55 protein-coding genes and 1 pseudogene (2 of these 56 cut by a window edge) are annotated in these 56,121 nt (G+C 71.9%); 32 read left to right on the top strand and 24 right to left on the bottom strand.

Going from position 1 to position 56,121, the window contains the following annotated elements:
* Positions 1–792, bottom strand: partial view of a chitinase gene (locus ACIQR3_RS01665; RefSeq protein WP_403532729.1) — the 5' portion only. Its footprint begins 969 nt before the window's first position; the window shows 792 of its 1,761 coding nt (coding positions 1–792); it begins with the start codon at positions 790–792; its stop codon lies off the left edge, out of view.
* A gap of 293 nt (positions 793–1,085) precedes the next feature.
* On the opposite strand from ACIQR3_RS01665, the pseudogene ACIQR3_RS01660 reads away from it, so the two are divergent.
* From ACIQR3_RS01660 to ACIQR3_RS01590, 15 genes and pseudogenes are all read left to right on the top strand, one after another.
* Positions 1,086–1,926 (top strand): annotated as a pseudogene (locus tag ACIQR3_RS01660) (hypothetical protein); the annotation flags it as partial.
* 380 nt (positions 1,927–2,306) lie between these two features.
* Entirely contained in the window at positions 2,307–3,014 is a 708-nt protein-coding gene (gene cpaB / locus ACIQR3_RS01655; RefSeq protein WP_403532728.1) for a Flp pilus assembly protein CpaB, read from the top strand.
* 9 nt (positions 3,015–3,023) lie between these two features.
* A complete protein-coding gene (locus ACIQR3_RS01650; RefSeq protein WP_403532726.1) occupies positions 3,024–4,280 on the top strand; it encodes a CpaE family protein in 1,257 nt (418 codons plus the stop codon).
* On the top strand, positions 4,277–4,663 hold the full coding sequence (locus ACIQR3_RS01645) for a TadE/TadG family type IV pilus assembly protein (protein WP_403532724.1): 387 nt from the start codon (positions 4,277–4,279) through the stop codon (positions 4,661–4,663). The genes ACIQR3_RS01650 and ACIQR3_RS01645 overlap by 4 nt, the downstream gene beginning before the upstream one ends.
* 1 nt (position 4,664) lies before the next feature.
* Positions 4,665–5,030: a TadE/TadG family type IV pilus assembly protein gene (locus tag ACIQR3_RS01640; RefSeq protein ID WP_403532723.1), complete on the top strand. Its 366-nt coding sequence runs from the start codon at positions 4,665–4,667 to the stop codon at positions 5,028–5,030.
* Positions 5,031–5,048: 18 nt separating this feature from the next.
* Positions 5,049–6,386: a CpaF family protein gene (locus ACIQR3_RS01635; RefSeq protein ID WP_403532721.1), complete on the top strand. Its 1,338-nt coding sequence runs from the start codon at positions 5,049–5,051 to the stop codon at positions 6,384–6,386.
* 84 nt (positions 6,387–6,470) lie between these two features.
* The gene (locus ACIQR3_RS01630; protein WP_403532719.1) at positions 6,471–7,415 is read left to right on the top strand and encodes a type II secretion system F family protein; all 945 of its coding nucleotides are present in this window, start codon (positions 6,471–6,473) and stop codon (positions 7,413–7,415) included.
* 12 nt (positions 7,416–7,427) lie between these two features.
* Positions 7,428–8,315, top strand: coding sequence for a DUF5936 domain-containing protein (locus tag ACIQR3_RS01625; RefSeq protein ID WP_403532717.1), 888 nt, complete (start codon positions 7,428–7,430; stop codon positions 8,313–8,315).
* 18 nt (positions 8,316–8,333) lie between these two features.
* The gene (locus tag ACIQR3_RS01620; RefSeq protein WP_403533944.1) at positions 8,334–9,767 is read left to right on the top strand and encodes a sensor histidine kinase; all 1,434 of its coding nucleotides are present in this window, start codon (positions 8,334–8,336) and stop codon (positions 9,765–9,767) included.
* Positions 9,764–10,570, top strand: a complete 807-nt coding sequence (locus ACIQR3_RS01615; protein WP_403532716.1) for a response regulator — start codon at positions 9,764–9,766, stop codon at positions 10,568–10,570. Before ACIQR3_RS01620 ends, ACIQR3_RS01615 begins: the two co-directional genes overlap by 4 nt.
* Positions 10,571–10,675: 105 nt before the next feature.
* The gene (locus ACIQR3_RS01610; protein WP_403532714.1) at positions 10,676–10,873 is read left to right on the top strand and encodes a Flp family type IVb pilin; all 198 of its coding nucleotides are present in this window, start codon (positions 10,676–10,678) and stop codon (positions 10,871–10,873) included.
* Complete coding sequence (locus tag ACIQR3_RS01605; RefSeq protein ID WP_403533941.1) at positions 10,870–11,481, top strand: pilus assembly protein TadG-related protein; 612 nt, start codon at positions 10,870–10,872, stop codon at positions 11,479–11,481. Before ACIQR3_RS01610 ends, ACIQR3_RS01605 begins: the two co-directional genes overlap by 4 nt.
* Before the next feature lie 31 nt (positions 11,482–11,512).
* Positions 11,513–12,094, top strand: a complete 582-nt coding sequence (locus tag ACIQR3_RS01600) for a hypothetical protein (RefSeq protein ID WP_403532712.1) — start codon at positions 11,513–11,515, stop codon at positions 12,092–12,094.
* A gap of 8 nt (positions 12,095–12,102) precedes the next feature.
* Positions 12,103–12,717 carry an OmpA family protein gene (locus tag ACIQR3_RS01595; RefSeq protein WP_403532710.1) on the top strand — a complete coding sequence of 205 codons (615 nt, stop codon included), beginning with the start codon at positions 12,103–12,105 and terminating at the stop codon, positions 12,715–12,717.
* Positions 12,718–12,722: 5 nt separating this feature from the next.
* The gene (locus tag ACIQR3_RS01590; RefSeq protein ID WP_403532708.1) at positions 12,723–13,235 is read left to right on the top strand and encodes a hypothetical protein; all 513 of its coding nucleotides are present in this window, start codon (positions 12,723–12,725) and stop codon (positions 13,233–13,235) included.
* Here the strand turns inward: ACIQR3_RS01590 and ACIQR3_RS01585 are convergent.
* Positions 13,222–13,617, bottom strand: a complete 396-nt coding sequence (locus tag ACIQR3_RS01585) for a DUF192 domain-containing protein (RefSeq protein ID WP_403532707.1) — start codon at positions 13,615–13,617, stop codon at positions 13,222–13,224. The genes ACIQR3_RS01590 and ACIQR3_RS01585 overlap by 14 nt on opposite strands.
* The gene (locus ACIQR3_RS01580) at positions 13,614–14,249 is read right to left on the bottom strand and encodes a DinB family protein (RefSeq protein ID WP_403532705.1); all 636 of its coding nucleotides are present in this window, start codon (positions 14,247–14,249) and stop codon (positions 13,614–13,616) included. Before ACIQR3_RS01580 ends, ACIQR3_RS01585 begins: the two co-directional genes overlap by 4 nt.
* Before the next feature lie 200 nt (positions 14,250–14,449).
* Between ACIQR3_RS01580 and ACIQR3_RS01575 the strand changes: the two genes are divergently transcribed.
* The 5 genes from ACIQR3_RS01575 (at position 14,450) to ACIQR3_RS01555 (ending at position 21,066) form a co-directional block, all read left to right on the top strand.
* Positions 14,450–15,328, top strand: a complete 879-nt coding sequence (locus ACIQR3_RS01575) for an LLM class flavin-dependent oxidoreductase (RefSeq protein WP_403532703.1) — start codon at positions 14,450–14,452, stop codon at positions 15,326–15,328.
* A 10-nt stretch (positions 15,329–15,338) separates the two neighbouring features.
* Complete coding sequence (locus ACIQR3_RS01570; protein WP_403532701.1) at positions 15,339–16,136, top strand: class I SAM-dependent methyltransferase; 798 nt, start codon at positions 15,339–15,341, stop codon at positions 16,134–16,136.
* A gap of 932 nt (positions 16,137–17,068) precedes the next feature.
* Positions 17,069–18,391, top strand: coding sequence for a PhoH family protein (locus tag ACIQR3_RS01565; protein ID WP_403532699.1), 1,323 nt, complete (start codon positions 17,069–17,071; stop codon positions 18,389–18,391).
* A 394-nt stretch (positions 18,392–18,785) separates the two neighbouring features.
* Positions 18,786–19,496, top strand: a complete 711-nt coding sequence (locus ACIQR3_RS01560) for a transglycosylase SLT domain-containing protein (protein ID WP_403532697.1) — start codon at positions 18,786–18,788, stop codon at positions 19,494–19,496.
* 145 nt (positions 19,497–19,641) lie between these two features.
* Entirely contained in the window at positions 19,642–21,066 is a 1,425-nt protein-coding gene (locus ACIQR3_RS01555; protein WP_403532695.1) for an AI-2E family transporter, read from the top strand.
* A 90-nt stretch (positions 21,067–21,156) separates the two neighbouring features.
* Here ACIQR3_RS01555 and ACIQR3_RS01550 read toward each other — a convergent pair whose 3' ends face one another.
* Positions 21,157–21,690: an alkyl hydroperoxide reductase gene (locus ACIQR3_RS01550; protein ID WP_403532693.1), complete on the bottom strand. Its 534-nt coding sequence runs from the start codon at positions 21,688–21,690 to the stop codon at positions 21,157–21,159.
* Between the two features lie 6 nt (positions 21,691–21,696).
* Positions 21,697–22,251, bottom strand: a complete 555-nt coding sequence (locus tag ACIQR3_RS01545) for a peroxiredoxin (protein WP_215164668.1) — start codon at positions 22,249–22,251, stop codon at positions 21,697–21,699.
* A 129-nt stretch (positions 22,252–22,380) separates the two neighbouring features.
* Here ACIQR3_RS01545 and ACIQR3_RS01540 point away from each other — a divergent pair, with 129 nt between their 5' ends.
* A complete protein-coding gene (locus tag ACIQR3_RS01540) occupies positions 22,381–23,334 on the top strand; it encodes a LysR substrate-binding domain-containing protein (protein ID WP_403533938.1) in 954 nt (317 codons plus the stop codon).
* A gap of 140 nt (positions 23,335–23,474) precedes the next feature.
* Here ACIQR3_RS01540 and ACIQR3_RS01535 read toward each other — a convergent pair whose 3' ends face one another.
* Genes ACIQR3_RS01535 through ACIQR3_RS01525 form a run of 3 tightly spaced genes read right to left on the bottom strand, consistent with a single transcriptional unit; the run spans position 23,475 to position 27,018 of the window.
* Positions 23,475–25,808, bottom strand: a complete 2,334-nt coding sequence (locus ACIQR3_RS01535) for an ABC transporter permease (RefSeq protein ID WP_403532691.1) — start codon at positions 25,806–25,808, stop codon at positions 23,475–23,477.
* Entirely contained in the window at positions 25,805–26,497 is a 693-nt protein-coding gene (locus ACIQR3_RS01530) for an ABC transporter ATP-binding protein (RefSeq protein ID WP_403532689.1), read from the bottom strand. Before ACIQR3_RS01530 ends, ACIQR3_RS01535 begins: the two co-directional genes overlap by 4 nt.
* Positions 26,494–27,018 carry a PadR family transcriptional regulator gene (locus ACIQR3_RS01525; RefSeq protein WP_403532688.1) on the bottom strand — a complete coding sequence of 175 codons (525 nt, stop codon included), beginning with the start codon at positions 27,016–27,018 and terminating at the stop codon, positions 26,494–26,496. The genes ACIQR3_RS01530 and ACIQR3_RS01525 overlap by 4 nt, the downstream gene beginning before the upstream one ends.
* A 426-nt stretch (positions 27,019–27,444) precedes the next feature.
* Between ACIQR3_RS01525 and ACIQR3_RS01520 the strand changes: the two genes are divergently transcribed.
* Entirely contained in the window at positions 27,445–29,742 is a 2,298-nt protein-coding gene (locus ACIQR3_RS01520; protein WP_403532686.1) for a transglycosylase domain-containing protein, read from the top strand.
* Between the two features lie 82 nt (positions 29,743–29,824).
* Here ACIQR3_RS01520 and ACIQR3_RS01515 read toward each other — a convergent pair whose 3' ends face one another.
* The 4 genes from ACIQR3_RS01515 to ACIQR3_RS01500 all read right to left on the bottom strand — a co-directional run bounded on the left by ACIQR3_RS01515 (position 29,825) and on the right by ACIQR3_RS01500 (position 36,140).
* Positions 29,825–31,915: a SpoIIE family protein phosphatase gene (locus ACIQR3_RS01515; RefSeq protein ID WP_403532685.1), complete on the bottom strand. Its 2,091-nt coding sequence runs from the start codon at positions 31,913–31,915 to the stop codon at positions 29,825–29,827.
* A gap of 280 nt (positions 31,916–32,195) precedes the next feature.
* A complete protein-coding gene (locus ACIQR3_RS01510; RefSeq protein WP_403532683.1) occupies positions 32,196–32,891 on the bottom strand; it encodes a DUF402 domain-containing protein in 696 nt (231 codons plus the stop codon).
* Between the two features lie 132 nt (positions 32,892–33,023).
* Positions 33,024–34,409, bottom strand: coding sequence for a class II fumarate hydratase (locus ACIQR3_RS01505; protein ID WP_403533936.1), 1,386 nt, complete (start codon positions 34,407–34,409; stop codon positions 33,024–33,026).
* A 54-nt stretch (positions 34,410–34,463) separates the two neighbouring features.
* Positions 34,464–36,140: a fumarate hydratase gene (locus ACIQR3_RS01500; RefSeq protein WP_403532681.1), complete on the bottom strand. Its 1,677-nt coding sequence runs from the start codon at positions 36,138–36,140 to the stop codon at positions 34,464–34,466.
* Positions 36,141–36,285: 145 nt separating this feature from the next.
* Between ACIQR3_RS01500 and ACIQR3_RS01495 the strand changes: the two genes are divergently transcribed.
* On the top strand, positions 36,286–36,981 hold the full coding sequence (locus ACIQR3_RS01495; RefSeq protein ID WP_403532679.1) for a DUF1707 domain-containing protein: 696 nt from the start codon (positions 36,286–36,288) through the stop codon (positions 36,979–36,981).
* 138 nt (positions 36,982–37,119) lie between these two features.
* Positions 37,120–37,497, top strand: a complete 378-nt coding sequence (locus ACIQR3_RS01490; protein ID WP_403532677.1) for a WhiB family transcriptional regulator — start codon at positions 37,120–37,122, stop codon at positions 37,495–37,497.
* A 166-nt stretch (positions 37,498–37,663) separates the two neighbouring features.
* Here ACIQR3_RS01490 and glpX read toward each other — a convergent pair whose 3' ends face one another.
* Positions 37,664–38,698, bottom strand: coding sequence for a class II fructose-bisphosphatase (gene glpX, locus ACIQR3_RS01485; protein ID WP_403532675.1), 1,035 nt, complete (start codon positions 38,696–38,698; stop codon positions 37,664–37,666).
* Between the two features lie 125 nt (positions 38,699–38,823).
* Between glpX and ACIQR3_RS01480 the strand changes: the two genes are divergently transcribed.
* Positions 38,824–39,357, top strand: a complete 534-nt coding sequence (locus ACIQR3_RS01480; RefSeq protein WP_403532673.1) for a DUF4245 domain-containing protein — start codon at positions 38,824–38,826, stop codon at positions 39,355–39,357.
* An 82-nt stretch (positions 39,358–39,439) separates the two neighbouring features.
* On the opposite strand, the gene ACIQR3_RS01475 is transcribed toward ACIQR3_RS01480, so the two are convergent.
* Positions 39,440–40,030 (bottom strand): malonic semialdehyde reductase, encoded by a 591-nt coding sequence (locus ACIQR3_RS01475; RefSeq protein WP_403532672.1) that lies wholly within the window; start codon positions 40,028–40,030, stop codon positions 39,440–39,442.
* Positions 40,031–40,253: 223 nt separating this feature from the next.
* Between ACIQR3_RS01475 and ACIQR3_RS01470 the strand changes: the two genes are divergently transcribed.
* The gene (locus ACIQR3_RS01470; protein WP_403532670.1) at positions 40,254–40,469 is read left to right on the top strand and encodes a DUF4287 domain-containing protein; all 216 of its coding nucleotides are present in this window, start codon (positions 40,254–40,256) and stop codon (positions 40,467–40,469) included.
* A 132-nt stretch (positions 40,470–40,601) separates the two neighbouring features.
* On the opposite strand, the gene ACIQR3_RS01465 is transcribed toward ACIQR3_RS01470, so the two are convergent.
* The 3 genes from ACIQR3_RS01465 to ACIQR3_RS01455 form a co-directional block, all read right to left on the bottom strand.
* Positions 40,602–40,871, bottom strand: a complete 270-nt coding sequence (locus ACIQR3_RS01465; protein WP_403532669.1) for an exodeoxyribonuclease VII small subunit — start codon at positions 40,869–40,871, stop codon at positions 40,602–40,604.
* Between the two features lie 9 nt (positions 40,872–40,880).
* Positions 40,881–42,089, bottom strand: coding sequence for an exodeoxyribonuclease VII large subunit (gene xseA, locus ACIQR3_RS01460; protein ID WP_403532667.1), 1,209 nt, complete (start codon positions 42,087–42,089; stop codon positions 40,881–40,883).
* 69 nt (positions 42,090–42,158) lie between these two features.
* Positions 42,159–43,529: an APC family permease gene (locus ACIQR3_RS01455; RefSeq protein WP_403532665.1), complete on the bottom strand. Its 1,371-nt coding sequence runs from the start codon at positions 43,527–43,529 to the stop codon at positions 42,159–42,161.
* A 92-nt stretch (positions 43,530–43,621) separates the two neighbouring features.
* On the opposite strand from ACIQR3_RS01455, the gene ACIQR3_RS01450 reads away from it, so the two are divergent.
* On the top strand, positions 43,622–44,638 hold the full coding sequence (locus ACIQR3_RS01450; RefSeq protein WP_403532663.1) for a 4-hydroxy-3-methylbut-2-enyl diphosphate reductase: 1,017 nt from the start codon (positions 43,622–43,624) through the stop codon (positions 44,636–44,638).
* A 29-nt stretch (positions 44,639–44,667) separates the two neighbouring features.
* A complete protein-coding gene (gene ppgK, locus ACIQR3_RS01445) occupies positions 44,668–45,426 on the top strand; it encodes a polyphosphate--glucose phosphotransferase (RefSeq protein WP_403532661.1) in 759 nt (252 codons plus the stop codon).
* Between the two features lie 185 nt (positions 45,427–45,611).
* Here ppgK and ACIQR3_RS01440 read toward each other — a convergent pair whose 3' ends face one another.
* A complete protein-coding gene (locus ACIQR3_RS01440; protein ID WP_403532659.1) occupies positions 45,612–46,349 on the bottom strand; it encodes a DUF6542 domain-containing protein in 738 nt (245 codons plus the stop codon).
* 179 nt (positions 46,350–46,528) lie between these two features.
* On the opposite strand from ACIQR3_RS01440, the gene ychF reads away from it, so the two are divergent.
* Positions 46,529–47,617: a redox-regulated ATPase YchF gene (ychF, locus tag ACIQR3_RS01435; protein ID WP_403532657.1), complete on the top strand. Its 1,089-nt coding sequence runs from the start codon at positions 46,529–46,531 to the stop codon at positions 47,615–47,617.
* A 108-nt stretch (positions 47,618–47,725) separates the two neighbouring features.
* On the opposite strand, the gene ACIQR3_RS01430 is transcribed toward ychF, so the two are convergent.
* Positions 47,726–48,376, bottom strand: coding sequence for a site-specific integrase (locus ACIQR3_RS01430; protein WP_403532655.1), 651 nt, complete (start codon positions 48,374–48,376; stop codon positions 47,726–47,728).
* Between the two features lie 30 nt (positions 48,377–48,406).
* On the opposite strand from ACIQR3_RS01430, the gene ACIQR3_RS01425 reads away from it, so the two are divergent.
* On the top strand, positions 48,407–50,047 hold the full coding sequence (locus ACIQR3_RS01425; protein ID WP_403532654.1) for a relaxase/mobilization nuclease domain-containing protein: 1,641 nt from the start codon (positions 48,407–48,409) through the stop codon (positions 50,045–50,047).
* A gap of 51 nt (positions 50,048–50,098) precedes the next feature.
* Here the strand turns inward: ACIQR3_RS01425 and ACIQR3_RS01420 are convergent, their stop codons facing one another.
* Positions 50,099–50,632, bottom strand: coding sequence for an SMI1/KNR4 family protein (locus tag ACIQR3_RS01420; RefSeq protein ID WP_403532652.1), 534 nt, complete (start codon positions 50,630–50,632; stop codon positions 50,099–50,101).
* 285 nt (positions 50,633–50,917) lie between these two features.
* On the opposite strand from ACIQR3_RS01420, the gene ACIQR3_RS01415 reads away from it, so the two are divergent.
* Entirely contained in the window at positions 50,918–51,454 is a 537-nt protein-coding gene (locus tag ACIQR3_RS01415; RefSeq protein ID WP_403532650.1) for a hypothetical protein, read from the top strand.
* Between the two features lie 147 nt (positions 51,455–51,601).
* Here ACIQR3_RS01415 and ACIQR3_RS01410 read toward each other — a convergent pair whose 3' ends face one another.
* The 4 genes from ACIQR3_RS01410 to ACIQR3_RS01395 all read right to left on the bottom strand — a co-directional run bounded on the left by ACIQR3_RS01410 (position 51,602) and on the right by ACIQR3_RS01395 (position 54,617).
* Positions 51,602–52,147 carry an HAD domain-containing protein gene (locus ACIQR3_RS01410; RefSeq protein ID WP_403532648.1) on the bottom strand — a complete coding sequence of 182 codons (546 nt, stop codon included), beginning with the start codon at positions 52,145–52,147 and terminating at the stop codon, positions 51,602–51,604.
* 35 nt (positions 52,148–52,182) lie between these two features.
* Positions 52,183–52,875, bottom strand: a complete 693-nt coding sequence (locus ACIQR3_RS01405) for a class I SAM-dependent methyltransferase (RefSeq protein WP_403532647.1) — start codon at positions 52,873–52,875, stop codon at positions 52,183–52,185.
* A gap of 2 nt (positions 52,876–52,877) precedes the next feature.
* On the bottom strand, positions 52,878–53,789 hold the full coding sequence (locus ACIQR3_RS01400; RefSeq protein WP_403532645.1) for an aminoglycoside phosphotransferase family protein: 912 nt from the start codon (positions 53,787–53,789) through the stop codon (positions 52,878–52,880).
* 78 nt (positions 53,790–53,867) lie between these two features.
* The gene (locus tag ACIQR3_RS01395) at positions 53,868–54,617 is read right to left on the bottom strand and encodes a hypothetical protein (protein ID WP_403532643.1); all 750 of its coding nucleotides are present in this window, start codon (positions 54,615–54,617) and stop codon (positions 53,868–53,870) included.
* A 221-nt stretch (positions 54,618–54,838) separates the two neighbouring features.
* Between ACIQR3_RS01395 and ACIQR3_RS01390 the strand changes: the two genes are divergently transcribed.
* Positions 54,839–56,121, top strand: partial view of a tetratricopeptide repeat protein gene (locus tag ACIQR3_RS01390; protein WP_403532641.1) — the 5' portion only. Its footprint extends 73 nt past the window's final position; only the first 1,283 of its 1,356 coding nucleotides appear in the window; it begins with the start codon at positions 54,839–54,841; its stop codon lies off the right edge, out of view.

Genomic DNA, 56,121 nt, shown 5'->3' with positions numbered 1-56,121 from the left:
CGTGACCTGGAAGGAGTACGACGTCGCGGCCGACAGGCCGGTCACCGTCGCCGACGTGCCCGTCACCCCCGTCACCTTCGTGCCGTCCCGGTAGACGGAGTAACCCGTGGCGCCGGACACCGCGTTCCAGGACAGGGAGACCGAGGAGGACGTCGTGCCGGAGACGCTCAGGCCGGCCGGGGCGGACGGGACGGAGGGCTGTTCGCCGCCGTCGCCGCCGCCCCCGTCGGGGCCCTGTACGGAGATGTCGTCGGCGTAGTAGGCGGGCTGGCCGTACCAGCCGTGCGTGTAGACCGTCACCGAGGTCGTCGAGGGGCCGGTCCTGAAGGTCGTCGAGAGCTGTTTCCACGTGGTGGAGTCGGGGGTCCAGGTCGACACGTCCGTCGTGCCCGTGCCCGTGACGCCCAGATAGGCGTACCCGCCCTGCACCCAGGCGCCCAGCGTGTACGTCGAGTCGGGGACCACCGCGACCGTCTGCGTACAGCGGGCGTTGTCCTGGCCGGCCGGCGTCGCCTTCAGCGCGGCGGCGCCCGTGCGGACCGGGGAGCTGACGGTCGTACCGCTGCCCGCCGAGCAGGTCCAGCCGCTCAGGCCCGACTCGAAGCCCGCGTTGCTCGCGTTGTTGACGTCCGCGGCGGCCGCGGCGGCCGTGGCGTCCGCGGCGGCCGTGGCGGACGTGGCGGACAGGGCGGACGCGGGCCCGATCGCCGTCACGGTCAGGGCGAGCGCGGCGGTGGCGGCGCCGGCCCAGCTGCCGATGCGTCTTCCGTGCTGTCTGCGTACGGGGTCCACTGGTGCCTCCGGGGGGAAGTAGGGGGACGGTGGCCACCGTTGGGAGTACAAGGTGGTCCAGACCAATTGGCCTGTCAAGGGGGTAGGTATGGGCCAGGGAGGGGAGAATGAGCGCGGACATGCCATCGGAAAATGCTTAACCTGTCCCGATTTGGCGCAACTTGTGCGTCACAAGTTGTTCCACAGCTACAGAAACGCTGTTCTCCGGTCACAGACGCGTGGATACAGTGCTCGGGAAGTCACGCAGTGAAGTCATCCGGGTGTGCCGGAGTTACACCGGTGGACCGACGGGCATGGGAGACGGGGAGCCGCGCGTGCCAACTGCCATTGCCGTGACCAGTGCCGACCTGGCACTGCCGCCGCAGGACGAGCGGACCATGCCCGCCATAGTCCTCCAGGACGTCGAGCAACGGCCCCTGGAGCAGGTGCTGACCGAGCTGCAGAGCCTGGTCGACCAGTACGGACATGTCATCGTCGTCTGCTCGGCGGCCGCCCCCGCCGGGGTCCAGCGGCGGCTGCGCACCGTGCGGTCCCTGCTGGAGAGCGACCGGATCGCCCTGTTCCGGCCGGAGCTGCCGCCGCTGGGACTCGCGGTGCTCGTACGGCAGTTGCGGCAGCTCGCCTCCTGCGACCTGAGCCCCGGTGTCCTGGCGTCTGCGGGGCGGCTGCTCACCCACTACATCCACGCCGGCGCCCTGCTCGGCTCGGTCGCCCGGCTCGACCGGGTGCCCGTCGGGCTGAAGGCGCACGCCAAGTCGTGGGTGCCGGGCAGCCAGTTCGCCGTACTGGCGCATCCGGAGCCGCAACTCGTGCGGATCGGCCCCGAAGCGGCGCTCGGCGGGCCGGACTTCGGCACCTGGATGCTGGTCGCCAAGGGCCAGCTCCCCTCCGACTGGGTCACCCAGACCCTCGCCCCCTCCTGGAACGTGCTCGGCATGCGCGAGATGCCGCTCCCCGCCGACTCGCCGGCCTGGTGGGGGACGGGCCGGATGACCGAGTTCTGCGCCTTCCTGCCCGACCTGTCGGTCCTCTACCAGCTGGTGACCTCGGTCCGGCAGAGCACCTGCCACTGGTGCGGCATCGACGTCATCGGCGACCGGTGCGTCTTCTGCTCCGCCGGTCCGCCGCCCGACGAGGCCCGGCAGCGCAACGGCCGCAGAGCCCTGCCGGCCGGCACGCGGCAGGGGCAGGGGCAGGGCGGCCGGCACGGCATCCAGTACGGCGGCCGGAACGGCTTCCAGGACGGCCCTCGGTACGGCGGCCAGAACGGCGGCCAGTACGGCGACCAGAGCAGCGGTCCGTACGGCGGGCAGGGCAGCGGTCCGTACGGGAGACACGGCGGCCGGCACGGGCGGCCGTACGAGATCGAGTCCGGCGGCGCCCCGAACGGGACGTCACGGGGCGCCCTGCCCGCCGGTCCCGGTCCCGGCCCCGGCGGGTGAGCCCGTGATCCGCCCGCGTCCGCAGTCCCCCGTCCCCGCCCGACCGATATCCCCGATGAGGTTGCACGGCACATGAACTCCCGTCAGCGCCGCGGCGTGATCCTGCTCGTCCTGTCGGTCCTGTGCGCCTTCGGCGCCTTCGCCGGCGTCCTGTCCGTCATCAGCGACGTGAAGTCCAAGGTCGGCCCCGAGGTCACCGCGTACCGGCTCAAGGCCGAGATCAAGCCCTACACCCCGCTCAGCCCGGACCAGTTCGAGAAGATCGAGATGCCCGAGCGGTGGCTGTCGGAGAACGCCGTCACCGACCTCTCCGCCGTCCGCGGCAAGATCGCGGTGACGACGCTGAAGGGCGGCTCCCTGCTCCAGAGCGACATGATCGTCGACCAGCCCGCCCTCCGGCCCGGCGAGCAGGAGGTCGCCATCATGATCGACGCGGCGACCGGGGTGGCCGGCAAGATCACGCCGGGGTCCACCGTCAACGTCTACGCCACCTTCGAGGGCGCCCGGGAGGGCGACCCCGACCAGTCGAAGATCATCGTGACCGGCGCCCGGGTCCTGGACGTCGGCAAGCTCACCTCACTGGAACCCGACGAGAACAGCAGCCGCCGGGACGCCTCCGAGGCCGTCCCCATCACCTTCGCACTGTCCACCCTCGACGCCCAGCGCATCACCTACGCCGAGTCGTTCGCCCAGCGGGTCCGGCTCGCGCTGGTCGCGCCCGGCGGCGACAGCACGGTCCCCGAGCAGGACCGGACGTACGAACTCGCGAAGGACAAGTGAGAGGCCCGCATGCCCACGAGGATCCTCCCGGCGGTCGGTGACGCGGACGCCGTCCGGTCCATCACCACCCTGCTCAGCCAGCTCCCCGACGCCGAGCCGGTCGCCCCCGTCACCGACTCCACCCAGCTCATCGACACCCTCGCCCGGCTCGCCGCCGAGTCGGTCGACGAACTGCCCGAGGTCGTCGTCGTCCACGAGCGGATCGGCCCCGTCCCGGCCCTGGAGCTGATCCGCGAGGTCGCCCTGCGCTTCCCGGCCGTCGGCGTCATCCTCGTCACCTCCGACGCCGGACCGGGACTCTTCCAGGCGGCCATGGACTACGGCGCCCGCGGCCTGATCGCCCTCCCGCTCACCTACGAGGAACTGGCCGCGCGCGTTCACGTCGTCGCCCAGTGGGCGGTGGGCGTACGCCGCCACCTGGGCAGCGGCGGCGACGTGGGCGCCGGCGCGGGCGGCACCGTCGTCACCGTCAGCGGCGCCAAGGGCGGGGTCGGCGCCACCGTCACCGCCGTCCAACTGGCCCTGGCCGCACAGGCGTCCGGCCGCTCCACCGCCCTGCTCGACCTCGACCTCCAGACCGGCGACGTCGCCTCCTACCTGGACGTCCAGTTCCGCCGCTCGGTGCTGGACCTGGCGGCGATCACCGACATCTCGCCGCGCGTCCTGGCCGACGCCGTCTTCCGCCATGACAGCGGCCTGGCCCTGCTGCTCGCCCCCGGCGAGGGCGAACGCGGCGAGGACGTCACCGACCGGGCCGCCCGCCAGATCGTCGGCGCCCTGCGCTCCCGCTACGACGTCGTCGTCATCGACTGCGGTGCCCAGCTCGGCGGGGCGGGCGCGGCGGCCGTCGAGACCGCCGACACCGCGCTGCTGGTCACCACCCCGGACGTGGTCGCCGTCCGGGGCGCCAAGCGCGCGGTGCGGATGTGGGAGCGGCTCCAGATCCGCAAGGCCGAGGAGACCACCGTGGTCGTCAACCGGCACACCCGCGGTACGGAGATCCAGCCCCCGCTGATCGGCCGGATCACCGGCACCGCCGTCGCCGCCACCACGATCCCCGCCCACTTCAAGGAACTCCAGGCCGCCGTGGACGCCGGCCGCCTGCACGAGCTGGACGCCCGCTCCACCGTACGGCAGGCCCTGTGGGGCCTCGCCGCCGAGACCGGCCTGGTCAAGACCCCCGGGACCGCTGTGCAGAAGGCCGGCCGGTTCCGCGGCGACCGGGGCGCGGTGAGCCTGCGGCGGCGCAGGGGAGGCGGGGGATGAACCGCTTACGCCGGTACGGGTCCGGGGACCGGGGACAGGTCACCGTCGAGTTCCTCGGCATGACCCCGGTGATCCTGGTGACGCTGGTGGTGCTGTGGCAGCTGGTGCTGGTGGGGTACACCTACACGCTCGCGGGGAATGCTGCGGACGAGGCGGTACGGGCGGGGACGGCGGCGGCACCGGGGGAGCGGCAGGGCGCCTGCCAGGCGGCCGGCCTCGACAAGCTGCCGGACGCGTGGAGCGGCAGCGCGGGCTGCGAGACCGGGGGTGGGTATGTCACGGCGACCGTCGAACTCCAGGTCCCCGTCCTCTTCCCGGGCGCCTTCGGGCTCCCCTTCACGGTCCGCGGCCACGCGGGCGCGGTCGAGGAGGAGACGGACTGAGATGCCGTACCGACGTCACCGCAGGACGTACGGCGACCGCGGTCAGGTCGCCCTCGAGTACCTCGGGTTCCTGCCGGTCCTGGTCCTGGTCGCGCTGGCCGCCGTACAGCTCGGGCTGGTCGCCTACACCGCCCAGCAGGCCGGTACGGCCGCCAGGGCCGGGGCGCGTGCCGCCTCGCTCGACGAGAGCGCCCAGCAGGGGTGCGCGGCGGCGGTCAGCGGCTGGCTGGCCGACGGAACCGCTTGCCCGGCGTCCTTCGGCGGCGACGAGGTGACGGTCACCGCCACCGTCGACATCCCCTCCGTCGTCCCCGGCTGGGACCTGGGCGACGCCACCCGGACCGCCACCATGCCGCTGGACCACTGAGCAAGGAGCACCGGACGCATGAGCCTGCGCGCGCGCATCCACTCCCCCGAGGAGCACGGCAGCCGGGGCGAGGACGGCCACCTGGTCGCCTCGTACCGCTCCAAGCTCCTGGAGGAGATCGACCTCGCGGAGATGAGTTCGCTGGCCGCCGCCGAGCGGCGGGCCCGCCTGGAACGGGTCCTCGGGCACATCATCAGCCGCGAGGGACCGGTCCTGTCGACCGTCGAACGGTCGCAGCTGATCCGGCGGGTGGTCGACGAGGCGCTCGGCCTCGGCATCCTCGAACCGCTCCTCGAAGATGCCTCCATCACCGAGATCATGGTCAACGGGCCCGACGCGATCTTCGTGGAACGCGGGGGGCGGGTGGAGCAGCTGCCGATCCGGTTCGCCTCCCACGACCAGTTGATGCAGACCATCGAGCGGATCGTCTCCACCGTCAACCGGCGGGTGGACGAGTCGAATCCGATGGTCGACGCCCGCCTCCCGTCCGGGGAGCGCGTCAACGTCATCATCCCGCCGCTCTCCCTGACCGGCGCGATCCTGACCATCCGCCGCTTCCCGCGCTCCTTCACGCTCCAGGAGTTGATCGGCCTCGGCTCGCTCGACGAGCACATGCTGTACCTGCTGGCAGGGCTGGTGCGGGCCCGGTTCAACATCATCGTCTCGGGCGCCACCGGCACCGGCAAGACCACGCTCCTCAACGCCCTCTCCGGGCTGATCCCGGAGCACGAGCGCATCATCACCATCGAGGACTCCGCCGAACTCCAGCTCCAGCAGTCCCACGTCATCCGCCTGGAGTCCCGGCCGCCCAACGTCGAGGGCAAGGGCGTCATCACCATCCGCGACCTGGTCCGCAACTCGCTGCGGATGCGGCCCGACCGGATCGTCGTCGGCGAGGTCCGCGGCGGCGAGTCCCTGGACATGCTCCAGGCCATGTCGACCGGCCACGACGGCTCGCTGGCCACCGTCCACGCCAACAGCGCCGAGGACGCCCTGATGCGGCTCCAGACCCTGGCCTCCATGTCCGACGTCGAGGTCCCCTTCGTCGCCCTGCACGACCAGATCAACAGCGCCGTCGACGTACTCGTCCAGCTCACCCGCTCCCCCGACGGCGCCCGCCGCATCACCGAGGTCGCCCTGCTGGCCAGCCACGGCGGGGAGCCGTACCGGCTGGCCACGGTCGCCCGCTTCCACGCCCAGCCCATGACGCCCGACGGCCGGGTGCACGGCGTCTACGAGCACTACCCGCTGCCGCGCCGCACCGCCGACCGCCTCCACATGGCCAGCCAGCCCATCCCGCAGGCGTTCGGCGTCGCCCGCTCCACGGAGCAGCTCGCCACCCGAGAGACCCGGTAGATCAGAGAGACCCGGAAGATCCGAGAGACCCGGAAGACCCGGAAGACCCGAGAGACCCGGTAGACCCAGTAGGAGACCCGTCCGATGGAACTGTCCGCCCTCGTCCAGCTCACCACCGGCATCACCCTGCTGACGTGCGTCCTGGCCGTCGCCGGTCTGCACTCCTACGCCGCCGGCCGGGCTCAGCGCCAGGCCCTGGTCGACCGGCTCACCGCCACCGGCCAGGTCTCCTACAACGGCCGCCGCCGCCACTTCCCGAACCTGGACCGCCGGCTGCGCCGCACCCGGCTCGGCAAGAACCTCGAACTGCGGCTGTCCGCCACCGGCCTGGACGTCACCCCCGGCGAGTTCTTCGTCTATCTGCTCGCCGTCGTGGCCGGGCTCTGGCTGATCGGCCAGGCGGCCCTGGCCCCCTTCTTCGGCCCGATCGCCGGGCTGCTGGGCGTCTGGGCGGCGGTCCAGTTCCTCACCTGGCAGCGCCAGAAACGCATCGAGAAGTTCATCAACCAGCTCCCCGAACTCGCCCGCATCCTCGCCAACGCCACCCACGCCGGACTCGCCCTGCGCACCGCCATCGGCATGGCGGCCGAGGAACTGGAGGCCCCGGCCGGCGAGGAACTCGGCCGGGTCGCCAACCAGCTCGCCGTCGGCGCCTCCATGGACGACGCCCTCGGCGAACTCGCCGAACGCCTGCCCTCCCGCGAACTCGTCGTCCTCGTCACCACCCTGGTCCTGTCCAACAAGGCCGGCGGCCAGGTGGTCAGCGCCCTGCGCAACCTCACCGAGACCCTGGAGGAGCGCAAGGAGACCCGCCGCGAGGTCCGCACCCAGCTCTCCCAGGTGAACATGACCTCGTACGCCGTCCCGGTCCTCGGCGTCGGCTCCCTCTTCCTGATGAACGGGGTGAAGGACGGCGCCCTGGAACGCATGACGGGCTCCCCGGCCGGACAGATCGCGGTACTGGTCGCCTTCTCCCTCTACACCATCGGCTTCGTCCTCATCCGCCGCCTGTCCCGCATCGACGTCTAGGGAGGTCATGTCATGGGACTGCTGCTCGCCACCGTCATGGGCCTCAGCGTGTGGGGCGCCTTCGCCGGCATCCGCATGTACCGGGCCGACGCCAAGCTCCCCGGCGACCTGGCCCTCGCCCTGGAGATCGGCGCCACCCGCACCGGCGCCGTCGACTCCCTGATCGACCGCATGGGCATGCGGTACGCCCCCGCCGTACTGCGGCTGATGGGCCCGGGGCAGGTCGCCAAGTACCGCCGCCGCATCGACCTGGCCGGCAACCCCGGCGGCCTGACCATCGACCGCTACGCCGCCCGCCGCGCGGTCTACGGCGCCCTGGGCACCGTAGGCTTCCTGGTCTTCCTCCTTCGTGGCCAGTACCTGGTCGCCCTGCTCCTGCTGGCCTTCGGCGCGTTCTGGACCGAGGTCGGCATCTGGTCGGCGATCCGGGTCCGCAAGGACGTCATCGAGCGCACCCTGCCCGACTTCCTGGACGTCCTCGCGGTCGTCGTCTCGGCGGGGCTCGGCTTCCGCCAGGCCCTGGACCGGGTCGCGACCCGCTACGAGGGCCCCTGGGCCGACGAACTGCGCATCACGCTCCGTCAGATGGACCTGGGCATGAGCCGCCGTCAGGCGTTCGCGGAGCTGCGCCGGCGCAACGACTCCGAGCAGGTGGCGATGTTCGTGACCGCGCTCCAGCAGGGGGAGGAACTGGGCGCCCCCATCGTCGACACCCTGGTCTCCCTCGCCAAGGACATGCGCCGCACCGACGCGCAGAACGCCCGCCGCAAGGCCGCCCGCGCGGTCCCCAAGGCCACCATGATGATCACCACCTTCATGGTCCCGGCCACGATGATCCTGCTCGGCGCCGGCCTGATCCTCGGCTCCGGCACCGACTTCGGCACCCTCACCGGTGAGTAGGCGGGGCGGATGACGATCATGGGGACCACCTGGCGACGCCCCGGGCCGCCGCGCCGCCGCCCGAGGGCACCCGAGATCACCGGCCCGCCGGTGGGCACCGTGTTGCCGGACCACGTCAGGACGGGCGCCGCGGACGTGCCGGTGACGTCGGCGACCCCGACGCTGCCGGTGCCCGGAAAGGTCGAGGAGGCTCCGCGCACTCCCGGGATCGGCCTCCAGGTGAACGCCCTGCAGGCGATGTGCCGCCAGGTCTTCGGCTTCCGGCTGGCGATGATCGCCGTCGCCGCCCCCGCCGCGCTCCTCAACGCCGGCCCCGGCATGGGCGTCCGGCTGGTCGGCGCCGCCGTGGTCGTCACCTTCATGGGCTCCTACGTCCTCTTCCGCGACTGGGAGCGGTTCGGCCCGCTCCTTCTGCGCCACCCGACCCTGCTGGCCGCGGACACCCTCTTCGGCGCGCTGCTCCTGGTCTCGGCGGGCCCCGACACCACCCTGGCCTACGTCAGCGTCTGCACCCCGCTGCTGGCCGGCCTGGTCTACGGCTGGCGCGGCGCCGCCGTCTTCGCCTCCCTCCAGTCGCTGATCCTGCTGCTGGCCCACGCGACGGACCCCGGCTCCTCCCCGGGCGTCGCGGAGTCGCTCCTGCTGCCCGGCCTCTGCGTCGTCGCCGGGGCCGCCGGCTCCAGCCTGCGCGGGCTCGTGCTCCGCTTCGGCTCCGCCACCCGGGCCCTGACCGCCGTACAGGCCCGGCTGGCGGCGACGGAGGCGGTCAGCGCCGAACGCGCCCGCCTCGCCCGCGAACTGCACGACTCCGTCGCCAAGACCCTGCACGGCGTCGCCCTCGCCGCGGACGGTCTCGCCGCCACGGCCGGCGCCGACCGGCTGGACCCCGCTCTGGTACGGCGGCAGGCGGAACTGGTCGCCCGCTCGGCCCGCCGGGCCGCCGCCGAGTCCCGGGAACTCCTCACCGACCTGCGGCGCGAGTCCGACCCCGAGCACGGCACGGACGTCCTGGTCGAACTCGCCGCCCGCACCCGCGCCTTCGCCGCCCGCACCGGCCTGCCGTCCGTCTACCACCCCACCGGCGGCCACGCCGTCCCCCCGGTCGCCCCGGCCGTGGCCCGGCAGGTGCTGACGATCGCCGAGGAAGCGCTGGAGAACGCCCACCGCCACGCCACCGCCACCCGCGTCGACGTCCGGGCGGGCGTCCACGACGACCACCTCCGCGTCACGGTCTCGGACGACGGGACGGGCCTGCCCGCGGACACCTCCCCCGAACAGCTCCGCCGCACCGGCCACTTCGGCCTCGTCGGCATGGTGGAACGGGCCGCCTCGATCGGCGCCCGCATCCGCATCGGCCCGGGCGACCGCGCACGGGGCACGGAGGTCCGCCTGGACCTGCCGCTGGCGGCCCTGCCCACCGCCCCTCGACCAGCCGAGGAGGACCCCCGATGACATCCCTGCTGCCGCCGGTCCCGCCGGTCCCGCCGGTCCCGCCGGTTCCGCCGGACGCGGCCGTGCTGCGGGTCGTCGTAGCGGACGACAACCCGGTCGTCCGCGCCGGCCTCACCGCCCTGCTCTCCAGCCGCCCGGACATCACGGTGGTCGCCGAGGCCGCCGACGGCCGCCAGGCCTGCGAGGCCGCCGACCGGCACCGCCCCGACGTGGTCCTCCTGGACGTCCGCATGCCGGGCGTGGACGGCCTGGCGGCCCTGCCCTACCTCGTGCGCATCGCCCCGGTGATGATGCTGACGTACAGCGGGGAGTCGGAGACGGTACGGGAGGCGCTGCGCCGGGGAGCGGGCGGCTACCTGGTCCACGGCGAGTTCACCGCGGACCAGCTGATCACGGCGGTACGGGACACGGGAGCGGGCCGCACGCACTTCTCGCCGACGGCTGCGGGAGCGGTCCTCGAACAGCTCAGGAGTGCGAATGCATACGGTGATGCGGTACGACAACCTCCGTATATTGCCAGCGGCAAGGCGAGTTCGCCCGCTATCGTGGAAAACCTTTCGCGAATGCAACCAGGTGTGGGACAGTCGTCGAGTGGCAAGCCGGGGTTCCAGCTGAGTGCCAGGGAGGCGGAGATCATGGACCTCATCGCGTCCGGCATGACGAATCAGCAGATCGCCGCGGCCTGCTTCATCAGCGAGAAGACGGTCAAGAACCACATCAACCGCATCTTCGCCAAGCTGCACAGCACCAGCCGCGCCGAGGCGACCGCCAAGTGGCTGGGCAACTGGGGTGATCCGCGGTGAGGCGCCGGATTTGGGCCCGGGATTGGGCCCTGGGGCCCTCGGGAGACCGGCGCCGGCCCCCGTACGGTGCGGCCACCGGCACCGGCCACCGCGAAGGGGAACACCATGGGCAACTGGCTGCACACGACGGCCGCGTACCTGCAGACCCGCGCCGCCCGGGGCGACAAGGGGCAGACGGCGGTGGAGTACCTGGGGATCATCGCGGTGGTGGTGGCGATCGTGCTGGCCATCACGGGAACGAGCATCGGGCAGACGATCTTCGATGCAATCACCACCAAGATCAGCGAAGTCACCGGCGGCTGAGCCGGATCCGTCAGCACGGCGACGCAGGGCAGGCCTTTCCCATCTACCTCACCGTGGTGGGCGGCCTGCTCTTTCTCGCGCTCGCGTACCTGGCGGTGGGCCAGGCCGGAGCCAACCGGAACGGGGCCCAGACGGCCGCTGACGCGGCGGCACTGGCGGCTGCGCAGGACTGGCGGGACCAACTCGCGGGACAGTGGGTCGAAAACGTAGCCGACCCGGAGTCCTGGCAGGACATCTTCGACGGCTTGGGCCAGGGGCTCACGCCCTCCTGCTGGCGAGCGGAACAGCTCGCGGCCCAGAACGGCGCGGCTCTCGATGCTTGCACTCCCGTCGGGCCGCTCGAATACACGGTGGAGGTCACCGCGGAGGACTCCGTCGGCGAATCCATCGTCCCCGGCACCGAGAACGTGCACGCGCGTGCCGTCGCCACCGCGGTCGTCGAACCGCGCTGCACGTTCGAGCCTCCCGGCCCCGACGCGGACGCGGACGACGAGACACTGCCGGGACTCACCTGCGACGGCGGCGAGGAGTGGGAGGTGGACCCGGACGATCCCACCGGGCTCCCGGAGCCGCGCGACCTCTTCGACGTCCACCTGACCGACGCTTGAGAGAACGACGAGTGATGAAGGAAGCGGAGTCATGAGCATGCGGTTCACAACGAAGGCCCTCAGAGGGGTGGTCGCGTTGACCGCTGTGGCCGCGGTGGCCCTCGGAGTGACCGGCTGCGGTGGGGGGAGCGGGGAGGAGGAGAGCCCCGACGCCTCGGCGTCCGCCTCCAAGGACACGGGTCCCGCGCCCAGCACCCAGGACGGCAAAGCCGAGGCGCCGTTGGCCGAGGTGCGCGGGTCGAACGGCCTTCTGCTGCGGATCACCTCCGCCGAGCGTGACGCCGGTGGCTTCGTCACGGTGAACGCGGACCTGAAGAACGACGGGGACAAGAGCGTCACCGTCCCTTCGGCGCTCAGCGGCAACGAAACGGAGATCACCAGGAACGGCCGGTCCCTCGGCGGCGCCACCCTCGTGGACTCGAAGAGCAAGAAGCGGTACTACGTCCTGCGCGACACCGACGGCCGCCCCCTGACCACCACCGGGTTCACGACCCTCAAGGCCGGCGACACCCTCGCCGTCTTCATGCAGTTCCCCGCACCGCCGGCGGACACCACGGAGGTCACCTTCCAGCTGCCGACCTTCGCCAGCGCGACCCTCTCCATCTCCGGGTGAGGCACCCCATGACCCCCACCCGGCTCACCGCCACCCTCGGCGTCACCGTCCTCCTCCTCGCCGGCGGCACCCTCGCCCACGCCGACGACGCCCCCAGCGTCCCGCCGGGAACCGAGGCCACCCCCTCCGCCCCCGTCGAAGTCGACCCCAACGACCCCGACCTGAAGCTCCCCGAGGGGGCCACGCTCGCCGGGGCCAAGGTGCTGGACATCAAGTCGGTCGTCGAGGACCAGAGCGGGGACGAGAGAAGGGAGGACACCAACACGGACGTGAAGTTCGCGCTCCAGGCGGAGGTGCTGTTCGGCAAGGACAGCGCGAAGCTCGGCGGCGAGGCCAAGTCCCGGATCGCCGGCATCGCCCAGGAGATCAAGGCGCAGAACGCCACCAGGATCCGCGTCTTCGGCTTCACCGACGACCTCGGCTCCGCCGCCCACGGCGACGTCCTGTCCAAGGAACGCGCCAACGCCGTGCACGACCTCCTCTCCCAGGCCCTGGACGACCCCGGCATCACCTACGAGGTACGCGGCTACGGCGAGCAGTACCCCATCTCCGACAACTCCACGGAACCGGGCCGCAAGAAGAACCGCAGGGTCGAGGTCTCCTTCCCCCGGACGGAGAACTGACCCCAGTGGTACGCCGGCCAGCCGCCCTGACGCTCCTCGCGGTACTCGCCCTGGCCGGCTGCGGGGGCGGCCCGGACCGTGCCGCCGACGAAACGCCCACGTCCCGACCGCCGTTCTCGTCAGCCCCGCCGCCGTCCCCGTCCCCGTCCTCGTCCCCGTCCCCCACGACGACCACGGCCGACGGTCGGAACACCGACGCCTGCGCCGACGCCGACTGCGAGGTCACCGTGTCCGAACCGGTGACCATCCCGTTCCGGGGCCCGGAGGGCCACGCCGAACTGTCCGTCACCGAGGTCGGCCCGGACCGCGTCCACTACGAAGTCACCGCCGGCGACGGCCGCTCCAGTGGCAGTGCCGACGGCCCGGGCTGGGGCTGCTACACCGTCCTCGGCGAGGACAGCAGCGGCAACGGATGCGGCCCGGCGGCCCCGGCGCCCAGCGCGGCCCCCGGCACCGTCGTCCTCCACCTGACGACCGCCCCCGACGGCACGGCCACCGTCCGGATCAGCTCCGGATGACCTCTCCCCGCACCTCCACCTCCACCCGCGTTCCCGGCCGCACCCCCCACCCGGCCATCACCCCGGCCGCCGCCTCCAGCACGTGCCGCGACCGCACCCGGGGCAGGCCCAGCCGCCCCGGCACCATCGTGCGCACCGCGAGCACGGTGAGCCGCCGGTCCAGATAGGCCACGTCGATCGGCATCCGCATCCGGAACGTGTGCACCGAGCCGGCCGGCGACAGCAGCATCGCCCCGTCCACGGCGTCCCGCCCCAGCAGTCCCCGGGTCCGGGCCCGGTAGGACGCCGCGATCTCCAGCGGAACCCGTACGTCCGCCCCACCGGCCCCCGCCGCCGGCACCACCAGCGTGCCCCGGCCGTCCCGCCACCGCCGCCCGGTCACCGCACCACGCTCCCGGCCGACGCCCGGTACAGGTCGCGCAGCAGGGCGATCTCCGCACCGTGGTGCAGCAGTTCCTGGTTGACCCACCACACGATGTCGAGGAACGGTTCCTCCGCGTCGCTGCCGTGCGGATAGGTGCAGTGGCCCACCCGGTCGAGCGCGGCGTCGTCCGCGCTCAGCAGCGCCTCCCGCCACGCCGCCGCCCCGGCCCCGAAGGCGGCGACCGCCCCCGCCGCGTCCCCGGGGACCGCGATGTCGTCCCGCGTCAGGGAACGGCTCCCCGCGGTGTGGTCGGCGCGCAGCGCCAGCATCTCGGCGAGGTGGCTCAGCCGCCACGCGAGGGTGGTGAAGGGCGGCGGCCACGGATGCGGGTAGGGCGCCGCGTCCCGGCCCCACTCGCCCGAGGCCGCACCCGCCAGGGACTCGGCCCGCGCCCCCGGCCCGTCCGCCCGCCGCCGTACCGACCAGCAGTCCGGCACCGGCTCCCAGAAGTACTCCGCGTCGGTCAGCGGCCCGACCACCGTCTCCGACCCGTCCCCGCTGTCCATCACGGGCCCGGTCAGCCGGGCGGCCAGCCGCTCCCGGGCGAAGTCGAACTGGTCGAGCAGGGAAGTGAGACGGAGAGGGGTCACGCTGCACGCTCCTGTGATGGTCCGGCGGGTCGAGGGGGCGACGGGACGGCGGTTCGGCGGGGGCGGCGGCCCGGCACGTCGGCCGGCCGACCCGCCAGCCTGGCACAGGCCACCCCCGCACCGCGCCCCCTTTCCCGCCGCCGGATCATCCGGCCGAAACTCCGTTGTACGGCGCCCCACCACCCGGGTAGGAAGATCCCATGACCGCACTCGGCGCCGTGTTCCGTCCCCAGCTCGCCCCCGAACGGCTGCGTGCCGTGGCCCGGACCGCCGACGAGGCGGGACTGGACGAACTGTGGCTGTGGGAGGACTGCTTCCGGGAGGGCGGCATCTCCACAGCCGCCGCCGCGCTCGCCTGGACCGAGCGGGTACGGGTCGGCGTCGGCCTCCTCCCCGTACCGCTGCGCAACGTCGCCCTCACCGCCATGGAGGCCGCCACGCTGCACCGGATGTTCCCCGGCCGGGCCGTCCTCGGCGTGGGCCACGGTGTGCAGGACTGGATGGGACAGGTGGGCGCGCGCGCCGAGTCGCCGGTGACCCTGCTGCGGGAGTACCTGACCGCGCTGCGGGCCCTGCTGGCGGGCGAGCGGGTCACCACCGAGGGCCGCTACGTCCGCCTCGACGACGTCGCCCTGGACTGGCCGCCGGACGCGCCCGGTGGCGCCGAGGTGTTCGCCGGGGCCACCGGCCCGCGTTCGCTGCGGCTGTCCGGCGAGGCCGCGGACGGCACGGTGCTCACCTCGGCGACCCCGCCCGAGGGGGTGCGGGCGGCCCGCCGGCTCGTCGACGAGGGCCGGGCCGCGGCCGGCCGGACCGACGGACACCAGGTCGTCGTCTATCTCCTCACCGCCACCGGTCCCGACGCCGACGCCCGGCTCCGCGCCGAACTGGCCGCCGAGGGCCTGGACTTCGTACCGGAGCTCGGTGTGGCCGGCGACGCGGGTGCCGTCGCCGAGGCCGTCGGCCGGCTGGCCGCGGCCGGCGCCGACACGGTGGTCCTCCAGCCGACCGCGGACGAACCGGACCCCGAGGGCTTCGTCCGCTTCACGGCGGAACGCGTCGCCCCCTTGCTGGCCTGAGGACACCGCCATGCGCACGTACGAGGAGCTGGTCGCCGAGGCCGTCGCCGCCCCCACCGAGGGCTGGGACTTCTCCTGGTTCGAGGGCCGGGCCACCGAGGAACGGCCCTCCTGGGGATACGCCCGCTCGCTGGCCGGACGCCTGGCCGGCGCCGACGCCGTGCTGGACATCCAGACCGGCGGCGGCGAAGTACTGGACTTCGCGCTCGGCGCTGCCCGGCGGCCGCCCCGGCTCACCGTCGCCACCGAGGGCTGGCCGCCGAACGCGGCCAAGGCCACCGCCCTGCTCCGCCCGCACGGCGTCGCGGTCGTCGCCGCACCGGAGGACGCGCCGCTGCCGTTCGCGGACGGTGCCTTCGACCTGGTCGTCAGCCGGCACCCCGTCAGGCCGCGGTGGACGGAGATCGCCCGGGTACTGAGCCCCGGCGGCACCTACTTCGCCCAGCACGTGGGCCCCGCCAGCGCCTTCGAACTCGTCGAGTACTTCCTCGGGCCCCGCCCCGAGGCGAGCCGTCGCGACCGTCACCCCGAGGACGAGCGGGCCGCCGCCGAGGCCGCCGGGCTGGAGGTCACCGAGCTGCGGGCGGAGCGGCTGCGGATGGAGTTCCACGACATCGGGGCCGTCGTCCACTTCCTGCGCAAGGTCGTGTGGATGGTCCCGGGGTTCACCGTCGAGGCGTACGGGCCCCGGCTGCGCGCCCTGCACGAGCGGATCGAGACCGAGGGGCGGCCCTTCGTGGCCCACAGCTCCCGGCACCTCGTCGTGGCCCGGCACGCGGACGCACGCGAGGCCCGACGACGCCGCTAATCACGTTTGCACCATTTGCTGCACCTATGACCGATAACTCCACCACGGATCTCCGCGGATCTCCACGGGGTTTCCACATCGTTATCCCGCGCGGCGTCCAGCGACTCGATCGAGCCCCGCCATGTCGCGTAAGTTCGGACCAAGTTGATTCGCGTGAGCAAAGCCGCGTGAGTGGCACCGTGCAGCGGAGGGGGCTGCGCGGTGCCGGGCCACGTGCGCGTTCGCCGGTGACGCCACCCGGCGGGGGAGCCGGGGGCGCTTCACCGGGAGGGGCCGGGGTGTGCGCCGGGCCCTGTGGAACGCCTCTCATGCCACACGCCTTCCATGGGATTCCGCTGTGTTCCGGCCATGATCACGGCGTGAATCGGGAGCCCGCCGGCCAGCGCGGCGTCGCCGGGCGAATTCGGAGAGTAGTTGTTTCGCGCCGATGCACCCAGTAGCCCTTACGAAGGGTTATGGTGGAAACCCCCCCTCGGGCCGGTCCGTATCCCCCCCCCACGGACCGGCCCGTTTTTCTGTGCGGCCGACGCGTGGCCGACGCGTGACCGACGCGTCGCCGGTGGAGGGCCGACGCGCGGCCGGACCGGGCCGTGCGCGCGCCGCCCCGTCCCGGCGGACCCGCGGGGGTGCCGGCGGGTCACGTGTAACGAACAGTTCATCAGCGCGCCGTCATATGCCGGGGCATGGCCGCGCTTCAGACAGGGCATAAAGCAACCAGGTCGACACCCGAACCACGGGTGTCGGTTCTCAGCGGGCGGCACGGGGCCGTCCCGCCCGGGAGGCCCTTTGCACCAGCCCGACCGTGCGGTCTCGGCACGGGAGAAGCAGTGGAGGGCCGGTCCCCGGCCCGTGCGGTGTGTGCATCGCGGCCGACGACCGGTCCAGCCCCACTCCGTCGCTCCCCGACCTCTCCCGAGGGGGTACGTCCTTCCGTGGTGACCAGCGCAAAGCGCCCCAAGCCAGACCGGCGCACCTACGTTCTCGACACCAGTGTCCTGCTGGCCGATCCGAACGCTCTCAGCCGCTTCGACGAGCACGAGGTCGTGCTTCCGATCGTCGTGGTCACGGAACTGGAGGCCAAACGGAACCATCCCGAACTCGGCTACTTCGCCCGGCAGGCCCTGCGGCTGCTCGACGACTGCCGGGTGCGGCACGGCCGCCTGGACGCCCCGATCCCGATCGGGGAGCTGGGCGGGACCCTGCGGGTCGAGCTGAACCACTCGGACCCCAGCGTGCTGCCCAGCGGGTACCGCCTGGGGGACAACGACTCCCGCATCCTCGCGGTCGCCCGGAACCTCCAGGCCGAGGGGTTCGACGTCACCGTCGTGTCGAAGGACCTCCCGCTGCGGATCAAGGCGTCCTCCGTGGGGCTGCTGGCCGAGGAGTACCGGGCCGAACTGGCCATCACGGACTCCGGCTGGACCGGGATGGCCGAGCTGACGCTGCCCGGCGAGCAGGTGGACGTCCTCTTCGAGGAGGGGCACCTCCACGTGCCCGAGGCCGCCGGCCTGCCCGTGCACACCGGGCTGACCATCCAGTCGGAGCGGGGCAAGGCACTCGGCCGGGTCACCCCGGAGGGGAACGTCCGCCTGGTGCGCGGCGACCGGGAGGCGTTCGGCATCAAGGGCCGCAGCGCCGAGCAGCGGATCGCGCTCGACCTGCTGCTCGACCCGGACATCGGGATCGTGTCGATGGGCGGCCGGGCCGGCACCGGCAAGTCGGCGCTGGCACTGTGCGCGGGCCTGGAAGCGGTCCTCGAGCGCCGGCAGCACCAGAAGGTGATGGTCTTCCGGCCGCTGTACGCGGTGGGCGGGCAGGAGCTGGGCTACCTGCCCGGCACCGAGGCCGAGAAGATGAGCCCCTGGGCGCAGGCGGTCTTCGACACCCTCTCGGCGGTCACCAGCCGCGAGGTCATCGAGGAGGTCACCGCGCGCGGCATGCTGGAGGTGCTGCCGCTCACCCACATCCGCGGCCGGTCGCTGCACGACGCGTTCGTCATCGTGGACGAGGCCCAGTCCCTGGAGCGCAACGTCCTGCTGACCGTGCTGTCCCGGATCGGCGCCGACTCACGGGTCGTTCTCACCCATGACGTGGCACAGCGGGACAACCTCCGCGTCGGGCGGTACGACGGTGTCGTCGCCGTGGTGGAGAAGCTGAAGGGGCATCCGCTCTTCGCGCACGTCACGCTGACCCGGTCCGAAAGGTCACAGATCGCGGCGCTCGTCACCGAAATGCTGGAGGACGGCCGCATTTGACACCCGCGTAGAGGCGCCGTCCGGAAAAGGCCAAGAGCCTAGCCGGGCGGCGCCTTCGCGTGCGGGAGTTTCCGTAATTCCCCGGCGACAAACGAGGTGTGAGCTTTCACACGCAACTCAAGATTGCCTCACGCCGTCCGGTTACGGCAGAGTCTCGTTCCTGTCAGGCCCCGCATACGACACACGTGTACCCCCAGCGGTACGCAATCACAGCAGTACCAGGTCAACTCCATAGCCACGTCGTATGCCGCCCGAGCACCACGCGGCGCTCCCCCACCGGGAGTTGCCCACCGGGCCCGCGCCTCCCGTGACCCCGAAGTTGGGGAGGCCAGCGTCAGGGGCACGATCGCGTCCGCGAGGGTCACCGAAGCGGGCGATGCTGGAAGGAAACCGTGTGAGCCGGATCTCGGTCCGGGGATTCGCAGTGGCCTCGGCCACGGCGGTCACCGCTGTCGGAAGCGTCGTCGGTGTTGCCTCGGGCAGCACCATGCAGGGCAACAACGACGCCGAGGCGACGGCCAGTGGCACGACGCTCCTCGCGGACATCCCCGTGGGGCAGCAGGCCCAGGTCCAGACCGCGTCGCTGACGCAGCAGGCCGACGCGCAGGCGATCGCCGCCGATGCGGGCGCCAGGAAGCAGGCGGAGGAGGCGGCACGCAAGGCCGCCGCCCAGACCGCGGTCGCCAAGAAGAAGCAGGCCGACGCGGCGGCCAAGAAGGCCGCGCAGGACGCGAAGGAGCGCGAGGACGCCGACGAGCAGGCCAGCCGCGACGCCACCCGCGACGCCTCCGACTTCTCCGTCCAGAGTTCCTACACCGTCGCCCAGATCCAGTCGATGGCGCGTCAGATGGTGCCGAGCGCGCAGTTCCAGTGCTTCAGCAACATCGTCGACCACGAGTCGAGCTGGAACTACCAGGCGGTCAACGCCTCCTCCGGCGCCTACGGTCTCTTCCAGGCCCTGCCCGCCTCCAAGTACTCCTCGGTCGGCTCCGACTGGCAGACCAACCCGGCCACGCAGATCAAGTGGGGCCTGAACTACATGAACGACCGCTACGGCAGCCCGTGCGACGCCTGGACCTTCTGGCAGGCCAACCACTGGTACTGAGCCGCCCGCGGCCCCGTGCCGCCGCTCAACCCCGCGCAGCCCCTCGCCGTCCTACGGTGAGGGGCTTTCGCATGCGCGCCCTGTACGGTCGGAGCGACGACTCCAGGGGGGAGTGGTGGGGAGAGACGGGGGAAGAGGACGGATCATGTCGCGAGTGCCAGGGTGGATCGGCCGGCTCGGCGCCGGGCTGACCCGGGTGAGCCGGACGCTGGACCAGCGCCGCGCGGAGGCGGAGCGGGAGGACGCCGCCGCCGACGCCGCGGGGACACAGCCGTACGACCAGCGGCCGTACGACCAGCAGCCGTACGACCAGCGGTCCTACGGCCGGCAGTCCGACGAGCAGCAGGCGTACGCGCAGCGGCCGCACGACCACGTACCGCCGCCGCCGGACCACCCGCCCGCCGTCGCCGCCCGGCCCGATCCCGCCCAGGCCGTGCCGTGGGGCGTGCGGGTCGCGGCCGAGGCGGGCTGGCGGCTGCTGGTCCTCGCGGGCACCCTGTGGGTGCTGATGCGGATCATCAGCGCCGTCCAGCTGGTCGTGCTGGCCTTCGTGGCCGCGCTGCTGATCACGGCGCTGCTCCAGCCGACGGTGGGGCGGCTGCGGCGGCGCGGGGTGCCGCGCGGAGTGGCCACGGCGCTCACCGCGATCGGCGGGTTCGTGGTGATGGGCCTGATCGGCTGGTTCGTCACCTGGCAGGTCATGGAGAACATCGACAGCCTCTCCGGCCAGGTCCAGGACGGCATCGACGAGCTGCGCCGCTGGCTGCTCGACAGCCCTTTCCACGTCACCGACAAGCAGATCAACGAGATCGCCGAGAACCTGCGGGACGCCGTCGGCGCCAACACCGACCAGATCACCTCCGCGGGCCTGGAGGGCGTGACGGTCGTCGTCGAGGCGCTGACCGGCATCCTGCTGGCCGTCTTCTCGACCCTGTTCCTGCTCTACGACGGCCGGCGGATCTGGGAGTGGTCGCTGAAGCTGGTCCCGGCCGCCGCCCGGCCCGGCGTGGCCGGCGCCGGTCCGCGGGCCTGGCGGACGCTGACCGCGTATGTGCGCGGCACGGTGATAGTGGCCCTGATCGACGCGGTCTTCATCGGTCTCGGCATCTACTTCCTCGACGTGCCGATGGCCGTGCCGCTGGCCGTGTTCATCTTCCTGGGCGCGTTCGTCCCGCTGGTCGGCGCCGTGGTGTCGGGCGCGCTGGCGGTCGTCGTCGGACTGGTGACGCAGGGCGTGTTCACCGCCGTGATGGTCCTCGTCGTGGTGCTGGCGGTGCAGCAGATCGAGGGGCACATCCTCCAGCCGTTCATCCTGGGGCGGGCGGTGCGCGTCCATCCGCTCGCGGTGGTGCTGTCGGTGTCGGCCGGCGGCCTGGTGGCCGGCATCGGCGGCGCGGTGGTCGCCGTACCGCTGGTCGCGGTGACCAACACCGTCGTGGGCTATCTGCGGGCGCACTCCCGGGAGGCGGCGCTGCGGGGCACGCCGAGGCCGCACGGGGCCACGTCGACGGACGCCGCCCCGGCGGCCGGGAAGCCCCCGCCCGCCGGCCCGCCGCCGGCCTCCGCCTGACGCCATGCCGACGGGCCCCGTCCACCGGGAGGTGGACGGGGCCCGTCGCCGTACCCCGGTACGCAGGACTCCGTACCGGGGTACGCCGGACTACTCGGCGAGGACCGCCTCGGCGTCCAGCGTGGCGCCCACGGCCTGGATCACGGCCGCGATCTTGAAGGCTTCCTGGACGGTCTCCCGGTCCAGGCCCGCCTTGCGGAGCACCTGCTCGTGCGAGTCCAGGCACATGCCGCAGCCGTTGATGGCGGAGACCGCGAAGGACCACAGCTCGAAGTCGACCTTGTCGACGCCCGGGTTGCCGATGACGTTCATCCGCAGCCCGGCCCGCAGGGTGCCGTACTCGTGGTCCGACAGCAGGTGCCGGGTGCGGTAGAAGACGTTGTTCATCGCCATGATCGCGGCGGCCGACTTGGCGGCCGTGTACGCCTCCGGCGTGAGGTTCGCCTTCGCCTCCGGCTCCAGCTCGCGCAGCACGATCGGGGAGCGCGAGGCGATGGCGGTCGCCAGCACGGTGCCCCACAGCTGCTGCGCCGGGAGGTCGGAGTTGCCGATGACCGAGCCCAGGTTGAGCTTCAGGTCCTTGGCGTAGTCCGGTATGGCGGACTTCAGGGTGTCGAGGGACATGTCAGCTCACTCTCCCGACAGCAGCGCGACGGGGTCCAGGGTCTCGTCGCCCTTGGACCAGTTGCACGGGCACAGCTCGTCGGTCTGCAGGGCGTCCAGGACCCGCAGGACCTCCTTGGGGTTACGGCCGACGGAGCCGGCGGTCACCATGGTGAACTGGATCTCGTTGTTCTGGTCCACGATGAAGACGGCGCGCTGCGCGAAGCCGTCCTCGCCCTCGATGCCGAGCGCGCGCATCAGCTCGTGCTTGGAGTCGGCCATCATCGGGAACGGCAGGTCGGTCAGGTCCGGGTGGTCCTTGCGCCAGGCGTGGTGCACGAACTCGGAGTCACCGGAGAAGCCGAGGATCTGGGCGTCCCGGTCGGCGAACTCCTCGTTCAGCTTGCCGAAGGCCGCGATCTCGGTCGGGCACACGAAGGTGAAGTCCTTGGGCCAAGCGAAGACGACCTTCCACTTGCCCTCGTAGGTCTTGTGGTTGATCTGCTCGAACTCCTTGCCCTTCTCCAGCGAGACGCAGGCGGTCAGTTCGAACTCGGGGAACTTGTCACCGACAGTGAGCACACGCTCTCCTTGCAGCGCGGAAACGCCCAGTTTGCAGGCGTTTCCCATGGGTTGGACGGCTCCGATGCTGGCACAGGGTGCATTGATTGCGGAAATAGCTACACTCGGTCGGGTTGATCGGAGGTAGTTATCAGTACGGCCGGTAATAAGCCCAGGCAGCCCAGCCTCGCCCAGCTCCGCGCGTTCGCCGCGGTCGCCGAGCACCTGCACTTCCGCGATGCCGCCGCGGCGATCGGCATGAGTCAGCCCGCGCTCTCGGGAGCGGTCTCCGCCCTGGAGGAGACACTCGGTGTCACCCTCGTCGAGCGTACGACGCGCAGAGTACTGCTCACTCCGGAGGGTGAACGTCTTCTGGTCCGGGCCAAGGCGGTACTGGAGGAAATAGGGGCGCTGACGGAGGAGGCCACGGCCCTGCGCGCCCCGTTCACCGGCGCGCTGCGCCTGGGCGTCATCCCGACCGTCGCGCCGTACGTGCTGCCGGCCGTGCTGCGCCTGGCGCACGAGCGCTACCCGGACCTCGACCTCCAGGTGCACGAGGAGCAGACCGCCAGCCTGCTGGACGGGCTCACCTCCGGCCGCCTCGACCTGCTGCTGCTCGCCGTCCCGCTCGGCATGCCCGGCGTCGTCGAACTGCCCCTCTTCGACGAGGACTTCGTACTCGTCACCCCGCTCGGCCACTGGCTCGGCGGCCGCGAGGGCATCCCGCGCTCCGCGCTGCGCTCGCTCAACCTGCTGCTGCTCGACGAGGGCCACTGCCTGCGCGACCAGGCCCTGGACATCTGCCGGGAGGCCGGACGCGCGGACGTGCCGGCGACCACCACGGCCGCCGGCCTGTCCACGCTGGTCCAACTGGTCGCCGGCGGCCTCGGCGTCACCCTGCTGCCGCGCACCGCGGTCCGGGTGGAGACCTCCCGGGCCGCCGGGCTCCTCACCGCGTACTTCGCCGACCCCGCGCCCACCCGCCGGATCGCCCTGGCGATGCGCGGCGGGGCGGCGCGGTCCGCGGAGTACGAGGAACTGGCGGCCTCCCTGCGGGAGGCGGTACGCACGCTGCCGGTCCGGGTCGTGGACCCGACGCCCTGACGCCCTGACGCCCTGACCGGTCCGGCACCGACGGTTCCGGCCTGCTCCGTACGCGGCCCCGGGCCCTGAACGTCCAGGACCCGGCTGTCCCGCCTGCTCCGTGCGCGGGCCCCCGGGCCCCGGCCGCCGGGCGCCGCCGCCTACTCCGTGCGCAGGCCGTCCGGGCGCAGCATCCGCAGCAGCGGGGGCAGGCTGAGCAGCGTCACCGCCAGGACGACCGCCGCGCCGACGCCGGTCATCGACAGCAGGCTCGGCCAGTCGATCCGGACCGCGGTGCCGGTCATCTTCAGCAGGACCGTGCCGAGCGTCAGCCCCACCACCGCGGAGAGCAGCAGGCCCACCGCGATCGGGACCGCCGTCTGCCACAGCACCGACAGCCCCAGGGTGCGGCGCCGGGTGCCGAAGGCGACCAGGGACGACAGCAGCTTGCGGCGCTCGCGCAGCTGCTCCAGCTGGGTCACCAGCAGGCTCGCGCCGATCAGCGCCAGCACACAGGCGGCGCCGACGAACAGGCCGGTGCGGATGGCCGTGAACCTCTCGCTCCGCGTGGTGGACGACCAGACCTGGGCGTGCGCCAGCGGATCGACGGCCGCGGCGGTGTTGCGCACCCGCTCCTGGACGTCCGGCACCGACCGGTCGAGCCCCAGGTAGACCTCCGTGCGCAGACTCGACAGGACCTTGTCGTCGAGGGCTTTGGGGGTGAACAGGAACCCGGTCGTCGTGTTGTCGATCAGGCCGACGCGTTCGCCGGCCTCCTTGACGCCCTCCGGCACCGTCCACTCGACCCGCGCGCCCGGGACGTCGTCGTACGACGGTTCGAAGTATAGCCGCCGCCCCGGCTCGGCCAGCGTGTCGATGGCCGAGTCGTACGAGGGGTCGAGGACGGCGAAGACGTCGCCGTCCGCGCAGGAGTCCAGCCGGACGATCTGCCGCAGCGCCGTGCAGTCCCCGACCGTCACCTGCTCCGAGTCCTCCGGGTTCATCGGGCGGTCGCCGATGGAGCCCTCGGAGTAGGCGTAGACGTTCTCGACGCCCTTGGTGGACGCGAACTCCGCGGCCGAGGAGGACTGCGCGCTGCCCGACAGGCTCACCTGCATCTGCGCCCGCGTGACGTCCTGCCCGGTGCTCCTGGTGTAGTCGTCGTCCACCCCCGCGAACAGCATCTGCAGGGCGATCGCCCCGGCGACGGCCACCGCCACGCCGTTGACCATGCGGGCCGCGGTGCCGCTGTTCAGCTGGAGGCGCCGGACCGCCAGCTGCCAGGAGACACCGCCCGTGCCGAGCCGGGCGACGAACCGCTCCACGATCCACGGCAGCAGCGCCGTCACGCCGACCAGCAGCAGGACGACGCCGCCGACCACCAGGTACTGGTTGAAGGTGCCGTTGTCGCGGCCCTGGCCGATCATCGGGTAGAGCATCGCCAGACCGGCCAGCGGCATCAGCAGCCGCCACCACAGCCGGCGCCGCGCGGGCCGGGCCGTGCGGACCACGCCGAGCGGCTCGATGACCACCCCGCGCAGCGCGAACAGCGTCACCAGCACCGCCGCCGCCGGGACGGCCACCCCCACCAGCAGGGCCAGCCAGGGCGAGGGGTTCAGATAGCTCGGGAAGACGCTGACGTCGAACACCACGGCCCGGCCCGCTAGCTGCCGGCCGATCAGGAAGAACACCGTGCCGAAGACCAGTCCGAGCACCGAGCCCGCCAGTGCCTCGCCGGCGGCGATCCGCCGGGTCATCAGGGCGTCGGAGCCGACCAGCCGCAGCGCCGCCAGCCGTCGGTCGCGCCGCTCGCCGCCGAACCGCACGGCCGTGGCGATGAACACGGCGACCGGCATCAGCAGCACCACGAACACCACGAGGATCAGCAGCAGCAGTACGGGGTCCAGCTCGTCCGACGACGTGCCGTCGATGGGGCCGAAGTGGTCGATCCTGGTGACGTGGGAGTCGCCGAGGTGCGCGGCGAGTCCCTCGGCGCCCCGGACGAAGGTGAGCTCCTGGGAGCCGACCAGGCCCTCCTCCGCGATGGTGCCGGTGATCCGGTCCGGGAACCGCTCGCGCAGCAGCTTCCCGGAGTCCGACTCCAGCAGCTCCTTCAGCGCGGGGGAGACGAGCATCTCGCCCTCGGCCGGCACGGCGTCCATCCCGGGCGGTACCGGCGCGTCGGGCCCCTCGGGCTCCATCCCGCGGCCCCGGATCTCCTGGTCCCGGAACTCCGTGTCGAGGTCCGCGACCAGCAGGGTGTCGTTCCCCTTCGGGGGGACGGTGGTCACCATCCACGAGATGTCCGTACGGGCGTCCTCCCGGTCGTGCCGGGCGGAGAGCGCGCTCGGGATGGCCGTCGTCAGCAGCAGCAGTGCCACGCCGAGCCCCACGCCGACGGCCGTCAGCAGCGCCCGGGTCCACCCCTCGCGCCCGCCGGTCAGGGTGAACCGGACGCCCAGGGCCAGGTCGCGGCCCCACTGCCGGACGTTCATACGACCCGCTCCATGTCCCGGGACTTCCCGTCCCGTACGACGACCTCGCGGTCCGACCAGGCGGCCACCCGCGCCTCGTGCGTGACCAGCACGACGGCGGCGTTGGTGGACCGGGCGGCCTCGGTGAGCAGCTCCATGACGCGCTCGCCGTTGAGGGAGTCCAGGGCGCCGGTGGGTTCGTCGGCGAAGAGCACGCGCGGGCCGGTGACCAGCGACCGCGCCACGGCGACCCGCTGGCCCTGCCCGCCGGAGACCTCGCCGGGCCGCTTCCTGGCGAGGTCGTCGACCTCCAGGCGTTCCATCCAGCCGAGCGCGGTCCGCTCGGCCTCCTTGCGGGACGTGCCGTTCAGCCGCAGCGGCAGGGCCACGTTCTCCACACAGGTCAGCTCCGGCACGAGCTGGCCGAACTGGAACACGAACCCGAACTCGGTGCGCCGCAGGTGGCTGCGCTGGGCGTCGTTCATGGCGGACAGTTCGCGCCCGTTGTAGGTGATCGTGCCGGAGTCGGGCGGGACGATGCCGGCCAGGCAGTGCAGCAGCGTGGACTTGCCGGAGCCGGAGGGCCCCATCACGGCGACGACCTCGCCGGGGTGGATGGAGAACCCGGCGCCGTCGAGGGCGAGGGTCGGGCCGTAGGCCTTGCGCAGGTCCCGTGCGGTGAGCAGGGAACCGGGGGGAGGGGTCGTCACGGGGTCACCGCCGCACGGAGCTTGTCGAGGCGCGCCGCGGTGAGCTCCAGCCACCGCAGGTCGGCTTCCAGGTGGAACAGGGCGTGGTCGCAGATGAGCTGGTCGGCGAGGTCGCCCTTGCGCTTGCGGTCGGTGAGGACGCGCATGTGGCGCAGGTGCTCGGCGCGCTGCTCGTCGAGGATGTCGGCGGCGTCGCGGTGCGTGAGCAGGGCGAGGACGACCTTGGTGTACAGCGTCGACTGGAGGTAGGGCTCCGGCTTCTCCGGCGTCGCCAGCCACCGTTCGACGTCGGTGATGCCGGCGTCGGTGATCGCGTACCGCTTGCGCTCCGGGCCGCCGCCGGCCTCGATGCCGTCGACCTCCACGAGGCCGTTCTTCAGCAGGCGGGACATCGTCGAATAGACCTGGCCGTAGTGGAGCGGCCGGTCCTGACCGAACTTCTCGTCGAAGGCCCGCTTCAGGTCGTAACCGTGGCGGGGCCCGGACTCCAGGAGACCGAGCAGAGTGTGACCGATGGACATGCCGCGCACTCTACACACGGTGTATACCTGCCGTGTATACGCACTGTGTGCAGTTGGTGAGGGCGGGCGCCGCGTCGCAGGTCGCGGGGTGTTGTCACGGTTCTGTCACCGCTCGCAGGGCCCGGCGCGCCGCCGCTCGGGGAGGGGGCCGGGCGGGGGCCGGGGGTGCGGCGGCAGGGGTTCGGCATCTCGGACGCGCCGCCGGCGGCATAGGTGACATACCTGTTTATTCCGCCCCGCCATGGCAACCCTCGGGCCCTCCCGTACGTCGGTTCCAAAGGGCAGGGGTGCTGATTCTCACGTCCCCAAAAGGCTGGATCGGCGACTCTTTGTCACACCTGGCGGTGCTAGCTTCTTACGCTGACCTGCTGACGGAACCTGTGTGTCTTGTGAGCACACACGAACGAAGCGGAGCGGAACGGGCCCATGGGACGAGCGGAAGAGAGAAGAGCGCGGCAGCGTGGCGGACGCCGCGCGGCGCCCAAGCGCCGCCGTCCACCGGCCGCGAACGGCAAGGGACGGATACGCCGGCTCTTCACCTGGAAGAAGGTCCTCGGGACCTTCCTCGGGCTCTGCCTGCTCGGCATGGGCGCCTTCGTCGTGCTGTACATGATGATCCAGATACCCGAGGGCAACGCCGACGCGACGCTGCAGAGCAACGTCTACAAATACAGCGACGGCACGGTCATGACCCGCAGCGGCGAGCGCAACCGTGAGATCGTCGACCTCTCCAAGGTGCCCAAGGACGTCCAGCACGCCTTCGTCGCCGCCGAGAACAAGACCTTCTACGACGACTCCGGCGTCGACCTCAGGGGCACCGCCCGCGGCCTGCTCAACACCCTCTCCGGCAAGGGCGCGCAGGGCGGCTCGACCATCACCCAGCAGTACGTCAAGAACTACTACCTCACCCAGGACCAGACCGTCACGCGCAAGCTGAAGGAACTGGTCATCTCCCTCAAGCTGGACCAGCAGAAGTCCAAGGACTACATCCTCGCCGGCTACCTGAACACCAGCTACTACGGCCGCGGCGCCTACGGCATCCAGGCCGCCGCCCAGGCCTACTACCGCGTCGACGCCGAAGAGCTGACGGTCGAGCAGGGCGCCTACCTCGCCGCGCTGCTCCAGGCGCCCAGCCAGTACGACTGGGCGGTCGCCACCGAGACCGGCAAGAAGCTGGCCAAGCAGCGCTGGAACTACGTCCTGGACAAGATGGTCGAGCAGGACTGGCTGAGCACCTCCGACCGGCAGGCCGCGAAGTTCCAGGTCCCCGAGGAGCCCAAGGGCGTCGAGGGCATGCAGGGCCAGAACGGTTACCTGGTGGACGCGGCCAACGACGCGCTGGAGGACCAGCTCGTCGCCGCCGGCACCGCCGAGGACAAGGAGCAGGCCGCCGCGATGGTCGAGGCCGGCGGCTGGACCGTCACCCTCAACATCGACAAGAAGAAGCAGGCGGCGCTGGAGAAGTCCGTCAAGCAGCAGCTGACCAGCAAGCTCGACGCCGACGAGCGTGACGTCGACGCCGACGTCCAGGCGGGCGCCGTCTCCGTCGACCCGAAGACCGGCGCGGTCGTGGCGATGTACGGCGGCGTGGACTACCTCAAGCACTACGTCAACAACGCCACCCGCAAGGACTACCAGCCCGCCTCCACCTTCAAGCCGGTCATCCTCGCCGCCGCCGTGGACCAGGACGCCGAGACCCAGGACGGCGTGCCGATCACGGCCAACACGGTCTACGACGGCACCAGCAAGCGCCAGGTCGAGTCCAACGGCACCAAGGTCGGCTTCGCGCCCGAGAACGAGGACGACGTCGACTACGGCGACATCTCCGTCCAGACGGCCATGAACAAGTCCGTCAACTCCGTCTTCGCGCAGATGGGCGTCGACGTCGGCATGGACCAGGTGGTGGACGTCGCCGCCGACCTCGGCATGGACGACGACCTGCAGGCCGTACCGGCCCAGACCCTGGGCAGTATGGGCGCCAGCCCGCTCCAGATGGCCGGCGTCTACGCCACCCTCGACAACCACGGCAAGAAGGTCACCCCGGCCATCGTGAAGTCGGTCGAGCACAACTCCCGCGCGGTGGAGTTCCCCGACCCGATCGGCGAGCAGGTCATCAGCCGCGAGGCCGCCGACACGGTGACCAGCGTGCTGACCGGCGTGGTCGACGACGGTACGGCCAAGACCTCCGTACGGGACAACCCGATGCGCGACGGCCAGCAGGTGGCCGGCAAGACCGGTACCTCCGACAACAACAAGTCGGCCTGGTTCACCGGCTTCACCCCCAAACTGGTCACCTCGGTCGGCCTGTTCGGCGAGGACGCCAAGACCCACGGCCAGGTCGCGATGTACGGCGCGGGCGGCGAGGACCGCGTCAACGGCGGTGGGTTCCCGGCCCAGATCTGGGCGGCGTACACGTTCGGCGTGATGGACAAGACCAGCAAGTTCGACCTGGACACCAAGCAGGGCGCGGCGGTCGCGCCCAGCACGTCGGCGCCGCCGACCGAGACGACCTCGTCGCCGCCCGCGGAGGAGACGACCTCGGCTCCGCCCAAGGACGAGGAGACGACGTCGGCGCCGCCCACCGACGAGGAGACGACCACCACGCCGCCCCCGGACGACGAGACCACGACGCCCCCGCCGGACGACGAGGAGACCACCACGCCTCCGCCGACGGACGAGGAGACCGACGAGGAGGACGACGGCTTCCCGGGCGGCGACTGGTAGCCGGCGGACGGACGCGGGACGGAAAAGGGGGAGGGCGCCCGGTGCACACCGGGCGCCCTCCCCCTTTTCCGCTTCCGTACGCTCAGCCGTGGTTCAGCTCGAACCACACCACCTTGCCGGTGCTCAGCCGGGTCGCGCCCCAGCGCCGGGCCAGCCGGTTCACCAGGTACAGCCCGCGCCCGCCCTCGTCGGTGGCGCGGGCCTGCCGGAGGCGCGGCAGCTGCGGCACGTCGTCGCCGACCTCGCAGCGCAGCACGTCGGTCCGCAGCAGCCGCAGGGTTACCGGGCGGGAGGCGTACCGCACCGCGTTGGTGACGACCTCGCTGACCAGCAGCTCGACGGAGTCGGTCAGCTCCTCCAGGCCCCAGCGGGCCAGCGCGTGCCGGGCCAGCCGGCGGGCCCGGCCGGGCGCCGCGTCCTCCGGCTCCAGGTACCAGTACGCCACGTCGCTCGGCGCGATCCCGTCGAAGCGGGCGGCGAGCAGCGCGATGTCGTCGTCCCGGTCGCCCGGCCCGAGCATGTCCAGCACCTCGTCGCACAGGGCTTCCAGGGGCGGCGAGTGGTCCGGGCCGGTCAGCTGGGCGGTCGCGGCGAGCTTCTCCCGCAGCTGCTCTATGCCGGTCCACACGTCCCGCAGGCGGGACTCGACCAGCCCGTCCGTGTAGAGCAGCAGCGTCGCGCCGGCCGGCGCGTCCAGCTCGACGGCCTCGAAGTCGACGCCGCCGACGCCGATCGGGGCGCCCGGCGGCACCCGCAGCACCTCGGCCCGGCCGCCCAGGTGCAGCAGGACGGGCGGGGGATGGCCGGCGTTGGCGATGGTGATGCGGTGCGAGACCGGGTCGTAGACCGCGTACAGGCAGGTCGCCATGCGGTCCGTGCCCAGCCGCTGGGCCTGCTCGTCGAGGTGGTGCAGCACCTCCTGCGGCGGCAGGTCGAGCCCGGCGAGGGTCTGCGCGGTGGTGCGCAGCTGGCCCATGATGGCCGCCGACGTCATGGAGTGGCCCATCACGTCCCCGACGACCAGCGCGACCCGGCTGCCGGGCAGCGGGATCGCGTCGTACCAGTCGCCGCCTACCCGGGCCGTCTCGGCGGCCGGGAGGTAGCGGGAGGCCAGCTTGACGCCGGTGCAGCGCGGCAGGTTCTCCGGCAGCATCGTGCGCTGCAACTCGTCGGCGATGTACGCCTCGCGGCCGTACAGCACCGCCTTGTCGATGCCCAGCGCGCTGTGCGTGGCGAGCTGCGCGGCCACCAGCAGGTCGTCGGCCTCGAAGGCGGCCCGCTCCGGACGGCGCAGGAACAGCGCGGCGCCGATCACCCGGCGCCGGCCGCGCAGCGGCGCCAGGACGGCACGCCGTCCGTCGGGCAGCGGGAGGTCGCTGAGGTCGCCGAGGAGTTCGGGCAGGGCGGCGCGGGCCGCGGGCGCGTCCGTGAAGACCGGCCGCACCCCGCGCAGCACCTCGGCCAGCGCGCTGCCCGGCCGCACCTCGCACAGCTCCGCGCCGACCGCGTCCAGGTCGGCCGGTTCGGGCTGGACCGGCGGCATGAACCCGCCCTCGGTGTCCCGCTCGGCGGGGATGCGGTCGGTGCGGCGCAGCCGCAGCACCAGCGGACCGGTGGGCCGCTCGTCGCCGACCGGCAGCGGCTCGCGCAGATAGACCAGGATCGCGTCGGCGAACGTGGGCACGGTCGCCCGGCACAGCCCCATCACGATCTCGTCCAGGTCCATGCCCCGGGCGATCCGCCGGGTGGCGGCGCCCACGAAGCGCAGCCGGTCCCCGTCCCGCCGCATCGGCGTGGGCTGTCCCGGCGGCAGCGGCTGCCCGCTGCGCCGCTCGGACCCGGCCGGCTCGGCCGGGACTCCGCCGGGCGGGGCCGGGACGCCCTCCGGCACCGGTACCGGCCGCGGGCGGTGCGCGTCGGGTCCGGCCGGCTGCTCGGTGCCCGGCTGGGCGTGCTCGGACACGTCGACGGGGTCCCCGCCCACCGCGGCGGCGGCCACGGGCGGCATGGACGGTGGAGTGTCCCCGCCGGGACCCTGGGCCGGCAGCGCGGCGTCGGGGGCGCGCGGTGGCGCCGGGGTGTGCAACAGCGCCCCGCGGGGGTCCGTGGGGTCGTTGCCCGCCTGGGGGCGCTCGAAGGAGATCGGGTGCTCCGTCACGCGTGTCGAATCCATCCGTCCGCGACTGCGCGCCGCGCGTGCAGTTCGTCCCGCAGAAGTCCCGATACCCGCAACGCGCGCCCCGGGAACGGAATTCCCGCGCGGTCGGAGGCTGTTCCTGGACTGCCGCCGGGCCTGCCGTGATACGCGCCGGCGCTGCCCTCGTACCCCTCGCTCACGTCCTGCCGCCCCTCGGTGACGTTCGGTCAAGCCCTGCGTGTGCCACGCCTGTTGCCACCGCGAGCCCTTGCGGAGGACGATCCTACGTTTGTTGCCCGGGGGCGTTTCAAGGGTCTCACGAGGACACGTGCGCGGGCGTGCGATCCCAGTCCGCCGGAAGGGCCGGTACCGGCCACGCCGGGTCCGGCCGCCAGTGCTGCCAGCCGTCCGCGAACGGCGCCCCCCAGGCGCGGATCACCTCCACCGCGGCCCGCCCGGCCTCCCGTACCCGCCCGGCGAGGGCCGCGTCCATCAGCCCGTCCCGCTGGGCCTGCGCGAACTCGTCCTCGTCCCGCCAGTGCCAGGTGCGGTCCGGGTGGACGGAGATGTCCAGGAAATGGTCCTCGGAGTCGACCCCGCCGGCCCAGCGGGCCAGCGGCTCCTCCAGGTTCACGTACCAGTTCTTGAACTCCCAGCCCGGCTCCCAGAACAGCCACACCGACCAGGGCTCGCCGGGCCGGGCCAGCTTCAGCACACCGGTGCCGAACCAGCGGTCGCGCTGCACGGTCCGGGGTCTGGTGTAGCGCGTGGACAGGGGTTCCCGGTGCAGGGGGGTGCCGTCGGCCAGTACGGGCTTGACGCACTCGGTGCCGGGGGCCAGCCAGACGGCGAGCAGGTCGGCGTCGTCGCGTACGACGGTGACGGGGCGGGCGATGTGCGGGCGGGGGCCGCCGTTCTCCCGGTAGCGCCACAGGATCTGGCTGCCGGGTGTCCAGAACACCGCCCGCCCGTCCGTCCCCGTCGCCGTGTTCACCGTCTCACCGTCTGCCATGGACAGATATTAGGTGCCCCGGGCACCCGGCGCTGCGGCATCCGTCACGCCGGGGCACCGGGAGGGGGCGCGGGCGGGACGGAGTGCGCCGGTCAGGGCCGGGCGGAACCGGTCGGGACAGACCGGGATCGGTCAGGGCCGGGTCATCCGCAGCACGTCCAGCGCCTCGTCGAGCTGCTCCTCGGTCAGGGCGCCACGCTCCACGTAGCCGCTCTCCACGACGACCTGACGGATCGTCTTCCGCTCGGCGAGGGCCTTCTTGGCGACCTTGGCGGCCTCCTCGTACCCGATGTACTTGTTCAGCGGCGTGACCACGGACGGCGAGGACTCGGCGTACTCGCGGGCCCGGTCCCGGTGGGCGACGATCCCGTCCACGGTCCGGTCGGCCAGCAGCCGCGAGACGTTGGCGAGCAGCCGCACGGACTCCAGCACGTTCTTGGCGATGACCGGCAGCATCACGTTCAGCTCGAAGTTGCCGGCCGCGCCCGCCGTCGCCACGGTGGCGTCGTTGCCGACGACCTGGGCGGCGACCATCAGCACCGCCTCCGGAACGACCGGATTCACCTTGCCCGGCATGATGGACGACCCCGGCTGGAGGTCGGGCAGCGAGATCTCCGCGAGCCCGGTGCGCGGTCCCGACGCCATCCACCGCAGATCGTTCGCGATCTTCGTCAGTCCGACCGCGATGGTCCGCAACTGCCCGCTGGTCTCCACGATCCCGTCCCGGGCGCCCTGCGCCTCGAAGTGGTCCCGTGCCTCGGTCAGCGGGAGCCCGGTGACGCGGGCCACCTCCGCGATGACGGCGGCGGAGAACCCGGGCGGCGTGTTGATCCCGGTCCCGACCGCCGTACCGCCCAGCGGCAGTTCGGCCAGCCGGGGCAGCGAGGCGTGCAGCCGCTCGACGCCGTACCGCACCTGGGCCGCGTACCCGCCGAACTCCTGCCCCAGCGTGACCGGCGTGGCGTCCATCAGGTGCGTACGCCCCGACTTCACCACGTCGGCGAACTCCTCCGCCTTGCGTTCCAGAGCCGCCGCCAGGTGCTCCAGGGCCGGGATCAGGTCCCGGCTGACGGCGGCGGTGGCGGCGATGTGGATGGAGGACGGGAAGACGTCGTTGGACGACTGGGAGGCGTTGACGTGGTCGTTGGGGTGGACGTCCCGCCCGAGCTGCTCGGTCGCCAGGGTGGCGAGGACCTCGTTGGTGTTCATGTTGGACGAGGTGCCGGAGCCGGTCTGGAAGACGTCGACGGGGAAGTGGTCGTCCCACTTCCCCCCGGCGACCTCACCGGCCGCCTCCTGGATCGCGCCGGCGATCTCCTCGTCCAGCACCCCCAGCTCGGCGTTGACCTTCGCCGCGGCCCCCTTGATCCGGGCGAGCGCCTCGATGTGCGCCCGCTCGATCCGCTGCCCGGAGACGGGGAAGTTCTCGACGGCCCGTTGGGTCTGCGCGCGCCACTTGGCGTCGACGGGGACGCGGACCTCGCCCATGGAGTCGTGCTCGATGCGGTAGTCGCTCATGTCCGGTACAGCGAACGGCACCGGCCCGTTGTTCCTGGACGAGGTCCGTCCGGGTCAGGCCAGCCCCGGCCCCCGCACCGGGATCGACGTGAACGTCGGCTGCGGCGCCGGGTCCTGGAAGAAGTCGTTGCCCTTGTCGTCCACGACGATGAACGCCGGGAAGTCCTCGACCTCGATCTTCCAGACCGCCTCCATCCCCAGCTCCTCGTACTCGACGACCTCGACCTTCTTGATGCAGTCCTGCGCCAGCCGCGCCGCCGGCCCGCCGATCGACCCGAGGTAGAAGCCGCCGTGCGCCCCGCACGCGTCGGTGACCTGCTTGCTGCGGTTGCCCTTGGCGAGCATCACCTTGGAGCCGCCCGCCGCCTGGAACTGCTCGACGTAGGAGTCCATGCGCCCGGCGGTCGTAGGCCCGAAGGACCCCGACGCGTAGCCCTCCGGTGTCTTCGCGGGGCCCGCGTAGTACACCGGGTGGTCCTTCAGGTACTGCGGCATCTCCTCGCCCGCGTCCAGCCGCTCCTTGATCTTGGCGTGCGCGATGTCGCGGGCCACGACCAGCGGGCCGGTCAGCGACAGCCGCGTCTTGACCGGGTACTTGGTCAGCTCGGCGAGGATCGCGTCCATCGGCTGGTTGAGGTCGATCTCGACGACGTCACCGTCGGACTCCAGCTGCTCGTCCGTCGTCTCCGGCAGGAACCGCGCCGGGTCGGTCTCCAGCTGCTCCAGGAAGACGCCCTCGGCGGTGATCTTCGCGACGGCCTGCCGGTCGGCGGAGCAGGAGACGGCGATCGCGACCGGGCAGGACGCCCCGTGCCGCGGCAGCCGCACCACCCGCACGTCGTGGCAGAAGTACTTGCCGCCGAACTGCGCCCCGATCCCGATCTTCTGCGTCAGCTCGAAGACCTTCTCCTCCAGCTCCTTGTCCCGGAAGCCGTGCCCCAGCTCCGAGCCCTCGGCCGGGATCTCGTCCAGGTAGTGCGCGGAGGCGTACTTCGCGGTCTTCAGCGCGTACTCGGCCGACGTACCGCCGACGACGATCGCCAGGTGGTACGGCGGGCAGGCGGCCGTACCGAGCGAACGGATCTTCTCCTCCAGGAACTTCATCATGGAGGCCTCGTTCAGGACGGCCTTCGTCTCCTGGTAGAGGAACGACTTGTTGGCCGAGCCGCCGCCCTTCGCCATGAACAGGAACTTGTAGGCGCCGCCGTCGGTCGCGTACAGCTCGATCTGCGCGGGGAGGTTGGAGCCGGTGTTCTTCTCCTCCCACATGGTGAGCGGGGCCATCTGGGAGTAGCGCAGGTTCAGGTTCTGGTAGGCGTCGTAGATGCCCCGGCTCAGGGCCTCCTCGTCGCCGCCGGCCGTCAGCACGTTCTGGCCGCGCTTGCCCATCACGATCGCCGTGCCGGTGTCCTGGCACATGGGCAGCACGCCCGCCGCCGCGATGTTGGCGTTCTTCAGCAGGTCCAGCGCGACGAACTTGTCGTTGGACGACGCCTCGGGGTCGTCGATGATCCGGCGGAGCTGGGCCAGGTGGGCGGGGCGCAGGTAGTGCTGGATGTCGTGGACGGCCTCCTCGGCCAGCTTGCGCAGCGCCTCCGGCTCCACCTTGAGGAACGTACGCCCGTCGGCCTCGAAGGTGGAGACACCCTCGGAGGTCACCAGCCGGTACGGGGTGGTGTCCTCTCCCTGGGGGAGCAGATCGGTGTACACGAACTCAGGCATGTCGCCCATTCCTCACTCGACAGACGGCCGCTGGCCTCCATTGGCAGCGTCCACCAGCGTAGAACCTGCCGGGAACGGCGAACTTGTGAGGTTGTCCTCAGTAATCCCGGACCAGGGGTAGTCGCGATCTATCGCGTTTCGGTACGCTGCTGCCGTGGACCTTCACAAGCACGCCCCGCAGCAGGACGTCCCGACCCCCGTCACCGAGCTGCGCGCCTCGGACGCCGACCGGGACCGCATCGCCGACATGCTCCGCGAGGCGCTCGCCGAGGGGCGCCTCACCGCCGACGAGCACGCCGAGCGCATCGAGGGCGTGCTGGCCGCCAAGACCGTGGGTGAGCTGGACGTGTTCGTACGGGACCTGCCCGCCGCCCACGAGCGGCGCGCGTTTGCCGCCGCTCCGTCGCGCCCGCCCGTGCCCGGCGTGCTACCCGCCGACCCGGACGACCGCGTCGTCGCGGTGTTCAGTGCCGCCGTCCGCAAGGGCCGCTGGCGGGCGGGCCGCCGTATCCACGCGTACGCGGTCTTCGGCAGCGTCGAGATCGACCTCGGCGAGGCGGTCTTCGAGTACCAGCAGGTGGTGGTCAAGGCGGTCTCGGTCTTCGGCAGCGTCGAGGTCCGCGTCCCGGAGAACGTGACGCTGCGCGGCGCGGGCGGCGCCGTGCTCGGCAGCTTCGAGGTGGACACGGCCGACGCGACGGACCCCGCGGCCCCCGTGGTCCACGTGGACGGCTGGGCCGTGCTGGGCAGCGTCGAGGCCCGCCCGAAGCGGGGCAGCCGTGTGGTGGACATCCTCGACCGGGTGCAGCGCAAGGTCGACCGGCATGTGCGCAAGCATCTGGGGCACTGACGTTTGGGGCACTGACGTTGCCCTTGCGAAGTCCGGGGGCGGACCGGGCGGTTCGGGACCCAGTGCATAGGCGCGCGTACAGCGGGTAAGGCTTGCTGCATCGTCTCTCGCTCGCGAAGCCGTCGTCAGGAGTAGACCGTGCTGCAACCGCCGCCTTCGTCCCTGCAGGCAGCCGCCGTTCCGGCCCAGCGGGTGCCGACGCGAGACCGGGACCAGGACGCCCCCTGGCACACCGAGGCGGTGTGCCGCCGCGACGAGGCGGGCCTGTTCTTCGCACCCTCCAAGGAACCGACCGCCGCCCGGCTCTCCCGCGAGGAGGCGGCCAAGCGCGTCTGCGCGCGCTGTCCCGTCATGGTCGAGTGCCGCGAGCACGCCCTGCTCCAGCCCGAGCCCTACGGCGTCTGGGGCGGCCTCACCGCCGCCGAACGCCGCGTGGTCCTGGCCCGCAGGCGCCGCCGCGACCTGGAACTGAAGAAGGCGGCCCGCACGACGGGCCAGATAGCGGCGGCCGGATGACCCGCACAGCGGCGGCCGGATGACCCGCACAGGGGCGGCCGGATGACCCGCCGCGCGTGACGGGGGCACCCTCTCCGCACAGAGGGTGCCCTTGTCACGCGGGGGGGCGAGGTGGCCCTGGAGCGGCGGGGAACCGCTCGACCGGCCCCGGACTACCCGCGGTCGGTCACTTGGCCTGGTCGAAATTGACCGCGCTGTACGCCCGCAGCTTGCTCAGCCGGTGCTCGGAGTCGATCCGCCGCACCGTCCCCGACTTCGACCGCATCACGATCGAGTCCGTCGTGGCCGTCTCCGACCGGTACCGGACCCCCCGCAGCAGCTCGCCGTCCGTGATGCCGGTGGCGACGAAGAAGACGTTCTCGCCGGTGACGAGGTCCTCCGTGGTCAGCACCCGGTCCAGATCGTGCCCCGCGTCCAGCGCCCGCTGCCGCTCCGCGTCGTCCTTCGGCCACAGCTTGCCCTGGATCGTGCCGCCCAGGCACTTCACCGCGCAGGCCGAGATGATGCCCTCGGGGGTGCCGCCGACGCCGAGCAGCAGGTCGATGCCGGTGCCCTCGCGCAGCGCCAGGATGGAGCCGGCCACATCGCCGTCCGAGATCAGCTTGATGCGCGCGCCGGTCTCCCGGACCTGCTGGATCAGGCTCTGGTGCCGGGGCCGGTCCAGGATGACGACCGTGACGTCCTCGGGCGTGACCCGCTTGGCCTTGGCGACCCGGCGGATGTTCACGGAGACCGGTGCGTTGATGTCGACGAAGTCGGCGGCCTCGGGGCCGGTGACCAGCTTGTCCATGTAGAAGACGGCCGACGGGTCGAACATGGAACCCCGCTCGGCGGCGGCCAGCACGGCGATCGCGTTGGTCATGCCGTTCGCGGTCAGGGTGGTGCCGTCGATCGGGTCGACCGCGATGTCGACCTCGGCGCCGGTGCCGTCGCCGACCCGCTCCCCGTTGAACAGCATCGGGGCCTCGTCCTTCTCCCCTTCGCCGATGACGACGACGCCGTTCATCGACACGGTCTGGACGAGGGTCCGCATGGCGCGCACCGCGGCACCGTCGGCGCCGTTCTTGTCGCCGCGCCCGACCCAGCGGCCCGCGGCCATCGCCGCCGCCTCGGTCACGCGGACCAGTTCCATCGCGAGGTTGCGGTCGGGAGCCTCGGCGGGCACGTCCAGTTCGGAGGGAAGATGATGATGTTCGGTCATCGAAACGCACCTTTCTGTACGACGACGGCCGGATGAGGGTATGACCATGACTCTATCGCCAGTCTGTCTGGATGAGCAGGGGACCCCACGGATGAGCGCCCCGGGCACCTGCGACGATAGGGGGCGTGGCAGGTAGAAACGGCAAGCAGAAGACCGCTCGGAACATGATCTACTCGCTGGGCGTGACCGTCCTGGCGGGGCTGGTCATGTGGGCCTTCGTCCCGCACGACGACAAGGAGCCCGACCTCCAGCGGGTCGACTACCGGGTGGAGCTGCTCACCGCCCGCCGTGCCGCGCCGTACCCGGTGGCCGCGCCCGAGGGGCTCCCCGCGGAGTGGAAGGCGACCTCGGTCCGCTACCAGGGCACCGAGTCCGACACCTGGCACCTGGGCTTCCACCTCCCGGACGGCCAGTACGTACAGGTCGAGCAGTCGACGGGGAAGGTGTCCGCCTTCATCGAGGAGGCGAGCCAGGGCGCGACGGCGACCGACGTCACCGAGGAGATCGACGGCCGCTCCTGGACGCGCTACACGGGCGGCCGGTACAAGGCCCTGGTGCTGAAGGACACGGAGGGCGTCAAGGGCGCGACGACGGTCGTGGCCGGCACCGGCTCCTTCGGCCAGCTGACGAAGATGGCGGCGGCGCTGAAGATGTCCTGAAGGGCTGGGCGTCCTGAACGGGTGTGGCCCCGGGAACCCGACCGGGTTCCCGGGGCCACACCCGTACTGCTGGTACGGCTGCTCAGACGGTGGTGACGACCTCGTCGTACGCCAGCCGCGGGGAGCGCGGGTACCAGGCGTCGGGGCCCGGCTTGCCGATGTTGACGATCATCAGCGGGGTGTGGTCGTCGTCCAGGAACTCCTTGCGGACGCCCTCGAAGTCGAAGCCGGTCATCGGACCGGCGGCCAGGCCCGCGGCGCGGACGCCGACGATGAAGTATCCGGCCTGGAGGGCGGCGTTCAGCGCGGCGGCGTTCTCGCGGGCGGCGCGCTCGGCGAAGAAGGCGTCCTTGGCCTGCGGGAAGTGCGGGAACAGCGTCGGCAGTTCCTCGTGGAACTCGTTGTCCGCGGAGAGGATGGCGACCAGCGGGGCGGACGCGGTCTTGGCGGCGTTGCCCTCGGACATGTGCCGCACCAGGCGCTCGCGGGCCTCGGGGGAGCGGACCAGGGTGACCCGCAGCGGGGACTGGTTGAAGGCGGTCGGACCGAACTTGACCAGGTCGTAGATCGCCTGCACCTGCTCCTCGGTCACCGGCTCGTCGGTGAAGGTGTTCGCGGTGCGGGCCTCGCGGAACAGCAGGTCCTGGGCGGCGGGGTCAAGAACGAGAGACATGCGTGATCTTCCTCGAAGTGCGGATCCGTTGACTCCGACGACGGTACGCCAGGGAAGTTCAATGTTCAACCAATACGGGAACCGCGTGTTCCGCCTCACACGGCCCGCTGGGGCCGGGGGTGAGGTGGATCACAGTGATTCGTCGAACAGTTCGAGCGGCGGCTGGGGTCATCACTCATGACCACGAACACCCCGCCACCCGAGCAGATGGGACCATCCCGAGATGACCACCGACGCCGTGAAGGGCCCCGCCAGCTACTTTCCGTCGATCGAGAAGAAGTACGGCCGCCCGATCGCGGAGTGGAAGGAGCTGATCCGCTCATCGCCCCTGACCCGGCACATGGAGCTGGTCGCCTGGCTGAAGACCGAGCACGGCCTCGGCCACGGCCACGCCAACGCCCTGGTCGCACACACGCTGGCCGAGGACACCGGGAAGTAGGCGGCGGGGGAGGGGCCCCGCCGGTACGGCGTGGGCCGGGAGGCCAGGTGTATTGACCCGCGGGGTTGTTCACACCGCACTGGGCGGCCACCCACCGGTCAGCCGCGTTGACAACCCCGCGGGTCCATACACCTAGGAGGCGGCGTCCTCCGGGTCCTCGGCCCCCGCCTCCTCGGCCCCCGCCTCCTCGGCCAGGGCCGCGTCCAGCCGCGCCCGGGCCCCGTCCAGCCGGCGCCGGCATGCCTTCGCCAGCTCCTCGCCCCGCTCCCACAGGGCCAGGGACTCCTCCAGCGTCGTACCGCCCGCCTCCAGGCGCCGTACGACCTCGATCAGCTCGTCCCGGGCCTGCTCGTAGCCGAGCGCCTCGGCACGGGCCGCCGTCTGTTCCACCTCGCTGGTCATCCCCTCACCCTATGCGTCGACGCGTACGGAGAAATCGCCCTCGGAGACCCGCGCGCGCAGCGTCTCGCCCGCCGCCACCTCGGCGGGGTCCCGGACCGCCTGGCCGTCGGCCCGCTGGAGCACCGCGTACCCCCGCTTGAGGGTCGCGGCGGGGGAGAGGGCCACCACGCGCGCGTGCGTGTGCGTCAGCTCGGAGTCGGCGCGGTCCAGGTGGTGGCGCAGGGTGCGCCGGCCCCGCTCCAGCAGGGCCGTCACCTGCTCCGCGCGCTCGTCGATCATGCGGTGCGGGTCCTGTATCGACGGCCGGGCCAGCGCGTGCGCCAGCCCCCGCTCCTCGCGGTCGACGAACGCCGCCACACAGCGCCGCGCCCGGTCCCGCAGCAGCCGTACCCGCTCGTACTCCTCCCCGACGTCCGGCACCACCTTCTTGGCGGCGTCGGTCGGTGTGGAGGCGCGCAGGTCGGCCACGTGGTCCAGGAGCGGGTTGTCCGGCTCGTGCCCGATGGCGGAGACCACCGGCGTACGGCACCCGGCGACCACGCGGACCAGCTGCTCGTCGGAGAACGGCAGCAGGTCCTCCACGCTGCCGCCGCCGCGCGCCACGACGATCACGTCCACCTCGTCCATCGCGTCCAGCTCCCGCACGGCCTGGACGACCTGCGGCACCGCGTGCACGCCCTGCACGGCGACGTTGCGCACCTCGAAGCGGACGGCGGGCCAGCGGTGCCGGGCGTTCTCCAGCACGTCCCGCTCGGCGGCCGAGGCGCGCCCGCACACCAGGCCGACGAGGTGCGGCAGGAACGGCAGCGGCTTCTTGCGCTCCGGCGCGAACAGCCCCTCGCGCGCGAGTGTCTTCTTGAGCTGTTCGAGCCGCGCCAGCAGCTCGCCCACCCCCACCGGCTTGATCTCGGCGGCCCGCAGCGACAGCTGCCCGCGCGGCGCGTACCACTCGGGTTTGGCGCGGACCACCACCCGGGCGCCCTCGCCGATCACGTCGGCGACCGCGTCGAAGACCTGCCGGTAGCAGGTGACGCTCACCGAGATGTCGTGCGAGGGGTCGCGCAGGGTCAGGAACACCACCCCCGCGCCCGGCCGCCGCGACAACTGGGTGATCTGCCCCTCGACCCAGATCGCGCCGAGCCGGTCGATCCAGCTTCCGATGAGCCGCGACACCTCGCCCACGGGCAGCGGGGACTCCGGACTCGTGTTCACAGCCATGCGGCGAGCGTAACGGGCCCCACCGACACGCCGGGGACGAGCGACCCGCAGCCGCCGGCCACAGCCCCTTCACGGCGACGGTGACGGCCGCCCCCGCTGCGCCACCAGCACCACCAGCCCGATCACCAGCCAGACCGCCCCCACCACCTGCGCCGTCCCCGACGCCTCCACGATCACCGCCACCGTGATCGCCGCGCCGACGACCGGCACCAGCACATGCCGCCACCAGCTCACCGGGCCACCCCGGCGGCGCACCGCGAACCACCCCACCACGCTCGCGTGCAGCAACGTGAACGCGGACAGCGCGCCGAGGTTGACCACCGTCGTCAGATGGTCGAGGCCATCGTCCCGCCGGGCCGCCCACACCGCCGCGACCAGCGTGATCACCGCCGCCACCAGCAGTGCGACCCGCGGCACACCGGAGTACGTGCGGGACAGCACCCCCGGCAGCCGCCGGTCCCGGCCCATCGCGAACAGCAGCCGCCCGGCCGCCGCCTGCCCGGCCAGCGCCGCGAACGCCGCGCCGATCGCCTTGCTCACCGCCACCAGATCGTGCAGCCACGTCCCCACCGACGCGTCCACCGTGTCGTAGAACGCCGAGCCCTGCCCGTCCGGCCCGGCCGCCAGCTCCGCCGACGACATCGGCGCCAGCAGTGCCGCCAGATACGTCTGCGCCACGAACAGCACCCCGGCCAGCGCCAGGCAGAACAGCAGCGCCCGCGCCACCTTCGCCGACCCGCCGGTCACCTCCTCCGCGAACGTCGCGATCGCGTCGAAGCCCAGGTACGACAGCACCGCCACCGACACCGCCCCGACCACCGCCGACAGCGCGAACGCCCCCTGCGTCCCGTCCCCGCTCAGCGGCGACAGCCACCCGCGCTCCGCCCCGTCCCGCACCAGCACCACGACCGCCGCCACCACGAACACCAGCAGCACCACGATCTCCATCACCAGCACCGCGAACCCCACCCGGGCCGCCGCCCGCACCCCCCACAGGTTCAGCAGCGTGGTGACGAGGACGGCCAGCGCCGTCCACACCCAGCGCGACACCTCCGGGACCAGCTCGTTCATCGCGATGCCGGAGAACAGATAGGCCACCGCCGGGATGAGGACGTAGTCCAGCATCGCCATCCAGCCGGCCACGAACCCGGCCCCCTTGCCGAGCCCCGCCCGCGCGTACGCGAACACCGACCCCGCCTGCGGCACCACCCGCACCATCTGCGCGTAGCTGAACGCGGTGAACGCCATCGCCACCGTCGCCACGAGGTACACCAGCGCCACCGCGCCGTGCGACTTGGCGTCCAGCGTGCCGAAGACGCCGACGGGCGCCATCGGCGCGATGAACAGCAGCCCGTAGACCACCAGGTCGCGGAAGCCCAGCGTGCGCCGCAGCTCCCGTCGTTCCCCGGCCCCCGGGGCCGTCGTGCCGGTCTCGGACATCGCGCCTCCGCCCCTGCTCGTACACCGTCTCGCCAGTCTCTCCGCCGATACGCCCCCCACGCGATCTCCGACCCGCCGAACGCGCCCGTACGATGGACCGCATGACTGCTTCGCCTGGCCGCCGTGTCCTGCTCGCCGCCCCCCGTGGCTACTGCGCGGGTGTGGACCGCGCCGTGATCGCCGTCGAGAAAGCGCTGGAACAGTACGGCGCTCCCGTCTACGTCCGGCACGAGATCGTCCACAACAAGTACGTCGTGCAGACCCTGGAGAAGAAGGGCGCCGTCTTCGTCGAGCGCACGGAGGAGGTCCCGCCGGGCAACATCGTCATGTTCTCGGCGCACGGCGTGGCCCCCGTCGTCCACGAGGAGGCCGAGCGCGGCCGGCTCGCCACCATCGACGCGACCTGCCCCCTGGTCACCAAGGTCCACAAGGAAGCGGTCCGCTTCGCCAAGGACGACTACGACATCCTCCTGATCGGCCACGAGGGCCACGAGGAGGTCATCGGCACCTCCGGCGAGGCACCCGAGCACATCCAGCTCGTCGACGGCCCCGGCGACGTCGCCAAGGTCGAGGTCCGGGACGAGTCCAAGGTGGTCTGGCTCTCCCAGACCACCCTCTCCGTCGACGAGACCATGGAGACCGTCGACGCGCTGAAGGAGAAGTTCCCCCAGCTCATCTCCCCGCCCAGCGACGACATCTGCTACGCCACGCAGAACCGTCAGCTCGCGGTGAAGCAGATGGGCGCCGAGGCCGACCTCGTCATCGTCGTCGGCTCCCGCAACTCCTCCAACTCCAAGCGGCTGGTCGAGGTCGCCAAGCAGGCCGGCGCCCGCGACGCCTACCTGGTCGACTTCGCCGACGAGATCGACGAGACCTGGCTGGAGGGCGTGACCACGGTCGGCGTCACCTCCGGCGCCTCCGTCCCGGAGATCCTGGTCGAGCAGGTACTGGAGTACCTCGCCGCCCGCGGCTACGCGGACGTGGAGATCGTCAAGGCGGCCGAGGAGTCCATCACCTTCTCCCTCCCCAAGGAGCTGCGCCGGGACCTGCGCGAGGAGGCGGCGGCGCTGGTCGCCGAGCGCGGCGGTTCGGGTACCTCGGGGGAGTGACTGTCAGTCGCAGGCCGTAACGTGGTGCCATGCAGATCTTCGGCGTGGACATCGGCGGCTCGGGCATCAAGGGCGCCCCTGTGGACCTCGACAGGGGCGATCTGGCCCAGGAGCGCTGCAAGGTGCTCACCCCGCACCCGGCGACGCCGGACGGGGTGGCCGACGGGGTACGGGAAGTCGTCGAGCACTTCGGCTGGACCGGCCCGGTCGGCCTGACCTTCCCGGGCGTGGTCACCGGGGGCGCCACCGTCCGTACGGCGGCCAACGTCGACAAGAGCTGGGTCGACCGGGACGCGCGCGCGTTGTTCAGCGACCGCCTGGGCGGCCTGCCGGTGACCGTCGTCAACGACGCGGACGCGGCGGGCGTCGCCGAGATGCACTTCGGCGCCGGACGCGGCCGCACGGGCACGGTCGTCCTGCTCACCTTCGGCACCGGCATCGGCAGCGCCGTCTTCACCGACGGCGTCCTCGTCCCCAACACCGAGCTGGGCCACCTGGAGCTGGACGGCCACGAGGCCGAGAAGCGGGCCTCCAGCAAGGTCAAGGAGGACCACGACATGTCCTGGGAGCACTGGGGGCACCGGGTGCGGACGTACCTGGCGCACGTCGAGATGCTGTTCTCCCCCGAGCTGTTCATCATCGGCGGCGGGGTCAGCCGCAAGGCGCACAAGTTCCTGCCGTACCTCGACGGCATCCGCGCGGAGATCGTCCCGGCCGAGTTGCAGAACAACGCGGGGATCGTCGGCGCGGCGATGCGGGCGGCGGAGGGACGGCCGGCCGCGGGCTGAGCCGCGCGGGCGCTGCCGGGAAGGCCGTCGAGGACGGCCGGACGGCGCGGCGGGGTGGCTCGGCTGCGCGGTGGGGTGGCGCGGCGGGGTGGGGGCGTGGCGCGGTGGGGTGGGGGCGTGGCGCGGCGGGGTGGGGGCGTGGCGCGGCGGGGTGGGGGCGTGGCGCGGCTGCGCGGCGGGGTGACTCAGCCCGCGGTCGGTACCCGGCCGCCCCGGGCGGCGACCCGCCGCCGCACCAGCCGGATCCGGCGCACGATCACGATCGATCCGGCGATCAGGGTCCCGCCGTACAGCCACCCGGCCTCCGTGGCCAGCGCGGTCACGAACCCGGTCAGCGCGCCGGTGAAGCCGTCACCGCCGTCCGCCACGGTGGTCAGCCCCACGGCGAAGGCGATCGGCACCACGATCGGCGCGGTCAGCAGATCGACCTGGCGCACCCAGCAGGCGGTCAGCACGCAGGCCGGCAGGAACAGCACGCCGTACACCGTCCGCGACGCCCCGAACAGCACCAGGTCGAAGAACCCGAGCACGAGCATCACCGCCGCGCAGAACAGACCGCCGCCCAGCCCCGTCAGCCTGGGGTCGGGCAGCAGACGGGCGGCCCGGAGCGCGGCCGGCCAGGGCGGCCGTACCGGCGCGGGCCCGCGCGCGGCGGCCCCGGGGAACCGCCGGGCGCCCGGTCCCGGCACCCGCGCGGGACCCCGCGCAGGCCCGCCCCGTACGGCCTCCGCGCCCCGTACGTCCCCCGTGCCGCGGTTGTCCCCCGCGCCGCGGCTGTCCACCGGCCCGCCGCGGCTGTCCACCGGCCTGCCGGCGGTGCCGCGCGCCGTCGGCAGGCCCTGCTCTCCCCGCCCCTGCGGGGGCAGCGGCGGCCGGCCGCCGCGCGGTCCGTTGTGCGCAGGTCGCGTCCTGTGTTGCTCCACTGGTCCAACTTAGGTCGGTTAATGTGCGGAATCGGCTCTCGGACACGCCGAGAGCCGGGCCTGGCCACGCGTTCGACTGCCCGCCCGATCCGTACCCCACACCCCGTAGACTGGTGGATCGGCCCCGCCCGGGCCGCCCCGCTCCCACCGCATCCTCCTCACGTACGGGAAGTCGCAACGTGTCGCTCACGATCGGAATCGTCGGTCTGCCGAATGTCGGCAAGTCGACCCTGTTCAACGCCCTGACCAAGAACGACGTGCTGGCGGCCAACTACCCGTTCGCCACGATCGAGCCCAACGTCGGCGTGGTCGGCGTCCCCGACCCCCGCCTGACCAAGCTGGCCGAGATCTTCTCCTCGGAGAAGGTCCTGCCGGCCACCGTCGACTTCGTCGACATCGCGGGCATCGTGCGGGGCGCGAGCGAGGGCGAGGGCCTGGGCAACAAGTTCCTCGCGAACATCCGCGAGTCCGACGCGATCTGCCAGGTCATCCGCGCCTTCAAGGACGAGAACGTCGTCCACGTCGACGGCAAGGTCTCGCCCAAGGACGACATCGAGACGATCAACACCGAGCTGATCCTCGCCGACCTCCAGACCATCGAGAAGGTCCTGCCGCGCCTCCAGAAGGAGTCGCGCATCAAGAAGGACATCGCTCCCAAGGTCAAGGCCGTCGAGGAGGCCAAGGAGATCCTGGAGAAGGGCGACACCCTCTTCGCCCACGGCATCGTCCAGAACACCGAGCGCGCCGAGCTCCTCCACGACCTGCACCTCCTCACCACCAAGCCCTTCCTCTACGTCTTCAACGTCGACGAGGACGAGCTGACCGACGAGGACTTCAAGAACGAGCAGCGCGCCCTGGTCGCCCCCGCCGAGGCGATCTTCCTCAACGCCAAGCTGGAGGCGGACCTCGCCGAGCTGGACGAGGACGAGGCCCTGGAACTCCTGCAGTCCGTAGGCCAGGAGGAACCCGGCCTCGCCACCCTCGCCCACGTCGGCTTCGACACCCTCGGCCTCCAGACCTACCTGACGGCCGGCCCCAAGGAATCCCGCGCCTGGACCATCAAGAAGGGCGCCACCGCCCCCGAGGCCGCCGGCGTCATCCACACCGACTTCCAGAAGGGCTTCATCAAGGCGGAGGTCATCTCCTTCGACGACCTGGTGGAGACGGGGTCGGTCGCGGAGGCGCGGGCGAAGGGGAAGGCGCGCATGGAGGGGAAGGACTATGTGATGCGGGACGGGGATGTGGTGGAGTTCCGCTTCAACGTCTAAAGCGTCTGGCGAAAGGCCGTCTGACCTGCGACGGAGCGGGTTGGGCGGCCTTCATGGTCCGCACAGAGTCCGCAGGGGGCTGACTTTTGTCAGCGCGTGGGGGAGCGGCTACGCCGCTTCGTCGACCTGTGGCCGGGCATCGGCGGACTGGTCCGCGTACGCCTTGTCGACGGCGGCCCGGGTCCGCTCCTCGGAGTCGGGCCACAGGTGGGTGTAGATGTTCAGCGTCATGGCCGCGTTGGTGTGGCCGAGACGCTCGGAGACCGTCTTCACGGACTCGCCGTGCTTGATCAGCAGGCTGGCATAGTGATGCCGGAGGGCATGGGGTCCGGTGCCCTTCGGTATGCCGGCCTTCGCACAGGCGGGCCGCCAGGACCCGTCCATGAAGTGCGTGTAGACCACGGGTCCGCCCTGCGGCGCCGTGAAGATCCAGCCCTCGGGCCCATCGGCGGGGAAGTCCCGCAGGTGGGCCTTCATCGCATCCACCGCCATGCGGGGGAGCGGGACCGTGCGGTGCGAGCGAGCGGTCTTGGGCGGGCAGACGTACACGCCGTGCTTGGCGGTCTGCTGGATCTGCTGCTCGACCGAGACGGTTGCGTGCAGCAGGTCGAGGTGACGGACCTGGAGGCCGAAGAGTTCGCCGGGGCGGAGTCCGGTGGCCGCGCCGAGCAGCACGAGGCCCTTGTATCGGGCGGGTATCTCCTCGGACAGTGTCCGCACCTGCTCGACGGCCAGCGGCACGATCTTCTTCCGGGGCACCGAGGGCAGTTTCGCCTCGGCGCAAGGGTTGTGAGGGATCATGCGGTCACGGACGGCCGCCCGGAAGACGGCGTTGACCGTGTTGACGCCGGCGCCCCCGACCCCGGCCGCGACCCGGCAGCCACCTACACCCAGCTCGCCAAGCGCCTCGACCACCACGTCGACCTGCGCACCCGCGAACTGGGCGGCAAGAAACCACCCCAGCATGTCTGGCACTGCCCGGTCCGTACCGCGCCCGGCGACCGCTACCTCACCGATGCCGAGTGGGCCGAGGTCGCCCGCCGGATCGTCCACGCCACCGGCATCGCCCCTGAAGGCGACGAGAACGCATGCCGATGGATCGCGGTGCGCCACGCCGACGACCACATCCACCTCATGGCCACCACCGTCCGCGCCGACGGACGCCGCCCCCGCACCCACCACGACGGACAGCGGGCCCAAGCCGAATGCCGCAAGATCGAAGCCGAGTTCGGCCTGCGCCGCCTGAAGTCCGGCGACCTCACCGCACCCCGAACCCCCACCGGAGCCGAACGCGCCAAGGCCGAGCGCCAGGGCCAGACGGTCACGGCACGCCACTGGCTGCGCGAGCAGGCGTACGCGGTCGCCGCCGCCGTACGAACCGAAGCCGACTACTTCACCGTGCTGCAGTCCCTCGGCATCAAGGTCAAAACACGCCTCGGCCCCGAGACCGGCGACGTCATCGGCTACAGCCTCGCCGCACCCGGCGACACCAACGCGGCCGGCGAACCCGTCTGGTACGGCGGCTCCAAACTCGCACCCGACCTCTCCATCAACCGCCTACGCGAACGCCTCCCCGACCAGAAGGTGACCGACCAACCCCGGTACGTGGCGGACCCCGCCGAGCCATGGCGACACACCACCACCGCCATAGACACGGCACGCACCGTCCTCGACTCCGGTGACGATGCCGCCGCCCAGGGCCACCTGGCCGCCTTCGGCGACGCCCTGTACAACATCGCCGACGCCACGACCGCTCCCTACCGGGCGGAACTGCGGGCGGCGGCGATGGCGTTCAACCGCGCCCGCCGCTCCGCCACCCGCGCCGACCACCAGGCCGCCACCGCCCTGCGCAAGGCCGCCAAGGAACTCGCCTACGCCTCCAACGAGCCGGGCGGGCTCGCCCTCGCCCTGCTCTTCGCCACCGTGCACCTGGCCCGCGCCGCCGCCAAGTGGCACGAACAGCGCGGCCACGAACAACAGGCGGCAGCAGCCGAAGAAGCCCTCCGCCACCTACAGGCGGGCTACCAACAGGCAGCCCCACTCGTCCTGGCGGACTTGGCCCACCGCGCACCGCGAGCCGCAACCGCCCGCCGCTACGAGCAGGACGTTCGTGCTGCCCTCCCCGACCACGCCGACCGGATCCTCGCCGACCCCACTTGGACCGCCCTGACCACCACCCTCGCCCAAGCCGAAACCGCCGGCCACAACCCCCGACGCCTCCTGGCCGAGGTGGGCACCCAGCGGGAACTCGACAGCGCGGAACGCCCCGCCGAGGTCCTCAACTGGCGCATCACCGCTCAGCCGAACCGGCGGACGCAAGCGGCTCGCAGCCGAAGCACCATCAGCGGCACATCGGCCAGGTCCGCCACGCCATACCCTCTGACCACACCAGTGGCTACGAGGCCCGAAGAGCGCAGTCGACCCCGCTGACGCCGGTCAGATACCCTCGCCACACGTCCTAGCGGGGGCATCGGGCCGGGTTCAACGGCAAAGCTTCATGAGGGTGCCGTCGAAGTCGGGAAACTCTCGTGTGGCCTGCGCGATGATCGCCGCTGCCGACGCTCGACGGTCCGGAGCGAATTGCTCCGCGATGTCCATCAGGTCGCGATTGACCTGCGGAGCCCAATCGGGCTCGGGCTCATACGAGGTGGCTGCTTCCCACGGGCCGAAGCCGTCAGCCAGCAGCCACAGGAAGGCACCCAGGTCGCGAGCGACGACGCCGGTCTCCCCTTCGGAGCCCAGAAAGACAACGGGCTGCTCTATCAGTTCCCGACCTGGACGAACCAGCCAGAACGCTGCGTTCCCGCCGGTGCCGTCCTGGCCGAATACGCGGAAGCCGTCGCCGTTCAGCTCGCCGTTGCCTGTCCACGCGCGGAACCACTCGGTGGTCTCATCGGCAGTCAGGAAGGACTCGTAGGGTTCGAAGTCGACACCATCCTCGCCAATGCACTCGAGCCGGACCGTCATGGCAGCGGCGAGCGCGGCGGGGAACTGGCGATCTCCGTTCGCGATCATGCGAGCAGAGTAGCGATTGGTTTGAGCTTGGCAGCACCGCCTCCGGCTACCAAAGCCTCCCCTCCCTGGGCGTCACTGCCTCGCGCTCTTTGCCATCGCCGCATCCCTCATCGATATCGCCGTCGCAGCAGATGAGCTGGACGGACCGCGCGCAGATGCTGACCATGCCGGCGTTGTCAGCGGCAGCCCATAGGGTGCGCCCAACATCTCGAAGGAGGAACTGCCGTGGGGTTCTCGGGCCACCTCGTCTTTGCTCGCAGTAACTGCCCTCTGCTGGACGCTCCCGTGTTCGACAGACTCGACGAAGAAGTCAAGGCCACCGTGCACACATGGGAGTCACGGCCGGATGGCTGGCAGACGCTCCAGTTCGATTACGGGACATGGGACGACGCGAACCTGCCCGCCCTGACTGAGTGGAGCGGGGCACCGGCCTGCGTCGCTGACGTCTCCGACAGTTCCCTCGCCCTCGTGACCGGGCTGGACAGCACCGGACAGCGCTGGCAGACATGGCTCAACGTGGACATCGCCGCCAGGCTCCTGGTCAAGGAGCCCGAAGACCTCGATGATCAACTCCTTTGGCTGGACACGCCGGAGTTCCACGACGCCGTTAGACATAAGCGCGCCGAGCTCGAAGCGGATATCCCCACCGACGCCGCGGGCGCCGTCGCCTGGGCCGCAACCGCCGGTATCCCGGTCACGCCACAGACGGCCAGAATCGAAGAGCTGCTTCGCTCACACGAGACCTTCGCAGAAGACCTCTTCAGCACGCTACTCGACCAGCTGGGCTTCCCCCTGGCCGCTCAGCCCTCGCCTGAGCCATGAAAGCGACGCCCGAAACACGCTGAGCGCACGCAGCCGCGAGACCAGGTTCGCTGCCATCCCATTCAGAAACTGAACGGCGCCCATGCAGGCAGGGCCCACAGCACACCTTGGTGCCCTCGCTGCTCGTGGCAGTGAGGGCACCAGTGGTCAGGCGGCGCGGGCTGTGGGTAACCGCGAGACCCATGTCGTGAGCTCGGCCAGGTGCTCGGGCTGCAGCCCGAGGTGTGGGTCGGGCTGAACGAGGAGGGTCGCCGATCCCTTCGCGGTGCGCTCCGCCGCCCAGGCGTGGTCGAGGTCGGTGAAGTCGTCGTCGATCCAGACGGCGGGTGCGTCTGCCAGCCAGGCGTCGACGTGGTCGCGCTTCCAGAGGTAGCCGTTGGGATGGCTGGTAGTGATCTGGGGATGCGGAAGGTCGACGTGCGGTAGAGGCGGGAGACCGAGGAGCGGTCCGATCAGGGTGGCGGCGTCCTGCCGCCAGCTGGTGCACCAGACCGGCGTGACCAGACCCGTACGGATCACGTCCATGAGCAGGCGGCCGTGGTCGGGGTTGAGCCAGACGGTGACCGGGTTGTCAGCGCTCCGACCGGTGGGGACGACGTCGTGGCGGGCGTGGGTGGCCGGGGTCGAGCCGTCCGCGTTGGGGAAGGGTATGAGGACGCCGTCGATGTCGAGGAGCAGGTAGGGCGAGCGCATCGGTTCCTCCAAGGGAAGCCGGGGCGAGCGGCTGGTCAGAACTTGCGGGCGCGGATCAGCAGGGTGGTCGGCCAGTGGCCCATGCGGGGGTCGTGGAACTCCTGGGCAGAGGTGAGCCAGAAGCCCGCTCGGCTGAGGTGCTTCTCCCACCGGTCCGTGGAGAACTCCCAGCGCGCGATGGGGAGGCGGGTGCGGTCGGGGAGGGTGACGTGGTCGCGGCGGGGACGGTCGTCGCCGGAGGGGCTTCGGCCGCCACGTTGCGGGTGGGGGACGGAGAAGGCGAGCACTCGTCCGGGCGTGAGGCGCTGGGCGACAGCCGGGAGCAGGAGCTCGGGGGCGACGAGGCCGACGGCGCCGAAGACGGAGTAGATCGCGTCGAACTGCTCGTCGGAGGCGTGCAGGTAGTGCAGGGCGTGGCCGGCGACGAAGGTGAGGTTGTTCAGCCGTCCGTAGTGGGAGCGGGCGCGGCGGACCTGGAGGCCGACCAGGTCGACGCCGGTGACGTGAGCGCCGTGGCGGGTGGCGAGGTGGGCGGCGTTGTGACCAGGGCCGCAGCCGAGTTCCAGGAGTCGCTTGCCGCGCAGGTCAGGCCCGAGGATCTCGGCGCCGGGCCCTTGGCCGGGTCTCGTGGTCCATTCCATCCGGGCGGGTACGGAGAGGGGTTCGGCGAGTCCGGCGGCGGTGCGCTGGGCGGCGTGGGCATGCCATGGGGATGCCTGGGCGAGCAAGGTCAGATCTCCAGGAGGTGGAGGACGTCAGTGAGGTGGCGGCGGACGGCCTTGATGTAGGCGGGGTCGGTGGCCGGGTCGTCGATCCAGCGGACGGCCTGCTCCATGAACCACTCGACGGCCCACATGCGGTGCCAGCCCAGGGCCCAGTTCTCGGCGGTGAGCCCGCCGCGCGGGGCGAGGGCGTCGGGGGTGCCGCCGGCGGTGACGTACTGCTCCAGGAAGATGCGCAGGCGTACGGGGTGCGGGGGCTCGATGGTGCCGTGCCAGCTGGCGAGGTCGAGCAGGCCGGGGCCGGTGAAGGCGCGGGCGAAGTCGAGCAGCCGCCAGCCGCGCTCGCCGATGTGGAGGCTGGTGGGGTGGAACTCGGAGTGGACCCAGCCGAACGGTTCCAGCGTCGCTCCGGCCGAGCGGGCCTCGGCGGCCTGGGCGATCTGGTCGAGCGCGTCCGCGACGTCGTCGGCGTCCGGCCACCGGTCGGCCTTGCGCAGCCGTTCGAGGTGTTCCAGCGCCCGGGCCGGCAGCGTCCGCAGCCGCTGCTGGTCGAGGACGGGCAAGGGCGGAGCCGTACGGGTTCCGTGCAGGATCACGGCCGCGGCGACGCCGTCGAGGTCGTCGGCCTCGCGGGCGGACGGTCCGAGGTTCTCCATGAGCATGCCGAGCCAGCCGTCCAGGACGGCGGAGGCGTGGACCTGGGGGACGGGTACGCCGAGGGCGTGGGCCAGGCGGAGGGCCTGGGCCTCGCTGTCGAACGGCTTCTTGGCGTACTTGAAGATGGCCGTGGTGCCGTCGGGGAAGGTCACGCACTCGACGCCGGACATGGACCACACACGTACCTCCTCCCGTACGGCGGTGGTCTGGCCGGTCGCGGTGAGCAGGTTGTCGAGGAGTTCGGCGCTGGGGTTCGTGGTCACCTGGAGGCTCCTGGGAGGGGTGGTGGCGTCCGGGGTGGGCGAGGGATGCCGGCCCGCCCCGGAGCCTGATCGGGTGGGTTACGCGGCGGGGTTCACGCGGTGGGTGTAGACCTGCTCGATCCAGCCCGCCTTGAACGCGGCGAGGTCGTCACGGAAGTTCGCCATCGAGGCACCGTAGGGCGCGACCACACCGCCGGACTGGTCCGGCACGGACTGGCAGCCGTGCACGAGCCGGCCACCGAGCGCGGCGTGGGCCTTGACGGACTCGATCCGGCGGTGCTCGTTGAACCAGCCGCCGTGGTAGACCTCATCGAGCATCCCGCCCATCTCGTCGTCCAGGTCGAAGACGACGGAGGTGGCGGCGGGGAAGAACCAGCACGGGCCGACGTTGGAGATGTGACCGTCCAGCTCGACCTTGTTGAGCGCCATGAACGTGGCCGCCTCGCGGAGCATCCGCAGGTGGTCGGCGGTGATCTGCGGCAGGCCGAGGCCGGCCAGGTGCTCGTCGCGGAAGAGGTACGCGTACACCTCGTACGCGGTGGCCAGAACGCGGGCCGCGTCGGAGGTCGACTCGCTGTGCTGCTTGATGAAGTCGAGCGCGAGCTGCTCGACCGCGCTCCCGGTTGTCTCGTCCACGTTCAGGAGCTGGGCCTTGACCAGCTCCCAGTCGGCGACGAGCCACGTGTTCGACTCGAAGCGGAAGAAGTACTCGGCCGGGTCGATGGTGATGCGCCGGCCGTCGACCTGGATGCCGGGCAGGCGGCTCCATCGCGGGTCGAATGCCTCGGGCAGCTCGACCGTGATGGCCGTGGTGTCGATGGTGGTCACCGTGTCTCCGTCTCTGATTGGCCGGGTTCGGGCACAGGAATGCCCGAGCCTGGTGTGGGCGTACGGAACTTCGGGGTGCCGCCCGGACCAAGGGGGAGCCTGGATCACGGTCGCGCCGTTCCGGGCGGCTGCTGATAAGTGAACCGGCGGTCACGCTGAGTGGGTACGGTGGAAGGCAGTTGAAGCGGTATACGCGGTTTACAGCTCCGGTGGAGGCGATCGTGGCGGCGCCGAGAGAACCCAACTCCCGTCTGCGTGACGTCATCGCGGCGGTCGACTGCACCTACGAGGCCCTCGCCAGAGACGTACGGCGCATCGCCGCCGAGAACGGCGAGATTTTCCAGACCAACAAGTCGGCCATCTCCCACTGGGTGAACGGCACCCGTGCCCCGTCAGGCCGAGTAGGCCAGTACCTCGCCGAAGCGCTGTCCCGTCGAGCGGGGCGCACGATCACCCAGACCGAGATCGGCTTCCAGGCCAGCGATGACGAAGCGCCGGCGGAATCCGACCCCGTCCTCGCGGCTACCGACCTGGGCCGGGCTGACGTCGAGCGCCGCCGCTTCCTTGCCATCGCGGCCTTCACCACCGCCGGCGTCGCCATGCCACTCGGCTACGACCACGAAGCCACTGCCCGCATGCTCCGCGCCCGCACCGGCACGTCCCAGGTCGGGGCGGAGGACGTGGACGTCGTACGTCAGATCACCGCGGCCTTCAGTGCGGCCGACGAGCGCCTCGGCGGCGGGCACGGCCTGACCACCGTCACCGCGTACCTTGCCGACACCGCCGCCCCCATGCTGCGCGGACGCTTCCCCAACGAAGCCTTACGCCGGGCCGCCTTCGGCGCCGTCGCCGAACTCGCCTACCTCGCCGGATGGAAGCACCACGACCTCGGCCAGGAAGGCGCCGCCCAGCGCTACTACCAGGTCGGCTACAAGCTCGCCTGCGAAGCCGACCCCCACGGCCACGCAGCCTGGATGATGCGCGCCCTCGCCCACCAGGCCCTGAGCCTCAAACAGCCCCACCACTGCGTCGACCTCGTTAAAGGCGCCCTGCGACGCGGTCTCGGCCACGTCGACGGCCAGACCGAGGCCCTCCTCCACATCACTCACGCCCGCGCCTACGCCGCCACCGACGAGAATTCGTCGGCCGCACGCGCCCTGCTCGCCGCCGAGGACGCCCTCCTCCGTGACGACGGCCCTCAGCCCAGCTACTCCCGCGTGAGCGGCCCGGCCGTCGGCACCGTGGCCAGCCACACCGCCCGCACCCTGACCGACCTCGCGGACCACATCGGCACCGAACAGCAGCACCGCGACGCCCTCACCCGCTGGGACCCCGAGAGGTACAAGCGCGTCCACGCCCTCACCCACGCCGACCTCGGCGACAGCCTCGCCGCTCAGGCCCGCGCAGACGAGGCCGTCGCCGCCTGGACCCAGGCCCTGGTCCTCATGGAGGGCATGACCTCCGACCGGACCCGTAAGGCAATCACCTCAATCCGCTCCACGCT

Source organism: Streptomyces sp. NPDC090994 (assembly GCF_044768905.1).
Classification (GTDB): Bacteria; Actinomycetota; Actinomycetes; order Streptomycetales; family Streptomycetaceae; genus Streptomyces.
This window is presented reverse-complemented; position numbering and strand designations above follow the sequence as displayed.

What these genes read in the sequence shown, in the direction of transcription:
- cpaB (WP_403532728.1), top strand. Translation starts at nt 2,307, where the DNA reads ATGAACTCCCGTCAGCGCCGCGGCGTGATCCTGCTCGTCCTGTCGGTC.
- ACIQR3_RS01650 (WP_403532726.1), top strand. Translation starts at nt 3,024, where the DNA reads ATGCCCACGAGGATCCTCCCGGCGGTCGGTGACGCGGACGCCGTCCGG.
- ACIQR3_RS01645 (WP_403532724.1), top strand. Translation starts at nt 4,277, where the DNA reads ATGAACCGCTTACGCCGGTACGGGTCCGGGGACCGGGGACAGGTCACC.
- ACIQR3_RS01640 (WP_403532723.1), top strand. Translation starts at nt 4,665, where the DNA reads ATGCCGTACCGACGTCACCGCAGGACGTACGGCGACCGCGGTCAGGTC.
- ACIQR3_RS01635 (WP_403532721.1), top strand. Translation starts at nt 5,049, where the DNA reads ATGAGCCTGCGCGCGCGCATCCACTCCCCCGAGGAGCACGGCAGCCGG.
- ACIQR3_RS01630 (WP_403532719.1), top strand. Translation starts at nt 6,471, where the DNA reads ATGGAACTGTCCGCCCTCGTCCAGCTCACCACCGGCATCACCCTGCTG.
- ACIQR3_RS01625 (WP_403532717.1), top strand. Translation starts at nt 7,428, where the DNA reads ATGGGACTGCTGCTCGCCACCGTCATGGGCCTCAGCGTGTGGGGCGCC.
- ACIQR3_RS01620 (WP_403533944.1), top strand. Translation starts at nt 8,334, where the DNA reads ATGGGGACCACCTGGCGACGCCCCGGGCCGCCGCGCCGCCGCCCGAGG.
- ACIQR3_RS01615 (WP_403532716.1), top strand. Translation starts at nt 9,764, where the DNA reads ATGACATCCCTGCTGCCGCCGGTCCCGCCGGTCCCGCCGGTCCCGCCG.
- ACIQR3_RS01610 (WP_403532714.1), top strand. Translation starts at nt 10,676, where the DNA reads ATGGGCAACTGGCTGCACACGACGGCCGCGTACCTGCAGACCCGCGCC.
- ACIQR3_RS01600 (WP_403532712.1), top strand. Translation starts at nt 11,513, where the DNA reads ATGAGCATGCGGTTCACAACGAAGGCCCTCAGAGGGGTGGTCGCGTTG.
- ACIQR3_RS01595 (WP_403532710.1), top strand. Translation starts at nt 12,103, where the DNA reads ATGACCCCCACCCGGCTCACCGCCACCCTCGGCGTCACCGTCCTCCTC.
- ACIQR3_RS01575 (WP_403532703.1), top strand. Translation starts at nt 14,450, where the DNA reads ATGACCGCACTCGGCGCCGTGTTCCGTCCCCAGCTCGCCCCCGAACGG.
- ACIQR3_RS01570 (WP_403532701.1), top strand. Translation starts at nt 15,339, where the DNA reads ATGCGCACGTACGAGGAGCTGGTCGCCGAGGCCGTCGCCGCCCCCACC.
- ACIQR3_RS01555 (WP_403532695.1), top strand. Translation starts at nt 19,642, where the DNA reads ATGTCGCGAGTGCCAGGGTGGATCGGCCGGCTCGGCGCCGGGCTGACC.
- ACIQR3_RS01550 (WP_403532693.1), bottom strand. Translation starts at nt 21,690, where the DNA reads ATGTCCCTCGACACCCTGAAGTCCGCCATACCGGACTACGCCAAGGAC.
- ACIQR3_RS01535 (WP_403532691.1), bottom strand. Translation starts at nt 25,808, where the DNA reads ATGAACGTCCGGCAGTGGGGCCGCGACCTGGCCCTGGGCGTCCGGTTC.
- ACIQR3_RS01525 (WP_403532688.1), bottom strand. Translation starts at nt 27,018, where the DNA reads ATGTCCATCGGTCACACTCTGCTCGGTCTCCTGGAGTCCGGGCCCCGC.
- ACIQR3_RS01520 (WP_403532686.1), top strand. Translation starts at nt 27,445, where the DNA reads ATGGGACGAGCGGAAGAGAGAAGAGCGCGGCAGCGTGGCGGACGCCGC.
- ACIQR3_RS01515 (WP_403532685.1), bottom strand. Translation starts at nt 31,915, where the DNA reads ATGGATTCGACACGCGTGACGGAGCACCCGATCTCCTTCGAGCGCCCC.
- ACIQR3_RS01510 (WP_403532683.1), bottom strand. Translation starts at nt 32,891, where the DNA reads ATGGCAGACGGTGAGACGGTGAACACGGCGACGGGGACGGACGGGCGG.
- ACIQR3_RS01505 (WP_403533936.1), bottom strand. Translation starts at nt 34,409, where the DNA reads ATGAGCGACTACCGCATCGAGCACGACTCCATGGGCGAGGTCCGCGTC.
- ACIQR3_RS01500 (WP_403532681.1), bottom strand. Translation starts at nt 36,140, where the DNA reads ATGGGCGACATGCCTGAGTTCGTGTACACCGATCTGCTCCCCCAGGGA.
- glpX (WP_403532675.1), bottom strand. Translation starts at nt 38,698, where the DNA reads ATGACCGAACATCATCATCTTCCCTCCGAACTGGACGTGCCCGCCGAG.
- ACIQR3_RS01475 (WP_403532672.1), bottom strand. Translation starts at nt 40,030, where the DNA reads ATGTCTCTCGTTCTTGACCCCGCCGCCCAGGACCTGCTGTTCCGCGAG.
- ACIQR3_RS01470 (WP_403532670.1), top strand. Translation starts at nt 40,254, where the DNA reads ATGACCACCGACGCCGTGAAGGGCCCCGCCAGCTACTTTCCGTCGATC.
- ACIQR3_RS01465 (WP_403532669.1), bottom strand. Translation starts at nt 40,871, where the DNA reads ATGACCAGCGAGGTGGAACAGACGGCGGCCCGTGCCGAGGCGCTCGGC.
- xseA (WP_403532667.1), bottom strand. Translation starts at nt 42,089, where the DNA reads ATGGCTGTGAACACGAGTCCGGAGTCCCCGCTGCCCGTGGGCGAGGTG.
- ACIQR3_RS01455 (WP_403532665.1), bottom strand. Translation starts at nt 43,529, where the DNA reads ATGTCCGAGACCGGCACGACGGCCCCGGGGGCCGGGGAACGACGGGAG.
- ACIQR3_RS01450 (WP_403532663.1), top strand. Translation starts at nt 43,622, where the DNA reads ATGGACCGCATGACTGCTTCGCCTGGCCGCCGTGTCCTGCTCGCCGCC.
- ppgK (WP_403532661.1), top strand. Translation starts at nt 44,668, where the DNA reads ATGCAGATCTTCGGCGTGGACATCGGCGGCTCGGGCATCAAGGGCGCC.
- ACIQR3_RS01420 (WP_403532652.1), bottom strand. Translation starts at nt 50,632, where the DNA reads ATGATCGCGAACGGAGATCGCCAGTTCCCCGCCGCGCTCGCCGCTGCC.
- ACIQR3_RS01410 (WP_403532648.1), bottom strand. Translation starts at nt 52,147, where the DNA reads ATGCGCTCGCCCTACCTGCTCCTCGACATCGACGGCGTCCTCATACCC.